General features: G+C 67.5%; 36 protein-coding genes. 11 read left to right on the plus strand and 25 right to left on the minus strand.

Annotated features, from left to right (window positions below):
- Positions 1-144 precede the first annotated feature (144 nt).
- The gene (locus VGP60_RS12170) at positions 145-1017 is read right to left on the minus strand and encodes an alpha/beta hydrolase (RefSeq protein WP_327548057.1); all 873 of its coding nucleotides are present in this window, start codon (positions 1015-1017) and stop codon (positions 145-147) included.
- A 74-nt stretch (positions 1018-1091) separates the two neighbouring features.
- On the opposite strand from VGP60_RS12170, the gene VGP60_RS12175 reads away from it, so the two are divergent.
- Complete coding sequence (locus VGP60_RS12175) at positions 1092-1817, plus strand: helix-turn-helix domain-containing protein (RefSeq protein ID WP_327548058.1); 726 nt, start codon at positions 1092-1094, stop codon at positions 1815-1817.
- Positions 1818-2014: 197 nt separating this feature from the next.
- On the opposite strand, the gene VGP60_RS12180 is transcribed toward VGP60_RS12175, so the two are convergent.
- From VGP60_RS12180 to VGP60_RS12190, 3 genes are read right to left on the minus strand one after another with little or no spacing between them, the layout of a single operon-like run.
- Entirely contained in the window at positions 2015-2893 is an 879-nt protein-coding gene (locus VGP60_RS12180; RefSeq protein ID WP_327548059.1) for an alpha/beta hydrolase family protein, read from the minus strand.
- A complete protein-coding gene (locus tag VGP60_RS12185) occupies positions 2890-7512 on the minus strand; it encodes a polyketide synthase (protein ID WP_327548060.1) in 4623 nt (1540 codons plus the stop codon). Before VGP60_RS12185 ends, VGP60_RS12180 begins: the two co-directional genes overlap by 4 nt.
- Positions 7512-9257, minus strand: a complete 1746-nt coding sequence (locus VGP60_RS12190) for a fatty acyl-AMP ligase (protein WP_327548061.1) — start codon at positions 9255-9257, stop codon at positions 7512-7514. Before VGP60_RS12190 ends, VGP60_RS12185 begins: the two co-directional genes overlap by 1 nt.
- Positions 9258-9640: 383 nt before the next feature.
- Here VGP60_RS12190 and VGP60_RS12195 point away from each other — a divergent pair, with 383 nt between their 5' ends.
- On the plus strand, positions 9641-11008 hold the full coding sequence (locus VGP60_RS12195; RefSeq protein ID WP_327548062.1) for an MFS transporter: 1368 nt from the start codon (positions 9641-9643) through the stop codon (positions 11006-11008).
- A gap of 2 nt (positions 11009-11010) precedes the next feature.
- Here the strand turns inward: VGP60_RS12195 and VGP60_RS12200 are convergent, their stop codons facing one another.
- The 8 genes from VGP60_RS12200 to VGP60_RS12235 all read right to left on the minus strand — a co-directional run bounded on the left by VGP60_RS12200 (position 11011) and on the right by VGP60_RS12235 (position 20034).
- On the minus strand, positions 11011-13221 hold the full coding sequence (locus VGP60_RS12200) for an MMPL family transporter (RefSeq protein ID WP_327548063.1): 2211 nt from the start codon (positions 13219-13221) through the stop codon (positions 11011-11013).
- A gap of 78 nt (positions 13222-13299) precedes the next feature.
- Positions 13300-13932 (minus strand): TetR/AcrR family transcriptional regulator, encoded by a 633-nt coding sequence (locus VGP60_RS12205; RefSeq protein ID WP_327548064.1) that lies wholly within the window; start codon positions 13930-13932, stop codon positions 13300-13302.
- A gap of 159 nt (positions 13933-14091) precedes the next feature.
- Positions 14092-15387, minus strand: a complete 1296-nt coding sequence (locus VGP60_RS12210; protein ID WP_327548065.1) for a HAMP domain-containing sensor histidine kinase — start codon at positions 15385-15387, stop codon at positions 14092-14094.
- Positions 15388-15405: 18 nt separating this feature from the next.
- The gene (locus VGP60_RS12215; RefSeq protein WP_327548066.1) at positions 15406-16098 is read right to left on the minus strand and encodes a response regulator transcription factor; all 693 of its coding nucleotides are present in this window, start codon (positions 16096-16098) and stop codon (positions 15406-15408) included.
- A 20-nt stretch (positions 16099-16118) separates the two neighbouring features.
- Positions 16119-16340, minus strand: coding sequence for a peptidylprolyl isomerase (locus VGP60_RS12220; RefSeq protein WP_414640328.1), 222 nt, complete (start codon positions 16338-16340; stop codon positions 16119-16121).
- 617 nt (positions 16341-16957) lie between these two features.
- The gene (locus tag VGP60_RS12225; RefSeq protein WP_327548067.1) at positions 16958-17767 is read right to left on the minus strand and encodes a sugar phosphate isomerase/epimerase family protein; all 810 of its coding nucleotides are present in this window, start codon (positions 17765-17767) and stop codon (positions 16958-16960) included.
- Positions 17764-18924 carry a dihydrodipicolinate synthase family protein gene (locus VGP60_RS12230; RefSeq protein ID WP_327548068.1) on the minus strand — a complete coding sequence of 387 codons (1161 nt, stop codon included), beginning with the start codon at positions 18922-18924 and terminating at the stop codon, positions 17764-17766. The genes VGP60_RS12225 and VGP60_RS12230 overlap by 4 nt, the downstream gene beginning before the upstream one ends.
- Positions 18925-18999: 75 nt before the next feature.
- Positions 19000-20034, minus strand: coding sequence for a LacI family DNA-binding transcriptional regulator (locus VGP60_RS12235; protein WP_327548069.1), 1035 nt, complete (start codon positions 20032-20034; stop codon positions 19000-19002).
- A 145-nt stretch (positions 20035-20179) separates the two neighbouring features.
- Here VGP60_RS12235 and VGP60_RS12240 point away from each other — a divergent pair, with 145 nt between their 5' ends.
- The 6 genes from VGP60_RS12240 (at position 20180) to VGP60_RS12265 (ending at position 25353) form a co-directional block, all read left to right on the plus strand.
- Positions 20180-21037 (plus strand): ABC transporter permease, encoded by an 858-nt coding sequence (locus tag VGP60_RS12240; RefSeq protein WP_327548070.1) that lies wholly within the window; start codon positions 20180-20182, stop codon positions 21035-21037.
- Between the two features lie 10 nt (positions 21038-21047).
- Positions 21048-22064 (plus strand): ABC transporter substrate-binding protein, encoded by a 1017-nt coding sequence (locus tag VGP60_RS12245; RefSeq protein WP_327548071.1) that lies wholly within the window; start codon positions 21048-21050, stop codon positions 22062-22064.
- A complete protein-coding gene (locus VGP60_RS12250) occupies positions 22061-22855 on the plus strand; it encodes an ABC transporter ATP-binding protein (RefSeq protein WP_414640329.1) in 795 nt (264 codons plus the stop codon). The genes VGP60_RS12245 and VGP60_RS12250 overlap by 4 nt, the downstream gene beginning before the upstream one ends.
- Positions 22856-22940: 85 nt before the next feature.
- A complete protein-coding gene (locus VGP60_RS12255; protein WP_414640330.1) occupies positions 22941-23714 on the plus strand; it encodes a lysophospholipid acyltransferase family protein in 774 nt (257 codons plus the stop codon).
- Positions 23715-23731: 17 nt separating this feature from the next.
- The gene (lpdA, locus tag VGP60_RS12260) at positions 23732-25129 is read left to right on the plus strand and encodes a dihydrolipoyl dehydrogenase (protein ID WP_327548073.1); all 1398 of its coding nucleotides are present in this window, start codon (positions 23732-23734) and stop codon (positions 25127-25129) included.
- Positions 25130-25167: 38 nt separating this feature from the next.
- Positions 25168-25353, plus strand: coding sequence for a hypothetical protein (locus tag VGP60_RS12265; RefSeq protein WP_327548091.1), 186 nt, complete (start codon positions 25168-25170; stop codon positions 25351-25353).
- Between the two features lie 46 nt (positions 25354-25399).
- Here the strand turns inward: VGP60_RS12265 and VGP60_RS12270 are convergent, their stop codons facing one another.
- The 3 genes from VGP60_RS12270 to VGP60_RS12280 are packed head-to-tail and all read right to left on the minus strand — an operon-like array spanning position 25400 to position 26519.
- A complete protein-coding gene (locus tag VGP60_RS12270) occupies positions 25400-26041 on the minus strand; it encodes a class I SAM-dependent methyltransferase (protein WP_327548074.1) in 642 nt (213 codons plus the stop codon).
- Positions 26042-26065: 24 nt separating this feature from the next.
- Positions 26066-26281 carry a hypothetical protein gene (locus VGP60_RS12275; protein ID WP_327548075.1) on the minus strand — a complete coding sequence of 72 codons (216 nt, stop codon included), beginning with the start codon at positions 26279-26281 and terminating at the stop codon, positions 26066-26068.
- Entirely contained in the window at positions 26271-26519 is a 249-nt protein-coding gene (locus VGP60_RS12280) for a DUF6400 family protein (protein WP_327548076.1), read from the minus strand. The genes VGP60_RS12275 and VGP60_RS12280 overlap by 11 nt, the downstream gene beginning before the upstream one ends.
- Before the next feature lie 125 nt (positions 26520-26644).
- Here VGP60_RS12280 and VGP60_RS12285 point away from each other — a divergent pair, with 125 nt between their 5' ends.
- Positions 26645-27388, plus strand: a complete 744-nt coding sequence (locus VGP60_RS12285; RefSeq protein WP_327548077.1) for an SDR family oxidoreductase — start codon at positions 26645-26647, stop codon at positions 27386-27388.
- Here the strand turns inward: VGP60_RS12285 and VGP60_RS12290 are convergent.
- Entirely contained in the window at positions 27372-28415 is a 1044-nt protein-coding gene (locus VGP60_RS12290) for an SDR family oxidoreductase (protein ID WP_327548078.1), read from the minus strand. The genes VGP60_RS12285 and VGP60_RS12290 overlap by 17 nt on opposite strands.
- Positions 28416-28486: 71 nt before the next feature.
- On the opposite strand from VGP60_RS12290, the gene VGP60_RS12295 reads away from it, so the two are divergent.
- Positions 28487-29401, plus strand: coding sequence for a LysR family transcriptional regulator (locus VGP60_RS12295; protein ID WP_327548079.1), 915 nt, complete (start codon positions 28487-28489; stop codon positions 29399-29401).
- A 102-nt stretch (positions 29402-29503) separates the two neighbouring features.
- Here VGP60_RS12295 and VGP60_RS12300 read toward each other — a convergent pair whose 3' ends face one another.
- The 9 genes from VGP60_RS12300 to VGP60_RS12340 form a co-directional block, all read right to left on the minus strand.
- Positions 29504-31153 carry an alpha-amylase family glycosyl hydrolase gene (locus tag VGP60_RS12300; RefSeq protein WP_327548080.1) on the minus strand — a complete coding sequence of 550 codons (1650 nt, stop codon included), beginning with the start codon at positions 31151-31153 and terminating at the stop codon, positions 29504-29506.
- A 57-nt stretch (positions 31154-31210) separates the two neighbouring features.
- Complete coding sequence (locus tag VGP60_RS12305) at positions 31211-32161, minus strand: carbohydrate ABC transporter permease (RefSeq protein WP_327548081.1); 951 nt, start codon at positions 32159-32161, stop codon at positions 31211-31213.
- A gap of 11 nt (positions 32162-32172) precedes the next feature.
- Positions 32173-33144, minus strand: coding sequence for a sugar ABC transporter permease (locus VGP60_RS12310; protein WP_327548082.1), 972 nt, complete (start codon positions 33142-33144; stop codon positions 32173-32175).
- Positions 33122-34489, minus strand: a complete 1368-nt coding sequence (locus VGP60_RS12315; protein WP_327548083.1) for an ABC transporter substrate-binding protein — start codon at positions 34487-34489, stop codon at positions 33122-33124. The genes VGP60_RS12310 and VGP60_RS12315 overlap by 23 nt, the downstream gene beginning before the upstream one ends.
- Positions 34490-34604: 115 nt before the next feature.
- Entirely contained in the window at positions 34605-35621 is a 1017-nt protein-coding gene (locus tag VGP60_RS12320) for a LacI family DNA-binding transcriptional regulator (protein WP_327548084.1), read from the minus strand.
- A 202-nt stretch (positions 35622-35823) separates the two neighbouring features.
- Positions 35824-38199, minus strand: a complete 2376-nt coding sequence (locus VGP60_RS12325; protein WP_414640331.1) for a discoidin domain-containing protein — start codon at positions 38197-38199, stop codon at positions 35824-35826.
- Between the two features lie 42 nt (positions 38200-38241).
- Entirely contained in the window at positions 38242-40473 is a 2232-nt protein-coding gene (locus tag VGP60_RS12330) for a discoidin domain-containing protein (protein WP_327548086.1), read from the minus strand.
- Positions 40474-40732: 259 nt separating this feature from the next.
- Positions 40733-41500 carry an SDR family NAD(P)-dependent oxidoreductase gene (locus VGP60_RS12335; RefSeq protein ID WP_327548087.1) on the minus strand — a complete coding sequence of 256 codons (768 nt, stop codon included), beginning with the start codon at positions 41498-41500 and terminating at the stop codon, positions 40733-40735.
- Positions 41501-41508: 8 nt separating this feature from the next.
- Positions 41509-42321 (minus strand): alpha/beta fold hydrolase, encoded by an 813-nt coding sequence (locus tag VGP60_RS12340; protein WP_327548088.1) that lies wholly within the window; start codon positions 42319-42321, stop codon positions 41509-41511.
- Positions 42322-42428: 107 nt separating this feature from the next.
- Between VGP60_RS12340 and VGP60_RS12345 the strand changes: the two genes are divergently transcribed.
- Complete coding sequence (locus VGP60_RS12345) at positions 42429-43766, plus strand: PLP-dependent aminotransferase family protein (RefSeq protein WP_327548090.1); 1338 nt, start codon at positions 42429-42431, stop codon at positions 43764-43766.
- Positions 43767-44071 lie beyond the last annotated feature (305 nt).

A 44071-nucleotide genomic window follows, 5' to 3' on the forward strand; every position in this document is an offset into this window, starting at 1 on the left:
GCGTCGTCAAACGACGGCAAGTCGGAGCGAAACTCACCAAACGAGCCGACCACCGAGAAGCAAGGTACGCGGACCCACCGAACATCCGGCTGACACCTCGGGCAGCTTAAGTCAGTGGCATTGCTGTCGACAGATGGCGAAAGGTCAGGCGGTGCGCCGCGCGTTGCGGACGATGCTTTCCACGAACGTCGGCCAGAGCGGGCGCGGCAGGTCGTGGCCCATGCCCGGAATGAGCACGAGTTCCGAATCCGGGACGGCCGCGGCGGTCGCCTTGCCACCGGACTGGTCGACCAGCGGGTCCGCTTCGCCGTGGATGACGAGCGTCGGCACGCTCACCGTGCGTAGTCCTTCGGTGCGGTCATGCGAAGAAATGATGGCGGCCGTCTGCCGCGCCCCACCGGCCGGATGGAACGCGCGGTCGTAGCTCGCGGCGGCCTTGGCACGGCGTTCTTCTTCGCTGAGCGGAAAACCGGGCGAGCCGATGACGACCGAACCGATCGCGCCCTGCTCGATGGCCTGTTCACGACTGGTCGCGGCCGGCCGCAGCAACACTCCGAGCGCCTCCGGTGTGGCGCTGCCCACGGTGGGGTCACCGGTCGTCGACATGATCGAGCAGAGGCTCAGCAATCGCGCCGGATGGTTGATCGCGAACAGCTGCGCGATCATGCCACCCATTGACGCGCCGACCACGTGGGCCTGGGAAATGCCGAGCGTGTCGAGCAGCCCGGCGACGTCGTCGGCCATATCCGGCAGCCCATAGGGCGCCTGCGACAGGTCGCCGCCGAGCAGCGCTGTCAGATTCGGCACCAACAGGTCGTCGAGGTAGGTCGACAACCCGACGTCCCGGTTGTCGAACCGGATCACGCGGAATCCCTCACCGGCTAGCAAACCGCAGAAATCGTTATCCCAGTTGATCATCTGGGCACCGAGCCCCATGACCAGCACGAGTGCCGGATCTTTTGCGGAGCCGAAGGTTTCGTATTCCAGGTCAAGGCCGTTCGAGTTCGCGCGAGGCATGCACCCAGCATAGTGATCGCCGCTGTGGGGACGCTGTTGGCGAAATGGACCGCCTGGCGGCTACTGTGCGATTCATGCCGCACTCGTCCGCTGGGTCAGGAAGCCGGCCGCGATCACGGACCGCGGCGGGCCTTCCTCCGGTCACCGCGGACGGGATCATCGACGCGGCCATGCGCCTCACCGTCGATGTCGGCCTCGAAAACTGGACCGTGCGCCAGCTCGCCTCCTCCGTCGACGCGTATCCGGCGGTCATCTACCACCACGTCGGTGATCGCGACGCCGTCGTGAAAGAGGTCTGCGAGCGCGTCCTCCTGCGGCTGCCGATCCCCGACGCCGGATTGCCCTGGCGCGACTGGTTCGGCGAGCTGCTCCTCGGCATGCGTCCCGTGCTGCGCGAGCACCCGGGCGCCGCCCGCCGGATCATGCTGCTCGAGCTTTCGGTGTCCTCCTCGGCGATCATCATCGAGCGCGGGGTCGCCGCCCTGCTGGAAGCCGGCTTCGGCGAGGAGAGCGTGCTCGTCTACACCGTGCTGATGTCCACGGCGTTCCAGCACATCGCGATGGAGGACGACCGCGACCAGCAGGCCCGCGCGCGGTTCGACAACGCCGACACCTTCCTCGCCTACCGCGACAGCCAGGAGAAACCCGGCCTCGCGGCGATGGCCGAAGCACTCGACGAGACCATGGGGAAACCCGAGATGGCGGCCGGGTACTACGGGCTCATCTACGAGTACGCGGTCACCCGATGCCTCGAAGGCGTCAGCGTACGACTCGAAGAGATCCGCAGCGTCACCGAGTGACTGCTTGTTGAACTGTGCTCGTTGAAACGGTGCTCGTTGAACTGTGCTCGTTGAACCGTGCTCGTTGAAAACTGTCCCGGTCATAGAGACAGAGGCGTGACAGCGAGTCGGCGTAACGTGGAGGTGCCGCCGAAGGCTTCGGCTCTGGGTGTGCAGGCCCCCGGTGCCCACCTCCCCCCTCGAGGTGCCGGGGGTTCTTACTTCCCGGCTTCGAGGACGTCGAGCGCGTAGGGCCAGAACTCGGTCAGCTTGCGCCGCCAGTTGGTCCAGAAGTGGACGCCGGGTGAGAAATTCGTGGTGACATCCACGCCCGCCTCGACGAGCCGCGTGGCCAGATCGTCGGAAATCGCCCGCGAATACCGTTCCATCAGGCCCATCCCGGGGACGAATTCTTCACCGGAGGTCCGGTGCCCGTCCCCCGCGGCGAGGTAGACCTTCGTCCCGGCGAGCTCGGCCGCGCGCACGTACGGATCGTTCGCGGCCCAGTTTTCGGCGCAGTGGCGGCGCGGTCCCCAGATCAGGCCGGGCCGCATTCCTTCCCGGATCGCCAGCAGGCCAAGCAGGCTCGCCATGCCGGGCCGGGTGATGTGGGCGAACCCACTCAGCGAGGCGACACCTCGGAACAGCCCCGGTTTCCGGATGGCGTAGCGCAAGGCGCCATAGCCGCCCATCGAAAGCCCGGCGGCCATCCGGACGTCCGACGCGCCGTACTCACGTTCGAGAAGTGACAGCAGTTCGACGGTGTGGAAGGTCTCCCAAAGCGGGACGGTTCCCTCGCGGTCAGTGACTTTCCAATCGGTGTAGAAACCCATCCGGCCCGCCGACGGGATGACCACGAGCACGTCGGACTCGGCGGCGAGCGCCACGATTTCCGTGTGCTTGGTCCAGGCGAGGTGGTCATCGGACGAGCCGTGGAACAGGTACAGCACCGGGTATGTGGCGTGGTCGCCCGGCCGCCAGCCCCGCGGCGTGAGCACGGTCGCGGCGGCTTCCCGGCCGAGCGCGGGGGAGTGGAGCCGCAGCTCCAGCACTCCGGCGCCGGTGGAGGTCTGGTCGAGCACGGTCAGTCCGCTCATCGGACCAGCTCTACCAGACGCCTGCTCCTGAGCAGGCCGCCGAGGTGACCGGCGATGTGGTCGACGTTCGGCGGGTCCAGTAGTGAAAGGTGGTGCCCGGGAACGGTGACGACGTCCAGTTCGGGGCACACCGCGTCCCAGCCGCGTGCCGGGTCCGAACGGTCGAACCGCTCGTCCTTCAGCCCGCCGGGGATGGGTTCGGCGGCGCTGAAGAGCACGACCCGGCCGTCGTAGGACTCCGGGCGGTACCGCTCCAGCGAGCGAGTGTCCAAAAAGGACGTCCGCTGGTGGTGCAGGATCGCTTCGCTGACCGCGGTGTTGATCAGCCCGCTGGAGCGGATCGTGTCCACCAGCAGTTGCACCTGCTCCTCGTCCCCGAGCCGGGCCATCCGCTCGAAGGGCAGGTCGAGCTTCCGGCCGTAGCTGGCTTCCAGGAACTCGCCGAAATGCTTGAAGCGCTTGGCGTTGAGCTCCTCGTCGGGCAAGCCCGTCAGGTTCGGCAGCGGGATGATCGCGTCGATGAGCACGACCACCTCGACGTCTTCGCCCGCCCGCCGCAGCTGCTGGGCCGTCTCGAAGGCGAGATGACCGCCGTAGGACCAACCGGCGAGCCGGTACGGCCCGTGCGACTGCACGCTCCGCAGCTCGGGAAGGTACTGGCGCACCTTGTCTTCTACCGACGACGGGCCTTCGCGACGGTCGAGGCCGTACAGCGGGACGGCCGGGTCGAGCAGTTCGCCGAGCTGCCGGTACACCGCCGTGTCACCGCCGGCGGGGTGGAAGAAGAACAGCGGCGGCTGGGTGCCGTTTGCCCGGAGCACCCGCAGCGGCGAACCGTTCGTGTCGTCCTCCCGGACGTGCCCGGCCATCCGCTCGATCGTCGGGAACTCGAACAGCTCCGCGGTGCTGAACTCGCGGCCACTGCGTTCGGCCAGCAACGCGGTGACCCGCTCGGCTTGCTCGTTGTCTCCGCCGAGGGCGTAGAAGTCTTGGGTGACACCGACATCGCTGCCCAGCACGTCGGTCCACGCGTGGGTCACCAGCCGCTCGGCGGCGTCACGCGGGCCGATCAGCTTCGGGACCAGCCGCAGCCGGACGGGCTCGTCACGGATACCGAGTTCGGCGCACAGCCAGTCCTCGGTCTCGGTCACGCTCGCGCCCTGGAGCAGCAGCGACACCGGGAGCATGACGCCGAAATCGTGCTCCACGGCGTTCCGGACCCGGACCGCGAGCAGCGAGTCGACGCCCAGCGCGGTCAGCGGCGCCTCGGTGTCCAGCTGGCCCGGCGCGAATCCGAGCACCGACGCGATCCGCGCACACAACTGACCCGCGACCATCGAGCGCGCCGACGACATAGGCAGGGCGCGCAGCATGTCCACGCCGGTCCATTCGGGAGACTCGGTGAGGGGCGCCCGCGGCTTTGCCTCGGTGACGACGAGTTCGGCGGCGGCTTGGAGACGCCAAGAGCCGCCGGCGGTCTTGACGTGCACGGTGAACCGGGCCTTGCCGGGACCGATGGGGGAGAGCGTGGACGTCACCGGGCGGGTTTCGTCGAGCGGTTCGTGCAGGACCAGCGAGTGGAGCGTGACCTGCTCGGCCATGACGTCGAAAGCCGTGCGCGCGGCGGCGCCGGCCATCTCCGGGTACGCCGAGCCGGGACGGCCGGATTCGGTGTGCCACACGTGCTTTCCGTCCTCGGGCAACGCGATATGCGTGCCGAGCAGCGTGCTCTGGCCGGGTGCTATGGGCACCGCCCGCGGCAGCCAGTGCCGCACGTGCCGCCACGGTGTGGTCGGCAGGTCGACGAGCGTGCCTTCGCGGCGGACCGGGCCGGCGTCCCGCGTGAGTTCGAGCGCGGCCAGCTGAGTGTGGAAATGCATGGTCTCGTTATCGGACTGGCGCAGGGTGGACAGCACGAGCGCGGCCGGATGTCCTTGTGCGACAGCGTTGTCGGTCAACGCGTGCCGCAACACGGGATGCGGCGAGAGCTCGACGAATTGCCGGTAGCCGTCGGCCAGTGCCGCCGCCACCGCACCGGCGAAGCGCACCGGCTGGCGCAGGTTGGCCGCCCAGTAGGCCGCGTCGAACTCCGGCCGCGAGCGGGGTTCGGCCAGCGCGGTGCTGTAGAAAGCGATGCTCGCCGCGTTCGGCCGGAGCTCGGTGAGCCCGTCGGCCAAAGTGGCGGTGACGCTGTCGACGATCGGCGAATGCGCGGCGACATCGAGCTTGATCAGCTTGGCCAGCAGGCCGCGAGCGTCCACTTCGGACACGATCCGGCGCACGCTCTCGGCGCGCCCGGCGACGACGGTCTGGTTGGGTGCGGACAGTACCGCGATGTCCACATCGGACAGTCCATCGACCAGCTCACCCGCTTCCTCGGCGCCGAGTTCCAGCAACGCCATCGCGCCATCGCCGGCCAGCGACGCGAGTAGCCGCGACCGCAGGGCGACCACCATCGCGCCCTCGGCCTCGGTCAGCGCGCCCGCGACGACCGCCGCGGCGACCTCGCCGAACGAATGCCCGACGACCGCCGCCGGGACCACGCCGTATGAGCGCCAGAGCTCGGCCAGCGCGACCTGGATCCCGAAGACCAGCGGCTGCACGTGATCCATGGTGACGGCGTCGATGCCGAGTAGCAGGTCTTCCCGCAGTGAGAACCCGGATTCCCGCCGGATCACCGGATCCAGGCGCCGGATGGCGGCGGCGAAGACGGGTTCGTCGGCCATGAGCCGTCGCCCCATGCCCGCCCATTGCGAGCCGTGCCCGGAGAAGACGAACACCGGCCCGTTTTCGTCGGTGAGCGGGGAACCGGACACCGTCGACGGCGACTCTTCGCCGAGCGACAACGAACGGAGCCCGGCGACGAGCTCGTCGAGGTCACGCGCGGCGACGGCGGCGCGATGACGGCCGGACAACTTGCGCGACAACGTCCATTCGACCCCGGCCAGGTCGGGGCCGTGGTGCCACAACCAGGTGGCCAGCTGACCGGCGGATTCCTGCAACCGTCCGGAATCCGGGGCTCCCAACAGGAAGCGGCGGTACCGGCCAGGGGACTTGGCGGGGACCTCGCCGGGTGCCTGCTCAAGAATCGCTTGTTCGACAATGATGTGGGCGTTGGTGCCGCCGAAGCCGAATCCGGACACCCCGGCGAGGGCCGGAGTGTCGCGTGAGGGCCAGGACCGTGCGGTGTCCACAACGGACAGTCGAAGCGCGTCGAAGTCGATGTGCCGGTTCGGCGCCGCGTAGTTCAGGCTCGCCGGAATACGCTGGTGCACAAAGGAAAGAACCACCTTGATCAGGCCGACGATCCCCGCCGCCGCTTCCAGGTGCCCGAGGTTACTCTTGACCGAGCCCAGCAGCAGCGGCTTTTCACTGGACCGTCCGGCGCCCAGGACAGCGCCGAGCGCGCCCGCTTCGATCGGGTCGCCGAGCAGCGTGCCCGTGCCGTGCGCTTCGACGTAGTCCACGGTCGCCGGGTCGATCCCGGCCTGGCCGTACGCCGTGCGCAGAAGTGCTTGCTGCGCCTCGGGATTCGGTGCGGTGAGGCCGTTGGACCGGCCGTCGGAGTTGGTGGCCGAGCCGCGGACGAGCGCGAGCACGCGATCACCGTCGGCGCGGGCTTCGGAAAGCCGTTTGAGCACGACGACCCCGGCGCCTTCCGCGCGCGCGATGCCGTCCGCGTCGGCGGAGAACGGCTTGCACCGGCCGTTGGCCGAGGAGATGCCCATCTGGTCGAAGTTCGCCGTGACCGCCGGGCCGAGCAGCAGGTTCACCCCGCCGACCACGGCCAGGTCGCTCTCGCCGGAGCGCAGGCTCTGCACGGCGAGATGCACGGCCGTCAGCGACGACGAGCACGCCGTGTCCACCGACATACTGGGTCCGCGCAGGTCAAGGGCGTACGAGAGCCTGTTCGCGGCGATCGCCAGCGCCGCGCCGGTGCCGACCCAGGCGTCGACTCCGGCGACGTCGGCCAGCGAGAGCGCGCCGTACTCGGTGCCGCTGATGCCGACGAACACCCCCGTCCGGCTACCGCGCAGGGACGCGGGCGCGATGCCCGCGTGCTCCAGCGCTTCCCAGGCGACTTCGAGCATCAGCCGTTGCTGCGGGTCCATCCGAGCCGCTTCACGCGGCGCGATACCGAAGAACTCCGCGTCGAACCCGGCGATGTCGTCGAGGAAGCCGCCCCAGCGCGTTGTTTCCGCGGGCACGCCCGCGTACTCCGCCCAGCGATCCGGCGTGACTTCGGAGACGGCTTCGAGGCCTTCGCTGAGCAGCCGCCAGAACTGCTCCGGACCGTTCACGCCACCCGGCAACCGGCAGCCGAGGCCGACTATCGCGATCGGATCCTCGGTGGACGTGTGCACCTCGGCAGCGGGAGCCTCGGTGTTTTCGCTGGTCAACGCCGACGCGAGCTGCTCGATGGTCGGGTGTTCCCAGAGCAGCGTCGCCGGTAGCGAGCGCTCCAACAGGTCTTCCAAGCCACCGGACAGCTCGACGGCGTCACGCGAGGAAAAGCCGTAGTCGTCGAGCGGGAGCCGCGGGTCGATCTCGGCCTGGTCGAGTTCGCAGATTTCCGCGACCTGCTCGACCAGCCAACGAGTGAGTTCCTCGGCGGTCATCACGGGCGATCACTGCCCGCCGCCCAGAACCGGGCTTTTGTCGCCGCCCGCGCGATCTTGCCGCTGGAGGTGCGCAGCACCCCGCCCGGCTGCACGAGCTCGAAGCCCTTCAGCTTGACGTCGTGTGCCGCGGAAACGGCGCGCTTGACGGCCTTGGCCACCTCGTCGGCGTCGATCTCGCCCGCCGCGGCCTTGCGGTCGAACTCCGCGACCACGGCGGCGCCCTCCACCCCCTGCTCGGTGGTGACCGCGAACGCGGCGACCCTGTCCTGTTTGATCGCGGGATGGGCGTTCTGCACGGTGACCTCGATGTCCTGCGGGTAGTGGTTCTTCCCGTCGATGATGATGAGGTCCTTGATCCGGCCGGTGATGTAGAGCAGGCCTTCGTGGTAAAGCCCCAGGTCACCGGTGCGCAGCCACCTTCTTGACGAGCCCGGTTCGCCGACGAAGGTCTCGGCGGAGCGCTCGGGCTGCTGCCAATAGCCGTCGGCGATGTTCGGGCCGTGTGCCCAGATCTCGCCGACCTCGCCGTCCTGGCGGGTGACGCCGGTGGCCGGGTCGACGATCCGGACCAGCTGCGTGTGGGTGCTCCCGGCGGCGACCAGCTCAAGCGCGCCTTCGGTGCCGTGTGCCACGGCCATTCCACGGTCGCCGGCGAGGGCCGCGCGATCGAAAGCGGTGACGACCGGGCCCTTTTCGTCGGTGCAGGTGACGAATACCGTGGCTTCGGCCAAACCATAGGACGGCCTATGCGAAGTCCGCGCGAAACCGTGCGGGCCGAACGCGTCCTGGAAAGTGGAAATGGTACTCGCGCGCACCGGTTCACTGCCGTTGATGATGACGCGGACGCCGGAGAGGTCCAGCCCGGCGCGGTCGGCCTCTTTCACCTTCCGCACACAGTACTCGAAAGCGAAATTCGGGGCAGCGGCGAACACACTGGGATAATCGGACATCTGGCGCAACCAGCGCGCCGGGCGCATGATGAAATTGAACGGTGTCATGAATACCGAACGCGCTCCGGTCAGCACCGGAATGCACAGCATCTGGATGAGTCCCATATCGTGGAAAAAGGGAATCCAGCCCGCGCAGGTCCAGTTCCCGTCGACGCCGAACGCGTCCGAGGCCTGCCAGCTGTTCGTGACCACCGCGCGGTGCGTGATGACCGCGCCGGCCGGGGCCCGCGTGGAGCCGGAGGTGTACTGGAGGTACGCCGGGGCGTCCATGTCGAGCGGGACCGGCTCGAACTGCACGGAGTCTTCGGAGAGACTGTCGACGGCGATGATCTGCTTCGGCATCGGGACCGGGTTCTGCTCCGCCAGCTCGCGCACGGCGTCCAGGGAACCTTGGGAGGTAAGCCAAATCTCGGCCGCGCTGTCGGCGAGCGCGCCGACGAGCCGCTCACCGTGCTGGCTGACCTCGGGGGCGAACAGCGGCACCGCGATGGTGCCCGCGTGCAGGGCGCCGAGGAAGGCGACGACGTACGTCAGGTCCTGCGGCGCGAGGATCGCGACACGCTGGCCGGGAGAGGTCACCCTGGCGAGCTCGGCGGCGGTGGCGCGCACCTTGCGGGCGAGTTCCGCCCAGGTGACGGTGAGCTCGGCGCCGTCGCGATCGGCCGAGAAATCGAGATAGGTGAATGCGGGTTCGGAGGATTCTTCGCGGTCGAACAGATAGCTGGTCAATGGTCCCAAGGAAGGGACCAGGCCGTCCGTCGGTTCGGGGTACCGGCGCTCAGCCAAGGACATGTGCACTCTCCCACATGTAGAAAGTCTTCTTTTGGGCGGGGGCCATGCTTGTCGAGCCACCACAGTACTTTCCTGCTTCTTCACGGAATTCGCCTGGTTCCTTCTCGAAGGAACCTTTCGCCGATTTCGACATCGCCGGTCGCGGGGGAACGAGCACGGCAGGGCGAATCGCGCATTGGGCTGACAAGTGTGATGACCGTAGTTACGCCGCCAGGCGCGCGCAAGGCTTTAGCCACTGGTCCCACCGATAGAGTGACAACCGATCCTGGCGACAAGTAACTCTCCGCGACATTATTCGGGTTATGTGAAATGCATTCGTTTCTTATGGGTGACTTTGCCGGGGCGCCGGTCGCGGATCGAACACCACTTGCCATGCTGGCGGCATGCAACGTGGAGACCGGCCATGGCTGACGCTCGTCGCCGGAGTGCTCGGTGGCGCGATGGTGGGCCTCGACGGCACCGCGATCACCATCGCCGCCCCGTACATCTCGGAGTCGGCCGGAGCCACCCTCGGCCAGCTCGAACTGATCGCCAACGCCTACCTCGTCGCCCTCGCCGTCGGCCTGCTGCCCGCGGGCAGGCTCGCCGACCGCATCGGCAGGCGCAAGACGTTCGTGCTCGGTGTGCTCGGCTTCGGCTTGGCGTCATTGGGCATCGCGTTGTCGAGCAGTGTGTGGGCGTTGGTGCTGTTCAGGGTCCTGCAAGGACTCGCGGGCGCGCTGCTGCAGCCCGCGGCGCTCGCCTTGGTGCGTAACGCTTTCCCCGCCGAGAAGCTCGGCCTGCCGCTGGGGATCTGGGGCGGGGCGAACGCGCTGGCCATCGGGCTCGGCCCGGTCATCGCCGGGGTGATCGTCGGCAGCTGGAAGTGGCAGGCGGTGTTCCTGCTCAACGTGCCGATCGCGGTGATCACCATCGTGCTGGCCTTCTTCGCGGTCAAGGAGTCCAAGGGGCCGCGCCACGGTGTGCCCAAGGCGCTTCGCAAGCTGGTCGCCACCCGCGCGGTTTGGCTGGGCTCGGTGATGGTCGCGATCAGCTCGTTCGGCGTGTTCGCGCTGTTGTTCCTGCTCACGCTGTTCCTGCAGAACGTCAAGGGCCTCGGGCCGATCGAAGCCGGCGCGTGGATGCTGGCGCCGACCTGTGTCGTGGTGCTGTCCGCGCCGATCGGCGGCCTGCTGGCGCAGCGCTTCGGCCCGCGCTGGCCGGTGGTCACCGGGCTGGTCTCGGTGGCGGCGGGCCTCATGGGGCTCACGCTGCTCGACTCCGATGCCGGCTTCAGTGACCTCCTCTATCCGTCGGTCCTCGTCGGCTTCGGCACCGGGCTCTGCGTGATCGCCGCGACCGAAGCGATCATGGGCGCCGCTCCCGACGAGTCCAGTGGCTCCGCGTCGGCCCTGCAGCAGGTCGCCAGCCAGGTCGGCGGCGTGCTGGGCATCGCCACCGTCGGCGCGGCGATGTCATGGCAGGTCTCGCAAACGCTTCCGTCCTGGGTTTCAACGGCCGGACTGGAGAAGCCGCTCGGCGACGCCGTCCTCGCCGGCAAGGACGCCGTCGCACAGGGCAACGTGCCGCGCGGCTTCGACCCGGCCGCCGTCGGCGGCGAGCTCGCGGGCGCCGTGCGCGCGATCAGTCACCTCAGCTTCGTCGGCGGCATGGGCACCGCGCTGGTGATCTCCGCGGGCGTCACGATGGTGGGCGCGATCCTCGCCCTCTGGCTCCCGTCACGCGTCGACGCCGAACTCGTCCCCGCCTAGGTTCAGCGGCGGCCGCCATCTGCCGACAGATGGCGGCCGCGCGGGCTCCGGGCGAGTTTGCTCGGCCACCAGATGATCCGTCCCAGGTCGACGGCCAGCGCGGGGACCAGCAGCGATCGCACGATCAGCGTGTCCAGCAGCACCCCGAACGCCACCAGGAACGCCACCTGCGCCAGGAACAGCACCGGGAGCACCGACAGCGCCGCGAAGGTCGCCGCCAGGACCACCCCGGCCGACGTGATCACCCCGCCGGTCACGGTCAGCGCGCTCAGCGTCCCGCGTTCGGTCCCGCGCATCAGGGCTTCCTCTCGCGCACGGGTCATCAGGAAGATGTTGTAGTCGATCCCCAGCGCGACCAGGAAAACGAAGGCGTACAACGGGATCGACGGATCCGCGCCGGGGAAGCCGAACACGTCGTTGAACATGATCGCCCCGACACCGAGCGTCGCGCCGAAGGACAGCACGACCGTGCAGATCAGCAGCAGTGGCGCCAGCAACGCCCGCAGCAGCAACGCGAGCACGGCGAAGATCACCAGCAGCACGATCGGGATGATGGTGTCGCGGTCGTGGGTGGCGGCGGCGAGCATGTCCGCCTGCTGCGCGCTCTGCCCGCCGACCTTGGCGTCCGCGCCGGGGATGGCGTGCAGCGTGGTCCGCAGCTTCTCGACCAGGTCCACCGCCGCCGTGGAATCCGCCGGATCCCGCAGGGTCGCGTTGATTTCGATCATGCCGTCGACGACTTTCGGCCCGGCCGCGGGCTTCGCGGGATCGGCCGGGGTCGGCAGGATCGAGACGATGCCTGGTTCGTCCTTGATGGCGGCCACCACCCGTCCCGCTGACTCGGCGCGCGCGGTGATGACCGCGGGGCTCCCGGTACCACCGGGGAAATGCGCGCTCAGCACGTTCTGCCCGGTCACCGCCTCGACTTCGTTGAGGAACAGGTCCTGCTGGGAAGTCCCCTCCGCCTCGAGGAACGGTGCGAACAGGACACCGACGAGCAGCACCAGCGTGGTGATGATCCACGTCCAGCGTGGCCTTTTCCGGACCAGGACGGCGATCGCGTCGAACATCCCGTGCGTGATCCGGCGATGCTTGCGCGGCACCGGATCCCCCGGCCAGAACGCCGTGCGCCCGACCAGCATGAGCACCGCGGGAAGGAACGTGAGCGAGGACAGCAGCGCCCCGGCGATCCCGATCGACGCCACCGGCCCGAGACTGCGGTTCGACGTCAGATCGCTGGCCAGCAGGCATAGCATGCCGAGGATGACCGTGCCGCCGGACGCGCCGATCGGCTCGAGCGACGAGCGCCACGCGATCCGCATCGCGTCCGACGCCTTGGCGTGGCGGAGGAGCTCCTCCCGGTACCGCGCGACGAGCAGCAGCGCGTAGTCCGTCGCCGCGCCGAACACGAGGATCAGCAGGATGCCCTGCGACTGGCCGTTCAGCGTCAGCAGGCCCGCCGACGCCAGCCAGTAGATGACCGCCGACGACACCGCCAGCGCCAGCCCGGCCGAAACCAGTACGAGCAGCGGCAGCAGCGGGCTCCGGTAGACCACGATCAGGATCAGGGCCACGATCGCCGCGGTGATCATCAGGAGCAGGCCGTCGATGCCGCCGAACACCTCGGCGAAGTCGGCGTTGTACCCGCCAGGCCCGGTCGCCAGCGCCCGAAGTCCTGGTGGCAGACCGGCTTTCGCCGTCTCCCTGATCTCCTTGACGGCGTTGCCCGCCAGGTACGGGTCCGCGCCGGAGACGGGCATCAGGATCTGCGCGGCCTTCCCATCCTCCGACGGGATGGGGGGTGAGATCTCGCCATCGAGACCGGGCGCGCCGGCGAGTTCGGCGGCCTTCGCGCGGATGACGGCGTTGTCAGCCATGGTCAGGCCCGAACCGCGCTCGAACACGACAACGGTGACGAGCAGCCTGTTCTGCGCGAACCGCTCCTGAAGCCGTTGCACGGCGGTGGACTCCGCGTTCGCGGGCAGGAAGGAACCGGGGTCGTTGCTCTGGATCTCGCTCAGCTTGCCGAGATATCCCGCGCCGCCGCTGCCGAGCACCAGCCAGACGAGCACCAGTAGCGCGGGCAGTAACCAGCGTCGGCGTCGTCGTCTTTTGGATGTGACTGTGGGCGTGGGGTCAGGCGGTGACGGGTCTTGCTGGGCTTGCGGGGGGACCAACAGCGTGCCCGAAAAAACGCCGCTCTGCGGGGGCATACCGCAGTGTCGCACGCAAAAGAGCGCCAAGATTCACACTAATGTGTAGGGTCCTGGCGCTTCGCTCGTGACCGTCCGTCAGGGCCGGGGATCGTCCTCCTGGATCTGCGGGAAGACCTCGGCGACGAGGGTGACCAGTGACTTGCTGAGCAGGACGTGTACCTGCTGCCGCGAGAGCGCGCCGCGCACCAGCCATTCCCGGCCGGCCGCCTTCACCATTCCGCCGAACGCCCTCACCAGCGCGTTCAGTTCGCTTCCGTGCGCGCTGTCAGGGGAGAGGCCGACGGCCTCGAGTACCCGGTTCGCCGATTCGGTGTCGGCTTCTTCGAGGATTCGTTCGACTTCGAGGTCACGCCCGATGCCTTCCGGCGCGATCGCGGCGAGCCACATTTTCTCCTGGCTCTTCACCATGTCCAAGAACCAGTCGATGGCGACGTCGGCACGGAGCTCGATCGGGCCTTCCGGCAGGATCGTCACGGCGAGTCGCGGGACAGTCAGTGCGCGCTTGATGACCGCGAGGTACAGCTCACGCTTGGTGCCGAAGTAGTGGTTGATCAGACCGCGGGCCACGCCGGCGTCCGCCGCGATGTCCGAAGTGGACACATCGGAATACGGCCGCTGGCTGAAGAGCTGGACAGCGCAGATGAAGATCTGTTCCTTGCGCTCGTCCGGTTCCAGTCTTCGCCATCTCGGTGCGGGGTCGGTACTCATCTGTTTATTTTCGCACGCGGCTCTTCGCCCGGCAGTTCGATCCGTGCTAAACCGCAGAATGCGTAACGTGAAGCCGGGTTATCGGCGCAGGGGAAAGTTTTGATTCCGCGTCAATGCGGAATGCGGAGAACGCGCCGAGCCGTCCGAATGCTGTTTCCCTTACTCCGCCTCACCGTTCCCCCGGCCGATGGGCAGCAGCAGGGTGAAGGTCGGCGGCGAAGGTGTCGTCAGCCGCAACCGGCCGCCCTCGGCCTCGGCGAGACCGCGGGCCAGCGGAAGCCCGATGCCGTGGCCGGCGGGTGCGCCCTGTCGTGGGGAGAACGGGTCCAGGTCATTGTCGAGGCTGGGTCCTTCGCAGGTCACGTCGATGGCGAGCGCGCCACCGGCGTCCCGCGCCGTCATGGTCACCGTTCCCTGGCCGTGGGTGACGGCGTTGTCAAGCAGCACACCGAGGATCTGCCGGACGGCCGGCGCGGACGCTTGCGGCGGTGGCGCGCCGAGGTGGTCGATGCGCAACGTCCGGCTCCGGTCGGTCAACAGGCTTTCCCAGCATTGCCGGACTTCGTCGAACAGCGCGTCGACGTCGAGGGGCGACCGCTGGGTGCGGGGCTGCCGGGCCAGCGCCAGCAGGTCGTCGATGGTGCGTTCCAGGCGGTCCGCCGAGGCGATGCCCGAAAGGAGCGCGGCCCGGACGTCGACGCCCGGCGACACGAGCGCGGTTTCCAGTTGCAGCCGCAGCCCGGTCAACGGCGTCCGCAGCTGGTGCGAGACGTCCGCGGAGAACGCCCGTTCGCGCTCCAGGGTTTCGGTGACGCGGTCGGCGGTGGTGTTCAGCGCGGCCGCGACCTGGTCGATCTCGTCGATCCCGGCGCGCGACGCCCGCACGGTGAAGTCGCCCTCGCCGAACCTGTTGGCGGCGGTCGAAAGTTCCTCCAGCGGGCCGGCGAGCCGCGCGGCCAGCCTGCGGGCCAACAGCCAGGTCGCGGCGAGCGCCAGTACCGCCGAACCGCCCATCGCGAGCCAGGTCAGCGCGGTGCGACGGCGAAGCTCCTGATGCGCGGTCGCCGCCCGCACGATCCCGATGACCATCGCCCCCCTGAGCACCGGCACCGCGATGACCAGGTCCTCACCGACGTCACCCGAGGCGAAGTCGGTGTCTTTCACGGCCAGCACCACCGGGTCCGCCGACACCGGCCCACTCCCGGCGATCAGCTTCCCATCCGGGGTGTAGAGCCCGATCCGGTGTTCGTAGGCGTTGGGCGGGAGCTCCGGGACACGGCGGCCGGCGGCCAGGTCGTCGCTGACCGACAGCGCCACGGAGTCCGCGGCGCGCTCCAGCACGGCGTACTCGTTGTCGACGTAGTACCTCGCGACGGCGACGGCGAACGGCAGTCCGAACAGGCCGATCGCGAGCATGGCGGATACCACGGTGAGGGTCACGATCCGGCGGCGCACGCCCGCGATTGTGCCTTTTCAGTCCTGGGGGTGTTCGAGCCGGTAGCCGTGACCGCGCAGCGTCGAGATCCGTGGCGCCGGGCACTCCTCCGCAGGTGAGGAGAGTTTCCGGCGCAGCGCCGCGATGTGTACGTCGAGGGTTTTCGTGGAGCCGTACCAGCGCGCGTCCCACACTTCGGCCATCAGCGTGTCCCGGCTGACGGCGATGCCAGGCTCCTCGGCCAGCCGGGCGAGCAGGTCGAACTCCTTGGCCCGCAGGAAGATTTCCTCCCCGCCCAGGCTGACACGCCGCCGGGCGAGGTCCACTCGCAGCGGCCCGACGGTGATCGCGGGCCGGTTGGCCGCCGTCGCCGGCCCGCGTCTGAGATGGGCGCCCACTCTGGCGAGCAGCTCCCGGAGCCGGACCGGCTTGGTGAGGTAGTCGTCGGCGCCGGCCTCGAGCCCGACGATGACGTCCATCTCCTCACTGCGCGCCGTCAGGATCACCAGCACGGCCGACGGCATCGCGGCCCGCAACCGGCGGCAGACCTCGATCCCGTCGAGATCGGGCAGGCCCAGGTCGAGAAGCACGAAATCGAACCCGCCGACGGCTCGCCTCAGCGCGCCGCGGCCGGTGCGCTCCCACGAGACTTCGTAGCCCTGAAGCCGCAGGCTCGACTCGAGCGCGGTGCCGATCGTCTCGTCGTCCTCCACCACCAGAAGCCGTGACATGAAGGGAGCGTAACCAATATTTACGGCCCGACAACGACTTCGGCGAAGGTCACCGGCTGCCGTTGGTGTCCGCGCCCGCGTTGGTCATGAAAGATCTCGTCCTTGAACGAGTAGCCGGGACCGCTCGTGTCGGTGCCTGTCGGGTCGCCGCACTGCGGCATCTGCAACCCTTCGACGGGGAGCCGGTGACAGGACGTACCCGTGTAGTCACCCTGCTTAGCCAGACTGAGAAAACTGTGCACCGCGCACGGCTCGCGATGGCGCAGGTTGAATGGTCACGAAAACGGGGGAGTGGTAACGGGGGCGTGAGAATTCTCGACTTGAGGAATTGAGCTGAACGCGCGTGAGGGAGGACGACGATGGTGGGACGTTGGGTGGCGTTCGCGGCTGTCGTTGTCGCGCTTGGCGGGTGTGCGGTGAGTGTGCCGGGGAAGGCCGTGCCGGTGGGGAGTGTGGCGCCGGCTTCGACGGTTACGGCGCCGCCTTCGGTGGTGGTTGTTCAGCCGCCGGTTACTGTTCCGGCTCCCGCGCCTGCGCCCAGTAAGAGTTTGACGCAGTGTCAGCAGTTTGCCGCTGAGGGGTATTCGTTCGGTTATGCGTACAACGCTTGGGTTCGGGCGGGGTATCCGGTTGGTTGGGACGCTGACCGGGACGGGTTGCCTTGTGAGCAGAGCTATGGGGAACAGAATTGACCGGTTTGGGGGCACGGCTCAAGGTGGTCACCTCCAGAGGTGCGGCTAGAAGCGTGTGTCTATTGGCAGGCGCGCGATCAGGGTCAGGGCGTGGCATGGGTGGGCACGGCAAGCAGGTGCTGGGGGCGCCCTGCTCCCGCAAACGTGGCTTGCTTCCAGTGGTTGGGCTATTGGACGTGGGTTTGGTAGGACGTGATCACCGCGGCCAGGACTTCGGCGCCGGGGCGTTGCCATAGGGCGGTGTTGAAGACTTCTACTTCGATGGGGCCGGTGTAGCCCGCGGCTTCTACGCAGGCGCGCAGGTGGCGGTGGTTGATGGGGCCGTCGCCGGGGAGGGCACGGCCCATCAGGGTGTCCGTCAGGGGGACGAGTTGGTCGCAGACGTGGAAGCCCGCGATACGGCCGGAGGCTTTGGCGATGGACTCTTCGATGCGGGGGTCCCACCAGACGTGGAATTCGTCGATGACGACGCCGACAGCTTCGGTGGGGTGTTCTTCGGCGATGGCCAGTGCTTGGTCCACTGTGGACAGGACTGAGCGCTCGGCGCATTGCATGGGGTGCAGGGGTTCCAGGCCTAGACGGACGCCGCGTTCCAGAGCCAGTGGGGCTAGCGCGCCGATGGCGTCCGCGACTTGTTGGCGGGAGCCGGAGAGGTCGTTGTCGGCGATTCCGCCGACGACCAGGACCAGGACATCGGCGCCGAGTTGGGCGGCTTCGTCCAGTGCGGTCTTGGTTTCGGCGAGACCGTCTACAAAGGAACCCTCGGGGGTGACGTTCGTGAAGAAGCCGCCCCGGCACAGGGAGGAGACCTTGAGGCCGTGGTCCTTGATCAGCTTCGCGGTTTCCTGGACGCCGGTCTCGGCGACCTTGTCTCGCCAGAGGCCGATCCATTCGACGCCGGACTCGGCGCAGCCGGCCACGGCTTCGGGGACCGACCAGGTCTTGGTGGTGATTTGGTTGAGGCTCAGGCGGTTCATTGGTCGACTCCTGCGGCGGCCAGCAACGGCAGCATTCGAGTGACGGCGAGGTCGGGGTCGGCCAGGGCGCCCGCGGCGTCGGCCAGGCGTAAAACGGTGGCGAGGTGGGTGATGGATCTGCCGGACTCCAAGCCGCCGATCATGCGGAAGTGCCGTTGGTGGCCGTTGAGATAGGCCAGGAAGACGACGCCCACTTTGTACATCGGGGTGGGGGCGCGGAAGATCTCGCGGGAGAGGGGGACTGTGGGATCCAGGAGCGAACGGAAAGCGGTTGTGTCGCCGGCGTCCAGGGCGCTCAGGGCGGCGCCCGCGACGGGGGCGATGGCGTCGAAGATGCCTAGCAGGGCCTCGCTGTGGCCTTCGGTGTCACCCGCGATCAGTTCGGGGTAGTTGAAGTCGTCACCGGTGTAGCAGGCGACGCCGTCTGGGAGGGAACGGCGGAACTCGACTTCGATTTCGGCGTCCAGGACGGAAACTTTGACGCCGGAGATCGCCGAGGCATGTTCGGTACACAGGGCGGCCAGTTCCCTGGCGGCGGCCCGGACGTCGGCGTGGCCCCAATAGCCCGCCAAAGCCGGGTCGAACTGTTCGCCCAGCCAGTGGAGCATGACCGGGGTGCCGGCGGCTGAGAGGAGCTTTCCGTAGGCGGCGCGGTAGTCGGCCGGGCCCGAGGCCGCGGACGCCAGGGCGCGGCTGGCCATCACCACCGGGATCGCGCCCGCGGTGGTGACCATGTCCAGTTGTTCGCGCCAGGCGTCGACGACGGAGTCCACTGTGGATGGTCCGGCCGGTAGCTGGTCGGTGCCGACTCCCGCTACCCAGCGGCCGCCACTGGCACGGGCTTCCTCGCCGGTGCGCCGGATCAGTTCACGCGTGTTCGCCCAGTCCAGGCCCATGCCGCGCTGTGCGGTGTCCATCGCCTCGGCGACGCCGAGTCCGCACGACCACAGATGGTGCCGGAAAGCGAGCGTGGTGTCCCAATCGACGGCGACCACGGCTGACGGGTCCGCGGGGGAGAGCGGGTCGACGACGACGTGCGCGGCCGCGTAGGCCGTGCGCGAGGTCGGATATCCCGGCGTCGGCGTGGGTGAACGGCGGCCGGAAGGGGTCCACGAGACCAGCGTCCCGTCAAGGGCAGGGAGTGAGAGCGCGGTCATGGGCCGCCTTTCGTGGTTCTTGAAAGCGCTTTCTCAGAACGTAGGTCACCACGGCGCCAGGGACAAGAGCGGGTTCTACTTCTTCGGCGGGGCAGTGCTTCCGCGCAGCACGACTTCACCCGACAGGCGCAGGATGCGGCTACGGCCGCCACGCGCGCCCTTGATCGCGAGTTCCATGGCGCGCTCGCCGAGCTCCTCCAGCGGAAGGGCGACGGTGGTCAGCGGCGGGGTCAGGTCTCGTACCACGGGTACGTCGTCGAACCCGGCCAGCGACATCTCGCCGGGCACGGAGATCCCGGCCTCGCGCAACGCCGTCAGCGCGCCGATCGCCATCACGTCGGTCACGGCGAACACGCAGGTCGGCTTGGTCTTCCTGGTGAGCATTTCCTGCACCGCGGCGTATCCGCCATCGCGGGTGAACGCCGCCTCGACGATGTCGTCTTCGGTGAGCTCGACGCCTTTCGCGGCCAGCTCGTCGGAGAACCCGCTCAGCCTGTCGTTGACCGTGGTCATCGAGCGTGGCCCGGCGAGCACCGCGAACCGCCGGTGCCCGAGCTTCAGCAACGCCTTGGCCAGCGCGGCCGCGCCTTCCCTGTTTTCCGGTTGGACGGTGTCGACCTTCAAGCTCCGGTGCCTGCTGACCACCGCGACCTGCCCGCCGCCGCGCCGGTACGGGTCGAGCTCCGCGGCCATCGCCTGCTCCCAGTGCCGGTCCTCGAACCCGGAACCGATCAGCAGGATCGCCGACGCGCGCTGGGCCCTCAGCATCGAGACGTACTCGATCTCCTTGTGCGGGTCGCGGAACGTGCTCGCGAGCATGACCAGCAGCCCGTTGTCACCCGCCACCCGCATGACACCGCGCGCGATGGCGGCGAAGTACGGGTCGCTGACGTCGTGGCAGATCACGCCGACGGTGGGCTGCGAACCACCCGCGAGCGCCTGCGCGTGCGCGTTCGGCGTGTACGCCAGCTCGGACGCGGCGGAGACGACCCGATCCCGCAGATCCGAGCGCACATTGGTGGTGCCGTTGAGGACTCGCGAAGCCGTCGCCAGCGAAACCCTCGCGCTGCGAGCGACTTCTTCGAGCGTCACATGGGGCCGGGCGTTCATGGGTCCTCCGGGGCTGCGTGCCGAGTCCTTGACCGATAAGTCCGATCGTGCCTAGTCTAGCTGAAAGCGCATTCTGCAAGCGCTTTCAGGCACACTGGTCAGCCCATTCGTGTCATCGGCCACCTCGGTGGGAGAACGGACGGACATGGTTTCGCAGAGGCTCACGGAAACGTCGCAGAACGGGATAGCCGCCCGCTCCCGACCCGGTATCGCGACCAGGCTGGCCGGTTTCCTCGAACGCGCTTGGCGCCCGGCCGCGTTGCTCGCGGGGCTGTTCGTCGCTTGGTGGGTGGTCACCGCGGCCGGCCTGATCGAGCCGTATCTGGTGCCGTCGCCAGCCGACACCATCGGCGCGATCACGGCGAAACCCGAGTACTTCTGGGACAACACGGTGACCACGGCGTACGAAACCTTCCTCGGGTTCGTGATCGCTGTCGCGATCGGGGTGATCGCCGCGGTGTTCATGGTGTCCTCGGCGACGGTGGAAAAGACGTTATATCCCCTGCTGCTGTTCGCGCAGGTCGTCCCGAAAATCGCGATCGCACCGCTGTTCGTGGTGTGGCTCGGATTCGGCTTCACCCCCAAGATCGTCATCGCCGTTTTGATGGCCTTCTTCCCCGTGGTGATCTCGATGGTCACCGGGCTGAAGTCGATCGACCCCGAAATGCTGCAGCTGTCCGCGACCATGGGCGCCAAGCCCGCGCAGACGTTCTGGAAGATCCGGTTCCCCGCCTCGCTGCCGCATCTGTTCACCGGGCTCAAGGTCGCCGCGACGATGGCCGTCACCGGCGCGGTGGTCGGGGAGTTCGTCGGCGCGGATCAGGGCCTCGGCTTCGTGATCCTGCAGGCCAACGGCAACCTCGACACCCCGGTCCTGTTCGCCGGGCTGCTGATCATGGTGCTGCTCGGCGTGCTCCTGTTCGTGCTCGTCGAGTGGCTCGAAGCGCTCGTCATGCCGTGGCACGCCAGCCGCCGCCCCGATTCCGCCACTACAACGCTGTAGGAGAGCTCCCATGAGGAAACGAGCGCTGGCCATCTGTGTGGCCGCCGTGTTGTTGCTGGCCACCGCTTGTGGCGGCGGTTCGGAAAAAACCACCGGCGCCGACGGTAAACAGCTCGACAAGGTCACCCTGATGCTCAACTGGTACCCGTACGGCGAGCACGCGCCCTTCTATTACGGCAAGGCCAAGGGCATCTACGCCAAGCACGGCATCGACCTGACCATCCAAGCCGGCCAGGGTTCACAGAAAACCGTGCAGGCGACCGGGGCCGCGCAGGTCGACTTCGGCTGGGCGGACACGCCCGCGCTGCTGGCCGCCGTCGGACAGGGGATGAAGGTCAAGAGTGTCGGGGTTTTCCTGCAGACCACGCCGTCCTCCGTACAGTTCTTCGCGGAGAAGAACATCAAGACCCCGGCCGATCTCAAGGGCAAGAAGATCGCTTCCACCGCGGGTGACGCGCTCAGCAAGACGTTCCCGGCGCTGCTGAAGGCTGTTGGGCTCAGCGATTCCGACGTCTCGCTGCAAAACACCGACGCCGCCGGGAAGATGGCGGCCGTCCTTTCCGGACAGACCGACGCGCTGCTCGGCTACGCCACCGACCAAGGCCCGACCATTCAGGAGAAAGCCGGGAAACCGGTGTCCTATCTGCGTTACGCCGATCTAGGGCTGAACTTCTACAGCAACGGCCTGCTCGCCTCCGAGCGCGTGCTCAGCGAAAAGAAGGAGCTGACCCAGCGGATGGTCACCGCGTCGAGCGAGGCGTGGACAGCGGCGAGCGCGGATCAGCCGGGCGCGGTCGACGCGATGACCGGCGCGTCCGAGCAGCTGCCGTCGAAGGCCGTGCTCACCGAGCAGTTCGCGAAAACCCTCGAGCTCCTCCACACGGACCTGACCCAGGGCAAGGCACCCGGGGTGAACACCGCGGCCGATTGGCAGAAGACGATCGACGTCTTCGCGACCGCCGGGATCATCCAGAAGCCGCAGGCACCGAGCGCGTACTGGGACGCGGCCTTCGAGGTGAAGGGGTGAGCCCCGTGCAGACAGCGGTGACCCACGCAGTCGAGCTCGACGGTGTCGCCGTGCGGTTCCGGAGCAAGAAGACCGACGTCACGGCGTTGCGGGACGTGTCGCTGCGGGTGGCCGACGGCGAGTTCGTGACGATCGTCGGCCCGTCCGGTTGCGGGAAGTCGACGTTGCTCAAGCTCGCGTCCGGGCTGCTGCGGCCGTCCAGCGGTGCGGTGCGGCTGCGCGGCGACACCGTCACCGGCCCGCGCCGCGACATCGGCTATGTGTTCCAGCGCGCGGCGCTGCTGGACTGGCGGACCGCGCGGCGCAACATCCTCCTGCAGGCGGAGATGCGGCACATGCCGTCGGCCGACGCCGAGAAACGGACCGACGAACTGATCGCGATGACCGGTCTCACCGGCTTCGAGGACGCGTATCCGCACGAGCTGTCCGGCGGGATGCAGCAGCGGGTCGCGCTGTGCCGCGCGCTGCTGCACAAACCGCCGCTCCTGCTGATGGACGAGCCGTTCGGCGCGCTCGACGCGCTGACCAGGGAGCAGATGAACGTCGAGCTGCGCCGGATCTGGCGGGAGACCGGCACCACCGTGCTGCTCGTGACGCACTCGATCGCCGAGGCCGTCTACCTCGCGGATCGGGTGGTCATGATGACCGCGCGGCCGGGCACCGTCGCCGGGGTCATCGACGTCGACCTGCCCGCGGAGCGCGATTACGTACGCACCATGGCCGATCCGGAGTTCGCGCGGGCGACCCGGCACATCCGCGAGCACCTGGGGGCCACGTCCGCTTCGGACTGAATTGAGTGTGACGTAGGCCGCTTTTCGAAGGTGATAGCGAGGCCGGGAGTCCCATCCGGACGGTCATCGGCTACGAATGGATCTCATGCCGGGCCGAAACCGCTGGACCACGCTGGACGCCGCGCGCGGTCCGCTCACCTTCCGTCAGATGATCACCTACGGCCGGCGCTTCGCCCGCGCCGGCAGCGGGGCCTGGTACAGCGCGGCGGTCTCGATTATTTGGCCGTTCCTCGTGCTGTTCACCCGGTTCCGGGTCGCCGGGGCGGCCAACGTGCCGAAGGCCGGTGGCGTGCTCGTGGCGTCGAACCACCTTTCCTTCGCCGACCCCGCGACGCTCACCGCGTTCTGCCTCGAAGCCGGGCGCGTGCCCCGCTACCTGGCCAAGGCCAGTCTCTGGGACGTGCCACTGCTCGGCTCGGTGATGCGCTCCGGCAAGCACATCCCCGTCTACCGCGGCGCGCCCACCGCGAGCGGCGCGTACCGCGACGCCGTCGCCTCGGTGCGGTCGGGCGAGTGCGTCGGGATCTTCCCCGAAGCCACCTTCTCCGACGACGTCGGCGGCTGGCCGATGAAGGGCAAGACCGGCGTCGCCCGGATCGCGCTGGAAACCGGCGCACCGGTGATCCCGGTGGCGAACTGGGGCACCCACCGCCTGCTGCCGTCGACGGCCTGGTTCCCGCGCGGCATCCCGCGCAAGACCGTCGACCTCGTCGCGGGCGCGCCCGTCGACCTGGCCGATCTTCAGGGCCCCGACCCGTCGCGCGAGGTCCTCGAAGAGGCCACGGCCCGGATCATGGCGGCGATCACCGCCCTGCTCGCGCGGGCGCGACGAGAGTCACCGCCCGTCAAACGCGGGTGAGGACTAGGTTTGGTGGTATGAGTGGACACTTCGATGTGGTAGTGCTGGGCGCCGGTCCCGGTGGGTACGTAGCGGCCATCCGGGCCGCCCAGCTGGGTATGTCGGTCGCCGTGGTGGAGGAACGCTACTGGGGCGGCGTCTGCCTGAACGTCGGGTGCATCCCGTCGAAGGCCCTGCTGCGCAACGCCGAGCTGGCGCACATCGTCACCAAGGAAGCCAGGACGTACGGCATCCACTCGGACAGCCCGATCACCTTCGACTTCGGCACCGCCTTCGACCGCAGCCGCAAGGTCGCGGACGGCCGCGTCAAGGGCGTGCATTTCCTGATGAAGAAGAACAAGATCACCGAGTTCAACGGCCGGGGCACCTTCACCGACGCCAACACCATGCGCGTCGCGGGCGACGACAACACCCAGACCATCACCTTCGACCACTGCATCATCGCCGCCGGCGCGACGACCAGGCTCCTGCCCGGGACGTCGAAGAGCGAGCGCGTGGTGACCTACGAGGAGCAGATCCTCGAGCGGAAGCTGCCGAAGAGCATCATCATCGCCGGCGCCGGCGCGATCGGCGTCGAGTTCGCCTACGTGCTGCACAACTACGGTGTGCGCGTCACCATCGTCGAGTTCCTCGACAGGATGGTCCCGCTGGAAGACGCGGACGTGTCGGCGGAACTCGCCAAGCGCTACCGGAAGCTGGGCATCGAAGTCCTGACGTCCACGCGTGTCGAGTCCATCGACGAATCCGGCGCGCGGGTGCGCGTGACGGTGTCGAAGAACGGCCAGGAGCAGGTGCTCGAAGCCGACAAGGTGTTGCAGGCCATCGGTTTCCAGCCGCGGGTCGAGGGCTACGGCCTGGAGAACACCGGCGTCGAGCTGACCGAACGCGGCGCGATCGCCATCGACGGCCACTGCCAGACCAACGTCCCGCACATCTTCGCCATCGGCGACGTCACCGCGAAGCTCATGCTCGCCCACGCCGCCGAGTCGATGGGCATCATCGCCGCGGAGACCATCGGCAAGGCCGAGACCATGGAACTCGACTACACCATGATCCCGCGCGCGACCTTCTGCCAGCCGCAGATCGCCAGCTTCGGGTGGACCGAGCAGCAGGCGCGCGACAAGGGCTTCGACGTCAAGGTGGTGAAGTTCCCGTTCACCGCCAACGGAAAGGCGCAGGGACTCGGGGACCCGGGCGGGTTCGTGAAGATCCTCTCGGACGGGGAGCACGGGGAGTTGCTGGGGGCGCACATCATCGGGCCTGAGGCGACCGAGCTGCTGCCGGAACTGACCCTGGCGCAGCAGTGGGACCTGACGGTGACCGAGGTGGCGCGGAACGTCCACGCGCACCCGACGCTGGGTGAGGCCGTCAAGGAAGCCATCCACGGCTTGGCAGGCCACATGATCAACATGTAGTTCCGCCATCTGTCGACAGATGGCGATGGTCAAGGAACTTGCCTGAAGGTCCTTTCGCGGCGCTGCTGGCGGGCAAGCCGGCCGCGACCCCGGCGCAGATCCGCACCGCGCTGGTGTCGAGCTCGATCGACCTCGGCCCGGCGGGCTTCGACACCGTCACCGGTGCCGGCCTGATCATGGCGGGCCCGGCGCTCGCCGCCCTCGGCGTCCCCGCCGTCGGCTAGCTGACCCGGTTGTTCGTGAGGGCCCCTTTCACCGTGAAAGGGGCCCTCACGGCGTTTCGGGGGTGGGGCGCGCGACGAGCAGGTGGACGGTGTGGGGGCTGGAGTCCAGGAGTTTGTCTTCTTCCAGGGTGAGCCCGGCGGTGGTCAGGGCGCTGACGACGTCGGCCACCGGGCGCAGGCGGAAACCGTGCTGGGTGACCGGGTTCTCGCTCATGGCGTCCGGGTCGCCGATGCCGATGACGACGCGACCGCCGGGTGCCAGGACCCGGGCGATTTCGGCGAACGCGCGGCCGAGGTCCTCGACGAAGTAGATCGTGTTGACCGTGATCGCGGCGTCGACCGAGTTGTCGGGCAACGGCAGTTCGGTGACCGACCCGGCGTGTGCGTGGAACCGGCTGTCCGAGCGATGCAGTTTCGTAGCCTTCGCGAGCATCGTTTCGGAGATGTCGACGCCGTGCACGGTTCCCCGCTCGCCGACCTTGCCGAGCAGGACGACGAGACCGAACCCACCGCCGAAGCCGAAGTCGGCGGCCGTCTCGCCGTCTTGGATGTCGAGCAGGTCGATGGCGGCGGAGACCGCACGGCCGTTCCTGTTGTTCAGCATCGAACCGACCCAGCGGCCGCGCAGGCCACTCGGGTGACCGAGTTGCTTGGCCAGTCCGGTTTGGAGTACGTCACGGAGTCCCATGACCGTATTCTCGCCGAAAAGCGGCTAGCGGTGGGCGTTCTGCCGGGTGTCGTGACTCCACAGATGCGTGCAGCCGGGACATTGCAGATGCAGAAGCGTTGCCTTGCTGCTCAGGAGGTACTGCCAGTGGTCGTCGCAGGTGCGATCGCTCTGGCACACCGCGCAGTCGCTGCCCTGCGCGCAGTGGGGGCAGGGAAGCCAGGCGCGCCTGCCGATGTCGGCTGTCGGATCAAGCGGCATCGGTGCCCGCCCCTCGCCGGGGCAGCACGCCCGCGTTCACCAGATCGTCGTAAAATGCCTGCTGCTCGGCGTCGAGCCCGGAGTACAGCAGCTCGTAAGCCGCGTTCTCCTCGTGGAGCTGGGTGACCGGGTCCCATTCCGGGCCCAGTGCTTTGATCACTTCGGCGCGTCGCCGCATTTCGTCGGCCGCCAGATCGAACGTGAAGGCGAACGACGTATCCTCACCGTTACCACTCATGGTGATCACTTTCCTTGCCACTGAACACTTGTTCGGCCAGAGTGACCAGCTCGGCGGGTGGGCGCAATGAGCGTGCTCACTTGTGATGCGAGACTTGCGCCACAACCGAGACTTGGAGGCAGCACATGACCATCCTTGGTGAGACGGCCGTGGTGACCGGCGCGGGTTCGGGGCTGGGGCGGCAGATCGCCCGCGCGTTGCTGTCGGCCGGGTACCGGGTGGTGCTGGCGGGGCGCCGGGCCGAGGCGTTGAAGGAAACCGCGGAGGACTCGGAGTCCGCGCTCGTCGTGCCGACCGATGTCGCGGACCCGGCGTCCGTGGAGGCGTTGTTCGGCGTCGTGCGCCGGCAGTGGGGACGGCTCGACCTGCTGGTCAACAACGCCGGGGTGTCGATCCCCGGGACGGTGGACGAACTGTCCTATGAGGACTGGAGTGCCACGGTCGCGGCCAATCTGACGGGCTCGTTCCTGTGCGCGCAGCAGGCCGTCCGGATGATGAAGGAGCAGGAGCCGCAGGGCGGGCGGATCATCAACAACGGTTCGATTTCGGCGCACAGTCCTCGTCCGGCCAGCGTCGCGTACACCGCGACCAAGCACGCGATCACCGGGCTGACGAAGTCGATTTCCTTGGACGGCAGGGCATACGGGGTCGCGTGTGGACAGATCGACATCGGCAACGCGGCCACCGAGATGACCGAGCGGATGTCGGCGGGCATACCGCAGGCGGACGGGCGCATCGCCGTCGAGCCGACGTTCGACGCCGAGCACGTCGCCAGCGCGGTGCTCTACATGGCGAGCCTGCCGCTCGACGCGAACGTGCAGTTCATGACGATCACGGCGACGACCATGCCGTTCATCGGCCGGGGATGACCCGCTGTTCGCGGAACTCGTCGAAGATCCGGAGGAACATCGCTTCGGTTTGCACGTACTCGTGGAAACCGGCGCGGTGCGACTTCGAGGTGTCGGCGAACATGTCGTAGTCCCAAGAGAAGACGAAGTCGCCGAAGGCCCAAGACGACACGTCCGCGTAGGACGGTTTGAGGTCGTATTTCGCGGTCATGGCCTGCCACAAGGGTTCCTTGTCCGCCATGACGGTGTCGAGCGACATCCGTAGCGGGGGAGCGACTTCCAGGTCGAAGTAGCGGGCGATCTTCGGCCACAGTTCGCTCCAGCGGAACAGGTCGCCGTTGGCGATGTTGAACGCTTCGTTCGCGGTTTCCGTCGCCGCCCAGACCGTCGCCTTCGCGAGGAGGCTCGCGTCGGTCATTTCCAGCAGGCTGTCGTAGGCGCCGAGGCCGCCGGGGAACCGCAGGGGCAGACCGAGTTCTTTCGAGATCGACGCGTAGACCGCGATCACCATGGCGAGGTTCATCGGATTGCCGAGGGCGGCGCCGCCGACCACGGACGGCCGGATGGCGGACCACGTCCACGATTTCCCGAGCTGACGGCGTTCCAGGAACGCCTGCTGGTCGGCGTTGAACTCCGGCGGCATATGCCCGGCGTCGGTCTCGCGGGCGGGAGTCTTGAACGGGCCGAGGTGGGCGCCGTAGACCTTGTAGCCCTGCATGAGGCTGACGTGCCGGAGGTTCGCCGCCACCGGCTCGATCGCGTCGACGACGTTGACGAGCATCGCGAGGTTGGGCGGGACGAGCTCGGCCCAAGTCGGTTTGTCCTGGTAGGCGGCGTAGAAGACGTGGGTGATCTCGGTGAGGCCGCTCAGTTTGGCGCGGGTGCCGGCCGGATCGAGGAGGTCGACGCTCAGGTAGCGGACGCTTTCGGTGTCCTGGCCACCGCGCCGGGAGAGACCGACGACGGACCAGCCGCCGAGAGCGGAGAGGTGGCTGATGAGGTTGCCGCCGATGACGCCGTTCGCGCCGACCACTAACGCTGTGTTCATAGGACGAGCTTGGGCTTTGTCGTGTGTATAAGTCCAAGGCATTGTGTTCACCGCTGCCATAAGATCTGCTCATGGCAAGTCTCCGGCAGCTTGAATACCTGGTCACCGTGGTGGACGAGGGGTCGTTCACGCGGGCGGCCGAGCTCCTTCATGTGACGCAGCCCGCGCTGTCGCATCAGATGCGGGCGTTGGAGAAGGGTGTCGGCGGGCCACTGCTCGAGCGGCTGCCACGATCGGTGCGGTTGACGCCGATGGGGCGCGCGATGTTGCCGCATGCCCGGGCGGCGCTGGCCGAAGCGGAACGGGCCCGGTGTGCGGCGCGGCAGGCGTCGGGGTTGGAAGCCGGGGAATTGCTGGTCGCGACGGTGTATTCGGTGAGTCTGGGAGTGTTGCCGCCGGCGTTGCGGGTTTGGCGGCGGAGGTGGCCGGGGGTGGACATCCGGCTGTTCGAGTACCGGCACGCGGATGAGCTGCGGGACGCGATGGCCGCGGGGGTGGCCGATGTGGCCGTCGGGCCGGTTCCGGAGAAGTGGGACGGGCCGGTCCGGGAGGTGGGGGTGGAGGAGTTCGTGATCGTGCTGCCCGCGGACGGGCCGTCGGAGGATGACGGGTCGACGCGGGTTCGGCTGGAGACCTTGGCGGACTGCGCTTGGGTGCACTACGCGCCAGGGAACGGGTTGGCGGAGCTGGTCGACCGGGTTTGCGGTGCCGCCGGCTTCCGACCTCGGGCCGCTGTGCGGACCGAGCAGACTGCCGCCGCGCCGGTTCTCGCCGCCGCAGGCCTAGGCCCCGCTTTGGTCCCGGCGAACGTGATCCCGGTGCGCTTCGAAGGCCGAGTCCTACGCCCAGACCCACCCATCCAACGAACGCTCGGCGCGTACACGCGCAGCGAATGCGACCCCCTCACCGCAGGCTTCATCGACGTCCTCGCACGCGAAGCCCGCGTCATGCCCGACCACGTCCAGGCTGTCCTCGGAATGCCGTAAGCGCGGCCAGGCGGGTGGCTGGTGCCGGTCGGATCGCCATCTGTCGACAGATGGCGATGGGGACGTTCCTCCGGGCGGAGGTGAAGGAACGTCCCCGATCCCTTAAGGCGTGCGTAGCCACACAGCGGTGTCCGGCGGTAGCAGCCCATCGACCAAATCGTTGCTGGCCAGCAAGATCTCCTCGTGAGTAGGCAGTGGCACCGACTCGGCGGAGAAGTTGACGATGCAGGTGAAGCCGGGGTCACGGGTGAACGACAGAACGTCCGGCTGGGCGTCGTTCCACTTCAGGGTGCCGTCGCCGAGGGCGGACTCGGACCGACGCAGAGCCAGACCCGCCCGGTACAAGCGAAGCATCGACGACGGATCACCGGATTCGGATTCCGAGGTGTAGCTCGCCCACGAAGCCGGTTGCGGAAGCCACGGCTCGGTCGCGGCTCCCTCAGGACTGAAACCGAACGGCGATTCCGTACCGGACCACGGAATCGGGACACGGCAACCGTCGCGGCCGGGGTCGGCGCCCTTCGTACGGGCGAAAACCGGATCCTGCCGCAGGGCGTCGGGGATGTCTTCGATTTCCCACAGGCCCAGCTCTTCGCCTTGGTAGACATAGATGCCGCCGGGCAGTGACATCGTTAGCAACGCGGCCGCGCGGGCGCGTCTGGTGCCTAAATCCCTGTTCACGGGGGTGCCGTGCAGACGGTCGGCGAAGGCGAAGCCGGTGTCGCCGGGGCGGCCGTAGCGGGTGACAGGTCTTGTCACATCGTGGTTCGAGAGCACCCAAGCCGCGGGGGCGCCCACCGAAACGTGCGCCTCGAGCGTGTTTTCGATGACCGTGCGGAACTTCGAGGCGTTCCACGGGCACACCAGGTAGTCGAAGTTGAACGCCGAGTTCAGCTCGTCCTTGCGAAGGTAGCGCGCGGCACGGGACATGTCGTCGAGCCACATTTCGGCGACCAGGATGCGGTCGCCGGGGTAGCTGTCGGCGATCTTCCGCCAGGCGCGGTAGATGTCGTGCAGGCCGTCCAGATCGGAGAACGGCGAAACACCGTTGGTGGTGGCCAGATCCGGGAGGGCCGGGTCCTTCACCAGTCCATCGGCGACGTCGATTCGGAAGCCGTCGACACCGCGGTCGAACCAGAACCGGAGGACGTCTTCGAACTCCGCGCGGATTTCCGCGTTGTCCCAGTTGAAGTCCGGTTGCCGCGAGCTGTAGAGGTGCAGGAACCACTCGCCGGGCGTGCCGTCCGGTTCGGTGACGCGTGTCCACGCCGGGCCGCCGAAGCGTGACGGCCAGTCGTTCGGCGGCTCGTCGCCGTTTTCCCCGCGGCCGGGCCGAAACCAGAATCGTTCCCGTTCCGGCGAACCCGGTCCGGCCGCCAGCGCGGCTTGGAACCACCGGTGCAGATCCGAGCAGTGGTTGGGCACGATGTCGATGATGACCCGCATGCCGAGCGTGTGTGCTTCGGCGATCAGCGTTTCGGCTTCGTCGAGCGTACCGAAACTCGGTTCGATGTCACGGAAATCGGCGACGTCGTAGCCTCCGTCGTCCATCGGGGACGGATACCACGGAGTGAACCAGATCGCGTCGATCCCGAGCTCCGACAGATAAGGAAGCCGGGAACGCACGCCGGCCAGATCGCCGATGCCGTCGCCATTGCTGTCGGCGAAACTGCGGATATAGACCTGGTAAATGGCGGCGTCGCGCCACCAGGCGAGGGTCGAATCGGCAGAAGGATTCCCCGAAGCGGTCACAGCTTGCCCCTTCTCAAAGTGAATCACGGTTCTCAGGAGGACAGTTCTCAAGTGGGCTCAGCCCTTGAGACTGCCTGCGGTCAATCCGGCGAGGATCTGCCGCTGGAAGGCGAGGAAGATCGCCACCATCGGCAGGCTGGCCAGTACCAGACCGGCGACGAGCAGGTTGAGCGGGAGATCGATCGCGACCCGCTGGAGCACGACACTCAACGTCTGTTTGTCGGGGTCGGGGAACACCAGCAGCGGCCAGATGAAGTCCTTCCACGCGGTGACGATCGCGAGGATCGACACCACCGCCAGAATGGGGCGGGAGATGGGCAGGACGATTTTCCACAGGGTGCGCACCGGCCCGGCGCCGTCTATTCGCGCCGCTTCGATCAGTTCGTCGGGAATCTGGTCGAAGAATCGTTTGAGCACATAGATGTTGAACGCGTTGGCCGCCGCCGGCAGCCAGATCGCGGCCGGTGAGTTCAACAGGTTCACGTGCACCAGCGGTACGTCGATGATGGTCACGTAGGTCGGCACCAGCAGTGCCGCCGCCGGGAGCATCAACGTCACCAGCATCAGGCCGAGGACGGCGTTGCCCAGTGCGGGCCGGAGCTTCGACAACGCGTACGCGGCGGGGATGTCCACCGCGAGCTGGATCGCCAGCGCCCCACCGGCGACGACGATCGTGTTGAGGAAGTACTTGCCGAGGTTGATCTGCTCCCACGCGTCGCCGTAGACCTCAGGATGCCAGGTCTGCGGCAGGAGCGTCGGAGGCATCTGCGCGAGTTCGGTCGACGACTTCATCGCACCGGTCACCGCCCAGTACAGCGGGAACAGGAAGGCGAAGGTGAACGCGATGAGCGTGGCCGCGAGCACGATCCAATAGATCGTCTTTCCCTTGGTACTCCGCAACTGCGCGGGTGAGACCAGGGTTCGTCCGGCGTACGTAGTGCCCCTCTTTTTAATGGACACGGGATTCTTTTTCTTGGCTACGAGCTCGGGCTCGATGACGATGGCCATCCGTGACCCCCTCAGTCCGAAGATTTCGTGAGTCGCACATAAGCCGCCGAGAAGATGCCGAGTGCGACGAACAGGAGCAGGCTCATCGCGCTGGCCGACCCGAAGTCGTTGTAGACGAACGCGTAGCGGTAGAGCAGGAGCAGCAGGGTGACCGTGGAGTCGTCCGGGCCGCCACCGGTCATGATGTACGGCTCGGTGAAGACCTGCATCGTCGCCACGACCTGCAGCAGCAGCAACACCAGCAGCACGAACCTGGTCTGCGGGAAGGTCACGTGCCGCAGGCGTTTCCAGATCCCGGCACCGTCGAGTTCCGCGGCTTCGTAGAGCTCACCGGGAATCGTCTGCAACGCGGCCAGATAAATGAGCGTCGTACTGCCCATGTTGGCCCACGTGGACACGAAAACCAGCGAGATCATCGCGGTACTGCTGGAATCCAGCCACGCCGATCCCGGTAGCCCGACCACACCGATCGCTTCGTTGAACAGGCCGGGACCCGGGTCGTAGAACCACTTCCACAGCAACGCCGTGACCACCGGCGGCAACATCACCGGCAAATACACCACGAGCCGGAAGTACGCCCGCGCGTGCCGGAGTTCGTTGAGCAGCACCGCGGTGAAGAACGGCACCAGGAACCCGAAGATCAGCGCGAAACCGGTGAACAGCAACGTGTTCCGCCACGCGACGCCGAACAGCGGGTCGTTCCACAGCCGCACGAAGTTGTCGAAACCCACCCAGGTCGGGTCGTTGACGAAGTCGACCTGCTGGAAGCTGAGGATGATCCCCTTGACGATCGGGTACCACGAAAACAGCGCGAAGCAGAGCAACGCCGCGGAAAGCAGGCCGTACGCGGTGATGTTCTCGCCGAGTTTGCGGCGCTGCCTGGTCCTCTTGCGCTGGTGAGCGGAGGCAACCGGACGCCCGGCCCGCGGCGGAACCGCGGGCCGGGCCGGTTGAAGGACGTTACTTGACTTGGGCGAGGACATTGTTGACCTTCGCCTCCGCCGAGGACAGCTGCTGATCGATGTTCGCGCCCTGGTCGGTCAGCACGGCCTGCATCACGCTGTCGAGCGCGGCGTAGACCTGCTGGGCGTTGGGCGGCTCGACGCTGCCCTTGATCTGCTGCGCGGTGTCCATGTACGCCTGGTAGTTCGTGGACGGGACGTTGGCGTACTTGACCTTGACCGCTTCCTGCTGCTCACGAACGGCGCCCTGCCAGATGTCCGGCGTCGGCTGGGCCGGGAGCCCGACCGGCTGCTTGCCGTCCGCGAAGGTCTTGACGAACTTGTCGAAGCGGTCCGGGTTCAGGTACTTCCACTGGATCCAGGCCAGCCCGGCCTTGATCTTTTCGGGCGTGGCCTTCGGGTTCATCATGTAGCCCTCGCCGCCGAGCAGCGTGCCCTTGCCGTCGGGGATGCCGGCCAGGCCGTAGTCCTCGTACTTGCCGTTGAACTGCTTGACGAGCACAGGGACGTTGTCCGGGGCAGCCAGGTACATGCCGAGCTGGCCGGCACCCATCATGCGCTGGACGTCGGTCGCCTCGAGCAGCTGCTTGCTGCCCATGGAGTTGTCGGTCCACCGCATGTCGTGCAGGTAGTTCAGCGCGGCCTTGCCCTTGTCGTTGTTGAAGTCCGCCTTCCACGTGTCGCCGTCCTGCCGGGCGATCTGGCCGCCGAGCGAGTAGAGCCAGCTGGTCATGTGCCAGCCACCCTGGTTGTTCTTGCTGAAGTCGGCGTACCCGACCGTGCCGTTGCCGAGATCGGAGATCTTCTTGGCCGCGGTGCGGACCTCGGCCCAGGTCTTCGGCGGGTTGTCCGGGTCGAGGCCGGCCTTCGTGAACAGCGCCCGGTTGTAGAGCAGCCCCATGGAGTAGTTGGCTGTCGGCAGGCCGTAAAGCTTGCCGTCCGGGCCCTTGAAGTTGTCCATCAATTGCGGCTGGATGTCGTTGACAACCGGCAGGGACTTCACGGCTTCCGTGATGTCGGCGGCTTGATGACGCGCGATGATCTGCGCCGGATCGGTGAAGTAGACGTAGTAGACGTCCTCGAGCTGCCCCCCGGCCAGCTTCGAGGAGAACGTCTTGGGGTCCATGAACCCCTCGTGCGGTTCGATGTCGATTTCCGGGTGCAGTGACTCGAATTCGGCGACATCGGCGTCGAAGACCTGCCGTTCGAAGGGTTGTGTCTTCGGTGGCTGGCCGGTGATCGTGATCTTGGTCTTGCCCCCTGCGGCGTTCTGTTCGGTGGCGCTGTCACCGCAGGCGGTGACGGATATGGCGACGCTCGCCACGGCTACCAAACTGAAAACTCTGCGGGCACGAAGGCTCTTCATCTGACCCTCTTCTCGCGGTCGCGACGACTGTCACGTGATGGCTGTCACCCTAAAGTGTCAGACCAGAAGCCCGCAAGACATCGACGAAAAGTCGCAAGTTACGAACAGATCCCGGTCATCGTGGCGCCGGTATCGCGCGAGCCGTGGAACCACGCACCACGAGTTCCGGCGCGAACAGCAGTTCTTCCGCGGCGACCGTACCGCCGTTGATCTGCTTGACCAGGAGTTCGACGACCGCGCGGCCCATGGCCTCGATCGGCTGGCGGGTGGTCGTGAGCGGCGGGTCGGTGCAGTTCATCAGCGACGAATCGTCGTAACCCACTACCGAGAAATCGCCGGGAACCGACAATCCGTGACGACGCGCCGCGCGGATCGCACCGAGCGCGAGGAGGTCGCTCGAGCAGAGGACCGCCGTGACGCCGCGCGGCAGCAGACGCGCTGTCGCGGCGTGGCCGCCTTCGATCGAGAACATGCCGTGCTCGATCTGGTCCTCGGCCGCGGTGAGGCCGGCCTTCTCCATGCACGTACGGAAAGTAGTCAGCTTGCGCTGTGACGGGACGTGGTCGGGCGGGCCGAGCACGATGCCGATCTTCTCGTGCCCGAGCGAGCTCAGGTGGCTCACCGCCTGCTCGACGGCGACGACGTCGTCACAGGACACCTGCGGCAGGCCCAGGTGCTCGACGGCGGCGTTGAGCAGCACCGTCGGGATCTTGCGCTCGACCAGGCGGTGGTAGTGCGTGTGGACGGCGTCGGCCTGCGCGTACAGGCCACCGGCGAACACCACTCCGGAAACATGCTGCTGCAACAGGAGTTCGACGTACTCGGCCTCGGAGACGCCACCGGCGGTCCGCGTGCACAGCACCGGGGTGAACCCCTGCTGCGCGAGCGCGTTGCCCATGATCTCGGCGAGCGCGGGGAAGATGGGGTTCTGCAGTTCGGGCAGCACGAGCCCGACCAGACGGGCGCGCTCACCACGCAACTGGGTGGGGCGCTCGTACCCCATCACGTCGAGCGCGGTCAGTACTGCGGTGCGGGTGCTGGCGGAAACCCCTGATCGGCCGTTGAGTACCCGGCTGACAGTGGCTTCGCTGACCCCGACTTTTCGGGCTACTTCGGCAAGGCGACGCGTCATACTTGCAATTATGCTGCAACTTGGCGCAAAATGACGACCTTTCTTACGGAATGTCGACAGGTATTCGTCACAGGCAGCATCCGGCCGACTTGCCTACCCCCACAAGGTGGAACCCGTCCGTCCCGCCGACTACGCCGGCAGCGGGACGGACGAGCGCTGTGGGTTTATCCCCGATCGGGCGTTACCCGACCGGGGAACCGGCCTACGAGCCGTACACCTCGAATTCCGAAGCCTGGCCCGCCGGCCAGCCGGTGTTGCCGGTGAAGGTCAGCCTCAGGTAGCGCTGCGACGTCGCCGCGAAAGTGATCGTCGCGGCGTTTCCGCTGGCCGGATTGAAGGTGTAGCCCGCGGAGTTGCTCACCGTGGAGTACGCCGAGCCGTTGGTGCTGCCCTGTACCGAGATGGTCTGGGTACGGGTGGCCCAGGCGCTCGGCGGCGGGAGTTTGACGACGACCCGGCGCACGCTCGTCGCCGCGCCGAGGTCCACGGTCAGCGTCTGCGGGAAGGCGTTGTTGGTGCTTTCCCAATAGCTGTTCGCATCCCCGTCGACGGCGTTGGACGCCGGGAATCCGCCCTGCGCGCCACTCGCGGAGGCCTGCTTCCGGAGTGCCAGGTTGCCGCTCGCGGGCGGCGGCGTGGTCGGGGGAGTCGTGGTGGTTGGGGGAGTCGTGGTGGTAGTCGGCGGGGGAGTGGTCGTCGGGCCACCGCTGTCGCCGCCGTAGACCGGGGTCGGCCACGGACCGCAGTACGTGGTGCCGAATCCGGAGTTGCCGCCCTGGTCGGCCAGTCCTGTCAGCGCGTCGGGACCCTGGCAGTTGTACGTGCCCGCCTTGCCGATACCGGTGGCGACCACGTTCTTGATCGTGCCGAACGCCTTCGACTGGTACTGGAACGCGAACGTGCCGGCGCCGGCGATCTTGAGGTTGTCGAAGTGGATGTCGTTCGTGTTGCTGTCGATGAACTGGACGGCCTCGTAGTTGCTGTCCAGCAGCTCGTTGTCGACGACGTCGATCCGCCCGTTGATCGCCGAGTCGCGCCCGTCGAACCAGAGCGCGCCGACGCCGAACTGCCAGTTCGAGTCGAGCACGCCCGCGCGGATCGTGGTGTTGCGGGCGACGGTGGTGACCCCGGCCAGCGGCACCGCGGCGAACCTGTTCGCGATGTGGATGCCACCGCCCTGGTTCTGTGTCTCGGACACGACGTTGTCGGTGACGCTGATGTCGTGGCCGCCGTAGATGGCGATGTTGTTCGCCAGGATCGGCGCGATCACCGTGTTGAACGAGAAGGTGTTGTGGTGGTTGGCATCCCGCTCGGCCCACATCGCCAGGCCGTCGTCACCGGTGTTGCGCAGGAAGTTGTTGGTGACGGTGACGTTGCTGATGCCCTGGTGCAGGTTCAGGCCGTCGGCGGTCTGGTCGACGATGTGGTTGCCCGACACGGTCAGCCCGTCGAACGGCCCGTCGAGCCAGAGCCCGACCTTGGTGTGCTGCAACCACAACCCGGAGACGACCGAGCCGCCGCCGAGCGCGCCGCCGATGGCGTTGGACTGGTCGCAGTCGACGCGCTCCTTGACCTCGCCGATGATGGCGAAGTTGTAGAGCTTCACGTTGGAGCTGACGCCGGGGACGGCCGCGTTGCCGGGATACGTCGACGTGCCGCAGCTGGCCGGTTCGCCCTTGCCGAAGATCCCGGCTCGGCTGCCCCGCAGCTCGGTGTGCCACTGCCCGGCACCGCGGATGGTGACCTGGTCGACGGTGATGTGCTTGTTGAGGATGAAGACCCCGGCGGGGACCCACACCTCTTTGCCCTGACTGCGCGCGGCCGTGACAGCCGCGTCGAAGGCTCCGGCGTCGTCGTTGGCGTCCCCGGCGACAGCGCCGTACGACGTCACCGAAAGGGAGTTCGCCGGCGCGGCCGCGGCGGGCGCGACCTGCTCGAAGTCGATGAGGTCGACCGTGGTCGCCGGCGCCGAGCCCGAATCGACCTGCACCTTGATCTTGGTACCCGCTGGCAGTGTGCTGCCGAGCAGCGCGCGGGATTCGTCGTAGAAGTGATGCCCGTGGCCGTCGCCGGGACGGTTCGTGAACGGGTACGAGCCGTAGTACCAGGCATAACGAGAAGTCAGCGGCAGGTCGCGGTTCTTCGCGCCGTTGACGTAGACGCCGATGGACGAGTCGATCCCGGCGCCGTCGCCCGAATCCGGCAGGCTGTAACGCAGGTTGATCGAGTTGGCCGGAGCGGTGAGCGTGAACTCGACGTACTTGCCCTGTCCGGCCAGCGTCACGGCTTTGCGGCCGGACGCCTCACCGGGGAGGGTTTCGGCGGCTCGGTTCGGACCGATGACCGAGCCGTTGGTCGACGCGGTTTCGGCTTCCTGCTCCAGGAACGGGACGGTGGCGCCCCTTCCCGCGACGGCGAGCGCCGACGTCGCGGCCGAAGCGGCGGCCGCGGACGGGGTCAGGCCGGTTGGCGAGGCGCCGATCGCGATCACCGCCAGACCGGACGCGGAGAGCACGGCGGCCGTGATGGCACCGAACCTCGCCTTGCTTTTGGGCGCACTGAACAAACGTGGGGACACGGGCGACACTCCTTGGCTTGTGCGGTGTGAGGTGGAGAAGCTCTAGGCCCGGAAGACCTCGAACTCGGAGACCTGGCCCGCGGGCCAGCCGGTGTTGCCGGTGATGTTCAGCCGCAGGTACCGCTGGCCGGTCGCGGCGAAGGTGACCGTCGCGGTGTTGCCGCTCGCCGGGTCGAAGGTGAAGCCGCGGGAACCGACGATCGTCGAGTAGTTGCCGCCGTCCGTGCTGCCCTGGACGGAAAGCGTCTGCGTGCGGGTGCCCCACGCCGAGGACGGCGGCAGCTTGAGCGTCACCTTGTTGACGTTGACCGTGGCGCCGAGGTCGACGGTCAGCGTCTGCGGGAAGGCGCCGTTGTTGCTCTCCCAGTAGGTGTTCGCGTTGCCGTCGACAGCCGCGCTCGCCGGGAAACCGCCGACAGCGCTGCTCGACGTCGCCGGCCGGGACAGCGCCGCGTTGGTGCCGGGACCCGGCGGGGTCGGCGGGCCGGAGTTCGGCGGCGGCCAGGTGGCGCAGTTCGTCCACGTGCCGCTGATGCCGGAGTTGCCGCTGCCGCCGATGGCCAGCGGGCTGACGTTGGTCGGGTACGGGCAGTTGTAGGTGCCGACCACGCCGATACGACTCGCGGTGATGTTGCTGATGTTCACCGAACCGGTGGTCTGGGCCTGGATCGCGAACGTGCCGGCGCCTTCGATGCTGCCGCCGTTGATCGATACGCCCTGGATCGGTTTGCCCTGGCCGTTGCCGTCGATGAACTGGATGGCGGCGTAGCGGCTGTCGATCGCGCGGAAGTTGGTCACGTTGATGGTGACCCCGCTGATCGCGACGTCCCGCGCGTCGAACCACAGCGCGCCGACGCCGAACTGCCAGTTCGGGTCGAGCGCCCCGGCACGCAGGGTCGTGTTGTTGGCGACGGTGATCGTGCCGGACAACGGCGTCGCGTTGAAGCGGTTCGCGATCAGGATGCCGCCGCCGAGTGCGTTGGTGTCCTTGACGACGTTGCCGCTGACCGTGCTGTTGGTGCTGCCGTAGATCGCGATGCCGTTGGCCAGTTGCGGCTGCACGATCGTGTTGTTGATGATCGAGTCGCCGGCGTCGGGGACGCCGTTGGACCAGAACGCGAGGGCGTCGTCACCGTTGCTGCGCAGGAAGTTGTTGCGGATGGTCGAATTCCGGACGTTGCCGTCGAAGTTGATGCCGTCGGCGGTGGTGTCGATGATCCGGCTGTTCTCGATCGTCAGGTTGTCGGTGGCGCCGTTCATCAGCCACAGACCGCATTTGACGTGTTGCATCCACAGTCCGGAGACCACCGAACCGGTGCCGAGCACGCCGTGGAGGGCGTTGTCCGGGCTGCCGTCGTTGCGATCGGTCACTTCGCCGAAGATCGCGAAGTTGTAGAGCTTGATGTTGCCCGACGCGCTGTTGTTGTTGAACACGTTGGTGCCGTGCAGGACCGTGTGCCACTGGCCCGCGCCGCGGATGGTGACCTGGTCGACCTGCAGGGCCTGCGGGATTTCGAAGGTGCCCGCGGGGACCCAGACCTCCCGGCCTTGCGACTTCGCGGCCGAGATGGCGGAGCGGAACGCGTTGGCGTCGTCGGAGCCGTCGTTCGGCGTCGCGCCGTACGACGTCACCGAAAGGGAGTTCGCCGGAGCGGTCGCGGCCGGCGCGACCTGCTCGAAGTCGGCGAGGTCGATCGTGTAGGGCCCGGCGCTGTTCCCCGCGTCGACCTGGAGGCGCACCTTCGCACCGGCCTGCAGGTCCTGGCCGAGGAGCAGGCGGGTCTCGTCGTAGAACTTGTGTGTCTTCGCGCCGGGGATCCACGGGGTGTCGACGTAGCTGTACTTCGACGTCGTCGTGAGCTGGCCGCCGAGCTTGGAACCGTTGGCGTACACCGAAAGGCTGCCGGACTTGCCGTCCTGCAGGCTGTATCTGACGTTGATCGAGTTCGCCGGGGCGCTCAGCGTGAACTCGACGTATTGGCCCTGGCTGTTGAGCTGTACGGCTTGGCGGCCGGACGCCTCGGACGGGAGGCTCGCCTGGGTGTAGTCGGGGCCGATCTGGGTGCCGTTCGAGGCGACGCACTCGGCTTCTTGCTCGACGAACGGGACTGTCGCGCCGCCGCCGACGGTTGCGGGGCAGACCGCGGCGGGTGCGGCTTGGGCGGAAGAGGCGAACACCGCTAGTCCAGCGACGGTGACGAATGCCGCGGTGAGGGCCGCGAGCTGGGCTTTTCCTCGTTTTTTGGGCGCACTGAAGAAACGTGTGGGGGACACGGGGCGACACTGCCCTTCTTATCGGGTGCGAGCGAAACCTGAGTGGGGAGACGACACTCAGTGACGAGGATCATACAAATTCTCGACAACGTTACGCAAGACTCAAAGCATTGAATGCAAATTTCCGACTTGCCGGTCACGGCAAAACGGCCGGGCACCCAGTCCTCAGACTCGCTACCCGGCCGCCGTGGTCACTTCAGGCGGGAGCAAGGGACCTTTACTGCCGTTTCGCGGTAGTAAAGGTCCCTTGCTCCCGCCGTTAGGACTCGCCTCGGTAGATCCGGAGGGCGCCGGAGCTCTGGACCACCGGCATGATCTCGATGACGTTCACGTTGACGTGCGCCGGAAGCGACGCCGTCCAGTGGACCGACTCGGCGATGTCGTCGGCGTTGAGCGGCTGTGTGCCGGAGTAGACGGCGTCGGCCTTGTCCTGGTCACCCTCGAAACGAACCGCCGAGAACTCGGTCCCGCCTACCAATCCGGGCTCGATGCTGGTCACGCGGACGCCGGTGCCGTGCAGGTCGCTGCGCAGATTCAAGCTGAAGTGGTGGACGAACGCCTTGGTCGCGCCGTAGACGTTGCCGCCGGGGTAGGGGTAGGTTCCCGCGACCGAGCCGCTGTTGATGACGTGGCCGCGCCCGCGTTCCACCATCCCGGGCAGCACTGCCCGTGTGCAGTAGACGAGCCCCTTGGTGTTGGTGTCGATCATCTGGTCCCAGTCGTCGAGCTCGGCCCGGTGCGCCGGTTCGAGGCCCTTCGCCAGGCCGGCGTTGTTGACGAGCACATCGATGTCGGCGAATTCCGCGGGCAGGGACGCGATCACGTCGAGGACGGCGGACCGGTCCTGCACGTCCAGTTCGACCGGCAGGACGTTGTCCCCGAGCTCCTTGGCCAGCTCGGCGAGCTTGTCGGCCCGGCGGGCGGTCACCACGACGCGCGCGCCGTCGGCCGCGAAACGCCGGGCGATCGCTTCGCCGAAGCCGCTGCTGGCGCCGGTCACGAATACGGTCTTCTGTTCGTTCGCCATGGGAGAGCTCACTGTTCTATCCGCGCTGTTGACGCCACTGACTCTAGGAATCTTTCCACTGTGTCGCCGAACACGGTCTCCCGTTCGAGGTTCGGCATGTGCCCGGCACCATCGACAACCAGAAGAGTTGAGCCGGGGATGAGACTGTGCATGAGTTCGCCGTCGCTGACCGGGGTGAACTCGTCCTCGCTACCGACGACCACGAGCGCGGGCACAGACACTCCTTTGAGCGTCTCCACGTAGTCCGGCCGCTCGGCCCGGCCGCGGAGGGCCGCCGCGGCGCCTTCCGGGGGAGTCGTCCGCATCATGCCGAGGACGTGCGCGGCGACGTCGGGCAGCGCGGGGACGTTTCGCGGCGAGAGCATCTTCGGGAGCATGTCGACGGCGTACGCCTCCATGCCTTCGCGAAGCAGTTCGTCGGCGACGTCGTTGCGGTGCTTCTTGCCGGCTTGGGTCTCGGCGCCGGGGAAGGTGTCGGCGAGGATCAGGCCGCGGATGCGCTCGGGGAACAGCCGGTAGCACTCCATGACGATTTGGCCTCCCATAGAGAGACCGCCCAGGACGAACTTCTCGACGCCGAGATGATCGAGCAGGTTCTCGAGGTCGCGGGCGAACGTCTCCAACGGCGTCTTGCCCGGGACGACCGTGGTTTCGCCGTAGCCGCGCAGGTCGGGGGCGATCACTCGCCAGTCCTTACTGAACCGCTCCACCTGCGGCCGCCACATCGACCGGTTGAACGGATGGCCGTGGACGAGCACGAGCGGTTCGCCGGCGCCGTGATCGTCGTAGCCGACGGTGATTCCGCCGAGAGCTGTCTTCATGATCCGCCCTTCGCTTGCTTGACGTCTCGACGCTATTCGGTGCAATATCCGAGTGCAATAGGCTCAATGAGCTCGGTGCAATCAGCTTTCATTGGATGGATACCGCCATGGACGACTACCGCGTGATCGCCGACAAGCTCGCGGCCGAAGTCACCGCCGGACGGCTCAGGCCAGGGGACCGCCTTCCCCCGCAACGCCGGTTCGCGCGGCGGCACGGGATCGCGAGTTCGACCGCGGCGCGGGTATATGGAGAGCTGGTGCGGCGAGGGCTGGCTGTCGGCGAGGTCGGCCGGGGCACGTTCATCCGCGCCGCGCAGCCGCCGCTCGACCCGGCGCTCGCGGAACCCAGTGGCGCGCGGGTGGATCTGGAGCTGAACTTCGCGGTGTTGCCGGACCAGCCCGCGCTGCTGGCGGCGAGCTTGGGACGGCTACTGCGACCCGACGTCCTGGGCGACGCGCTGCAGTCGTTGGGAGTGACGGGGACGAAGGCCGCGCGCGAGGCGACGGCCTCGACGTTGGCGCACGCGGGATGGGAGCCCGAGCCGGATCGGATCTCGTTCGCCGGGAACGGGCGGCAGGCCATCGCGGGCGCGATCGCGGCGCTGGTGCCGATCGGGGAGCGGCTCGGGGTGGAGGCGCTGACCTATCCCGTGGTGAAGGGCATCGCCGTGCGACTCGGCGTCACGCTGGTGCCGATCGAGATGGACCAGGACGGATTGTCGCCTCGGTCGCTGGCCGCCACGCACCGCGCGACGCCGTTGCGAGCCGTCTACCTGCAGCCGACGCTGCACAATCCGCTCGGCGTGACGATGCCGGAAGCCCGGCGCCGGGAACTGGCGGAGACGGTGGAGGCGCTCGACCTGCCGGTCATCGAGGACCATATCTACGCGTTCCTCTACGACGACCTGCCGCCGCTGGCCGCGTTCGCGCCGGAGCGGACTGTGCTGATCGACAGTCTCTCCAAACGGCTCGCACCGGGGTTGACCTTGGGTTTCGCGGTGGCACCCCGGGGGATCGGAGACCGAGTCGCGGCGGCTACTCGATCTGGGGCGTGGTCGGCTCCGGGGTTCGCCGTGGCGGCCGCGACCTGCTGGCTGTCCGACGGAACCGCCTCGGCCATCGCCGTGGGGAAACGTCGTGACGCCGCCGCGCGCCAGAGGATCGTCGCCGACCGGCTGGGCGAGTTCGCGTTGCGAACGGACCCGCGGGCCTACCACTGCTGGTGGCAACTCCCGGATCAGTGGCGCGCGGAGACGTTCGTGGGAGCGGCCGCCAGGCGCGGTATCGCCGTCACGCCGGCCGCCGCATTCACGATCGGCAACGGCCACGCGCCGAATGCGGTGCGAATGGCGCTCTCGTCCCCGTCATGGGACGCGTTGTCGACGGCTTTGGACGTTCTCGCTGGGTTGGCCCGGGGAACGCCGGAGGACGCCGCTGTGGACTGAAACCGGGCCTGACCTGCGAAAAGATCGTTAAGGTACCCCCCTGTTTGAGGGGGTTTTGAGCGGTGTAATGTTTTGCAAGTCGCCAGGGAAACCGGGTGGCCAGCGGGACACGAACCAAGCTCTCACCTCAGGGTGATTGAGTGGGTGGCCCAAAATCTAGACAAAAAAACTTGCTAAGGAATAACTGCTTCGGATAAGGCCGCTTTCGGGTGGCGCGATCCGTGGCGTGTTGCTTGAGAACTCAACAGTGTGCTAGTGAACTAAGCCAGTAGAGCTTATGTATAAAGTAACCTCGTAATGAGGTT

This window comes from Amycolatopsis sp. (assembly GCF_036008905.1).
Classification (GTDB): domain Bacteria; phylum Actinomycetota; class Actinomycetes; order Mycobacteriales; family Pseudonocardiaceae; genus Amycolatopsis.

Coding starts and splice junctions, on each gene's coding strand:
- VGP60_RS12170 (WP_327548057.1), bottom strand. CDS start 1,017: ATGCCTCGCGCGAACTCGAACGGCCTTGACCTGGAATACGAAACCTTC.
- VGP60_RS12175 (WP_327548058.1), top strand. CDS start 1,092: ATGCCGCACTCGTCCGCTGGGTCAGGAAGCCGGCCGCGATCACGGACC.
- VGP60_RS12180 (WP_327548059.1), bottom strand. CDS start 2,893: ATGAGCGGACTGACCGTGCTCGACCAGACCTCCACCGGCGCCGGAGTG.
- VGP60_RS12185 (WP_327548060.1), bottom strand. CDS start 7,512: ATGACCGCCGAGGAACTCACTCGTTGGCTGGTCGAGCAGGTCGCGGAA.
- VGP60_RS12190 (WP_327548061.1), bottom strand. CDS start 9,257: ATGTCCTTGGCTGAGCGCCGGTACCCCGAACCGACGGACGGCCTGGTC.
- VGP60_RS12195 (WP_327548062.1), top strand. CDS start 9,641: ATGCAACGTGGAGACCGGCCATGGCTGACGCTCGTCGCCGGAGTGCTC.
- VGP60_RS12200 (WP_327548063.1), bottom strand. CDS start 13,221: ATGCCCCCGCAGAGCGGCGTTTTTTCGGGCACGCTGTTGGTCCCCCCG.
- VGP60_RS12205 (WP_327548064.1), bottom strand. CDS start 13,932: ATGAGTACCGACCCCGCACCGAGATGGCGAAGACTGGAACCGGACGAG.
- VGP60_RS12215 (WP_327548066.1), bottom strand. CDS start 16,098: ATGTCACGGCTTCTGGTGGTGGAGGACGACGAGACGATCGGCACCGCG.
- VGP60_RS12225 (WP_327548067.1), bottom strand. CDS start 17,767: ATGAACCGCCTGAGCCTCAACCAAATCACCACCAAGACCTGGTCGGTC.
- VGP60_RS12230 (WP_327548068.1), bottom strand. CDS start 18,924: ATGACCGCGCTCTCACTCCCTGCCCTTGACGGGACGCTGGTCTCGTGG.
- VGP60_RS12235 (WP_327548069.1), bottom strand. CDS start 20,034: ATGAACGCCCGGCCCCATGTGACGCTCGAAGAAGTCGCTCGCAGCGCG.
- VGP60_RS12240 (WP_327548070.1), top strand. CDS start 20,180: ATGGTTTCGCAGAGGCTCACGGAAACGTCGCAGAACGGGATAGCCGCC.
- VGP60_RS12245 (WP_327548071.1), top strand. CDS start 21,048: ATGAGGAAACGAGCGCTGGCCATCTGTGTGGCCGCCGTGTTGTTGCTG.
- VGP60_RS12255 (WP_414640330.1), top strand. CDS start 22,941: ATGCCGGGCCGAAACCGCTGGACCACGCTGGACGCCGCGCGCGGTCCG.
- lpdA (WP_327548073.1), top strand. CDS start 23,732: ATGAGTGGACACTTCGATGTGGTAGTGCTGGGCGCCGGTCCCGGTGGG.
- VGP60_RS12270 (WP_327548074.1), bottom strand. CDS start 26,041: ATGGGACTCCGTGACGTACTCCAAACCGGACTGGCCAAGCAACTCGGT.
- VGP60_RS12275 (WP_327548075.1), bottom strand. CDS start 26,281: ATGCCGCTTGATCCGACAGCCGACATCGGCAGGCGCGCCTGGCTTCCC.
- VGP60_RS12280 (WP_327548076.1), bottom strand. CDS start 26,519: ATGAGTGGTAACGGTGAGGATACGTCGTTCGCCTTCACGTTCGATCTG.
- VGP60_RS12285 (WP_327548077.1), top strand. CDS start 26,645: ATGACCATCCTTGGTGAGACGGCCGTGGTGACCGGCGCGGGTTCGGGG.
- VGP60_RS12290 (WP_327548078.1), bottom strand. CDS start 28,415: ATGAACACAGCGTTAGTGGTCGGCGCGAACGGCGTCATCGGCGGCAAC.
- VGP60_RS12295 (WP_327548079.1), top strand. CDS start 28,487: ATGGCAAGTCTCCGGCAGCTTGAATACCTGGTCACCGTGGTGGACGAG.
- VGP60_RS12305 (WP_327548081.1), bottom strand. CDS start 32,161: ATGGCCATCGTCATCGAGCCCGAGCTCGTAGCCAAGAAAAAGAATCCC.
- VGP60_RS12310 (WP_327548082.1), bottom strand. CDS start 33,144: ATGTCCTCGCCCAAGTCAAGTAACGTCCTTCAACCGGCCCGGCCCGCG.
- VGP60_RS12315 (WP_327548083.1), bottom strand. CDS start 34,489: ATGAAGAGCCTTCGTGCCCGCAGAGTTTTCAGTTTGGTAGCCGTGGCG.
- VGP60_RS12320 (WP_327548084.1), bottom strand. CDS start 35,621: ATGACGCGTCGCCTTGCCGAAGTAGCCCGAAAAGTCGGGGTCAGCGAA.
- VGP60_RS12335 (WP_327548087.1), bottom strand. CDS start 41,500: ATGGCGAACGAACAGAAGACCGTATTCGTGACCGGCGCCAGCAGCGGC.
- VGP60_RS12340 (WP_327548088.1), bottom strand. CDS start 42,321: ATGAAGACAGCTCTCGGCGGAATCACCGTCGGCTACGACGATCACGGC.
- VGP60_RS12345 (WP_327548090.1), top strand. CDS start 42,429: ATGGACGACTACCGCGTGATCGCCGACAAGCTCGCGGCCGAAGTCACC.